This window comes from Actinocorallia longicatena (assembly GCF_039534125.1).
Taxonomy (GTDB): Bacteria; Actinomycetota; Actinomycetes; order Streptosporangiales; family Streptosporangiaceae; genus Actinocorallia; species Actinocorallia longicatena.
Map to the genome: position 1 here is coordinate 253,504 of NZ_BAAAUV010000001.1, position 56,484 is coordinate 309,987.

The following is a 56,484-nucleotide window of genomic DNA, read 5'->3' on the forward strand; positions in this document are numbered from 1 at the left end:
TCCGCGATCACAGCGATCAGCACAACCCCAGGAGGAACCAGCCTCTACCTCGTCGGATCAGACGAAGGACACGGCGGCGGACGCGTCTGGACGAACTTCTACCCCAGCCCGGAACATCCGGACCAATGGACCGGCTGGTTCCCCCTCGCCGACAATGTCTTCCCCGTGCCACAGGGATGACGTGGAGAGGCCGGGAGGTCAGCCGCCCGCGACGCTCGGAAGGATCATGATCTCGGCGCCGTCCGGGACCTTCGCCTCCTCGCGGCCGAGGGCCCTGCAGTCGTCGCCGTCGACATAGAGGTTGACGAAGCGCCGCAGCTCACCGCGTTCGGTGATGATCCTGCGGGCCAGGCGGGGCCATCTCTCGGCGATCTCGGCGAGCACGGCTCCGACCGTCCCGGCGGCCGCGACGGTGAGACGGCCCTCGTCGCCCGCCTCGGCCCGGAGCGCGCTCGGCAGGATCACCGTGACGCTCATATGACGGCCGCCCGCACGCACGTGACGTCCGGCAGGTGCGCGGCGACCCGGACCCAGCTGTCACCCTCGTCGGCGCTGGCGAACACCTCACCCGACCTGCTGCCGAAGTAGACCCCGGCCGGATCGGCGTCGTCCACGCACATCGCGTCGCGCAGGATCGTCGGGTAGAACGGCTCCTCCGGCAGGCCCTCGGTGAGCGCCTCCCAGGTCTCGCCCGCGTCCTGCGACCGGTAGACGCGGCAGCGGTGGCCGACGGGGTAGCGGCCGTTCTCGTCGCCGTTGATGGGGAAGCTGTAGATGACGCCGCCGCGGCGCGGATGGGCGACCATGACGAAACCGAAGTCACCGGGCAGACCGTCGGCGATGGAGTTCCAGGTGTCGCCGCCGTCGTCGCTGCGGTAGACGCCGCAGTGGTTCTGCAGGTAGAGGCACTCGGGGTTCTCCGGGTCCCTGGCGACCTTGTGGACGCACTGCCCGAACTCGGGGAACCGCTCCGGCTGGAACACCACCTCGATGCCGGTGTTGTGGGCCGTCCAGGACGCGCCGCCGTCCTCGGTCTTGTAGACGCCGCCGGTGGACATCGCGACCAGGACCTTCTCCGGGTCGGCGGGGTGCGGCAGGATCGTGTGGATGGCCTGGCCGCCGAAGCCCTCGCCCCACTCGGGGCGGTGCGGGTGGTCCCACAGGGCCCGGCCGAAGGTGAAGGTCGCGGCGTCGTCGTCGGAGGTGAACAGCGCCGAGGGCTGGGTGCCGGCGTAGATCCGGCCGTCCGGTCCCACGGTGATCTGCCAGACGCGCTCCAGCGAGGTGCCGGTGTCCTCGGGGAAGGCGATCGCGGTCTGCTCGCCCTCCTTCCAGGTGGCGCCCTGGTCCTCGCTGATCGCCAGGCCGGGGCCGAAGATCGGATTGCTGACGCCCGCGAGCAGCCGTCCTCGGCGGGAGTCGAAACAGAAGCTGTAGATCTCCGAGAACGGCAGATGGGGACCACTGACGTCCCAGGTGAGCCGGTCCTCGGAGCGGGCCAGGAACAGGCCTTTCACGGTACCGATGGCTAGCAGGACGGACATGTGACCTCCTCGGAAAGGGAGACCGGTCACCCGAACAACTCAGCGCGCAACCGGGCTGGAGCTTCCACCATGGACGGCCCGTACCAGGTGAGGTGACGGCCGCCGACCAGACACCAGCGTATGCCGGGAAATGCCTCGGGCCCGTCAAGTTCGGTGAAACGGTAGGGCTCGTCGGGGAGCACGACGAGGTCCGGTTCCGTCCGGTTCAGGGCCTCGATGCCTACTTTCGGATAGCGATCGGGGTGGTCCGCGTAAAGGTTCCGAACCCCCAGCCTGGCGAGCACGTCCCCGGTGAAGGTGCCGCTCCCGACCACCATCCACGGGCGCCGCCAGATCGGGACGACCGCCGTGAGCGTCCGATCGGGCGGCGGCAGATCCCAGGCCGCCTCGGCCTCGGCCAGCCAGCCGGGCGGCGCCAGGCCCAGGCCGTCACGGAAGAGCCGGCGCAGTTCCGCGAAGGCCTCGTCGACCGTCGTGATCTCGGTGACCAGGACCTCGACCCCCGCGCCCCGCAGCGCCTCGACGTCCTCCCGCCGGTTCTCCTCCTTGTTCGCCACGACCAGATCGGGCCGAAGCCCGATGATCCTCTCCAGATCGGGGTTCTTGGTCCCCCGCACCCGCGCGACCTCGAGCCCGGCCGGATGCGAGCACCAGTCCGTCGCCCCGACCAGCCACCCGCTCCCCGCCAGGCTCTCGGTCAGCGACGGCACGAGCGAGACGACCCGCATCAGATGTTGCGGCGGTACTGGCCGCCGACCTCGAAGAAGGCCTCGGTGATCTGCTGGAGGGAGCAGACGCGGGCGGCGTCCATGAGGGAGGCGAAGGCGTTGCCGTCGTTCTGGACGACCTCCTTCAGGCGGCGCAGGGCGTCCTGGGACTCGGCGCGGTGGCGCTCCTGGAAGCCGCGCACGCGGTCGAGCTGGGAGCGCTTCTCGGCCTCGGTCGCGCGGGCGAGCTCGACCGGGCCGTGGCCGGTCTCCCCGGCCGGGTTGCGGAAGGTGTTGACGCCGATGATGGGCAGGCTGCCGTCGTGCTTGCGCTGCTCGTACAGCATCGACTCGTCCTGGATCCGGCCGCGCTGGTAGCCGGTCTCCATCGCGCCGAGCACGCCGCCGCGCTCGCTGATGCGCTCGAACTCCGCCAGCACGGCCTCTTCGACGAGGTCGGTGAGCTCGTCGACGACGAACGCGCCCTGGAGCGGGTTCTCGTTCATCGACAGCCCCCACTCCCTGTTGATGATCATCTGGATGGCGAGGGCGCGGCGGACCGATTCCTCCGTCGGGGTCGTGACGGCCTCGTCGTAGGCGTTGGTGTGCAGGCTGTTGCAGTTGTCGTAGAGCGCGGTCAGCGCCTGGAGGGTGGTGCGGATGTCGTTGAAGTCCATCTCCTGGGCGTGCAGCGATCGTCCCGAGGTCTGGATGTGGTACTTCAGCTTCTGGGCCCGCTCGTTCGCGCCGTACTTGTCCCGCATCGTGACGGCCCAGATCCGGCGGGCGACCCGGCCGAGGACGGTGTACTCGGGATCCATCCCGTTGGAGAAGAAGAACGAGAGGTTGGGCGCGAAGTCGTCGACGGCCATCCCCCGCGCCAGGTAGGCCTCCACGTAGGTGAAGCCGTTGGCGAGGGTGAAGGCGAGCTGGCTGATGGGGTTCGCGCCCGCTTCGGCGATGTGGTAGCCGGAGATCGAGACCGAGTAGAAGTTGCGGACGCCCTGCTCGGTGAACCACTGCTGGATGTCGCCCATCATCCGCAGCGAGAACTCGGTGGAGAAGATGCAGGTGTTCTGGCCCTGGTCCTCCTTGAGGATGTCGGCCTGGACGGTGCCACGCACGGTCTGGAGGGCCCGGATGCGGATCTCCGCCGCCTCGCCTTCCGACGGCGCCCGTCCGTTCTCCTCCTGGAACCGGTCGAGGCCCTGGTCGACCGCGGTGTTGAGGAAGAAGGCGAGGATCGTCGGCGCGGGGCCGTTGATCGTCATCGAGACCGAGGTGGTGGGCGAGACCAGGTCGAAGCCGTCGTAGAGGGCCTTCATGTCCTCGAGTGTCGCCACCGAGACCCCCGAGGTGCCGACCTTGCCGTACACGTCGGGACGCTCGTCGGGGTCGCGTCCGTACAGGGTGACGGAGTCGAAGGCCGTGGACAGCCGGGTCGCCTCGGCGTCGGCGGACAGGAGCTTGAAGCGGCGGTTGGTGCGGAACGGGTCGCCCTCGCCGGCGAACATGCGGGCCGGGTCCTCCCCGTCGCGCTTGAAGGGGAAGACCCCGGCGGTGAAGGGGAAGCGTCCCGGCAGGTTCTCGGCGCGGAGGAAGCGCAGGAGCTCGCCGTGGTCGGTGAAGCGCGGCAGCGACACCCGCCGCACCCGGTTGCCCGAGAGCGTCTCGCGGGTCAGCGCCGTGCGGATCTCGCGGCCGCGCACGGTCACGACCTGCTCGTCCCCGGCGTAGGCCTCGACCGTCGCGGGCCAGTCCGCCAGGAGTTCGGCGTCCGGTGCGGGCACGTCCGCGCGGGCGGCCCGCAGGAGCGTCTCGACCCGCTCGGCCGCGGGGGCGGCGTCGCCGAGCGCGGCGAGCTCCCGGTGGGCGGTGTCCAGGTGCTGGGCGCGGCGGGCCGCGGCGGCCGACGTCTCGGTGGCCGCGTGGTAGGAGCGGACGGTGTCGGCGATCTCGGCGAGGTAGCGGACCCGCGCCGCCGGGACGGTCTGCGCCGTGCGGGTCGAGGCCTTGACGTCCACCTCCGGCAGGACCCCCGGCTCCAGCGGCAGCCCGTGCCCGCCGAGCAGCTCCTTGAGGTGCTGGTAGAGCGCGGTGACGCCGTCGTCGTTGAAGGTGGCGGCGCTGGTGCCGAAGACCGGCATGTCGGTGGGCCGGGCGGAGAAGGCCTCGCGGTTGCGGACGAGCTGGCGGGAGACGTCGCGCAGGGCGTCGGCGGCACCGCGGCGCTCGAACTTGTTGATGGCCACGGCGTCGGCGAAGTCGAGCATGTCGATCTTCTCGAGCTGGGAGGCCGCGCCGAACTCCGGGGTCATGACGTACAGCGAGACGTCGACCAGGGGGACGATCGCGGCGTCGCCCTGGCCGATGCCGGGCGTCTCCAGGACGACCAGGTCGGAGGTCGCCTTGGCGGCCTCGATGATCGCCTCGATGTTCTCGGGGAGCTCGCGCGCGCCCCTGGTGGCCAGGGAGCGGAAGAACACGCGGTCGCCGTCGAGGGAGTTCATCCGGATGCGGTCGCCGAGCAGGGCTCCGCCACCGCGCCGCCGGGTGGGATCGACGGCCAGCACGGTGACGCGCGGCTTGTCCTGCTGGTCGAGGCGGAGCCTGCGGATCAGCTCGTCGGTCAGGGAGGACTTGCCCGATCCGCCCGTGCCGGTGATCCCCAGCACGGGCACCCGCCGCTGTCCCGCCGTCAGGGCGGGGTCGAGGGGGCGGCCCGCCTGGAGGCAGGTGAGGGTGCGGGCGAGGGCGTGGCGGTCCCCGGACAGGACGGCGTCCGCGGCCGCCGGTTCGGCGCTCAGGTCGACGTCGCAGGAGGCGATCAGCTCGTTGATCATTCCGGGCAGGCCGAGCCGCTGGCCGTCCTCGGGAGAGAAGATCCGCACTCCGGCGGCCGACAGCCGGGCGATCTCGTCCGGGACGATCACTCCCCCGCCGCCGCCGAAGATCTTGACCTGGCCGGCGCCCGCCTCGGCGAGGGCCTGCGCGAGGTACTCGAAGTACTCGACATGGCCGCCCTGGTAGGAGCTGACCGCGACGCCCTGGGCATCTTCCTCGATCACCGCGGCGACGACCTCGCGGACCGATCGGTCGTGGCCCAGATGGACGACCTCCGCCCCCTGGGACTGCAGGATCCTGCGCATGATGTTGATCGCCGCGTCGTGGCCGTCGAACAGCGAGGCCGCGGTCACGAACCGCACCGGGTGCACGGGCTTGTGCAGTCCCATCGAGATCTCCAGGTCCGGTAGAGAGATACTTTGAAGTCCAATAGTTAGGCATTAAAGTATTTCCCATGACGCGCCCCGTCAAGGACTACGGTGATCACGTGACGTTCGATCCGCTCGCCGAGGCCTACCGCCAGTGGCAGGACCGCTGGCCCGACCACGCCGACCACATGGCGGCCGTGACCTCGGTGATGCGCGTCCAGCAGCTGCTCCTGAGCCGGATCGAGGCCATCCTCAGGCCGCACGGCCTGACCTTCGCCGCGTTCGAGGCGATGCGCCTGCTCGCCTTCAGCCGGACCGGCTCCCTGCCGATGGGCAAGATGGGGCAGCGCCTCATGGTCCACCCGGCCTCGGTCACCAACGTCATCTCGCGGCTGGAGAAGCGCGGCCTCGTCACCCGCACCCCCTCCCCCGCCGACCGTCGCGTGGTCCTCGCCCAGATCACCGATGACGGCCGCCGCGTCATCGAGGAGGCGACCGCGGCCCTGCACGAGGCCGACTTCGCCCTTCCCGACCTCACTCCCGACCAGGCCGCGGCCCTCACCCGGGCCCTGCACACCCTCCGCATCTCGGTCGGCGACCTCGGCTGAGCCGTCACTGGGGGCGGGCGGTGAGCCGGGCCAGGTCGGTGAGGACCTCCGAGGCCGCCGTGGGGTCCAGCGTGCCGAACGCCGGGGCGGGCCCGTCCTGCGGGGACGGACGATCGGTGATCCGGATACGGGTGAGGTGCTGGGGCGGGCGGTGTCCCGCGTGGGGGATGCCGGGGGCGAACTCGACGACCAGGTGGGCGCCGCCGGGCAGGGGCCGGGAGATCCATTGTTCGAGGCCGTCGCGGCGTTCGCCGCTGCGCCAGCCGCGGTTCTTGAGGGACAGCAGCCGGCCGGCGGGGACCCGGTGGCCTTCGAAGCGGTGCAGATGGGAGGCGTCGCGCTCGGCGTCGGACAGCCGGGCGACGGGCCGTTCGAGCTGGGCGAAGGGCTGCGGCACGCCCGCAAGCGCCGTGCACCACTCGCGGGCGAAGACGGCGAGGCCGAGGGGATGCGGCAGGTCGACCGGCCCGGACAGAACGACCGCCGCTCCCCGGAGGTCCTCGTAGGCGCCGTTCCCGGTGACGCGGAACTCTCCGGCGGGGCAGCTCCACACCAGACGGCGGACGAGAGGCCCGGTCAGCGGGTGCGCGGCCAGGGCGCGGAACTCCTCGGGCGTCCAGAGCCGGTGCTCGATCATGGCCCGTTCGAGCCTGCGCGCCTCGGCGGCTGCCACGAGCCGGACGTCGGCCTCCAGCCGTCGCTCCCCCGCAGGCCCGCCGGACGCCGGACCCGGCAGCGGCCGGGTGCCCGGGACGAAGGTGCGGAGGAACGGCCCGAAGTCCAGGACGGCGCCGTCGAGCCGGACCGTCCCGTCCGCGGCCAGGCCCAGCTCCGGGACGAGCCGGTCGAGCAACTGGTCGGCGGTCAGGCCGAGGCCCTGCGCCGCCCGCGCGAGCCGCTCCCTCGCCCGTCTCCTCAGGACCTTGAACCGGGCGAGCACCGCGATCTCGGCGAGCAGCCGCAGGGACGTCCCGGTGCCGATGGCTTCCAGCACGCCGAGCCCCTCGACGGCCTGGGGATGGCAGCGCCGCCCCGGCCAGTCGCGGATGATCGGGGCCAGCCGCAGGGCGGTCGTGTCGTCCCCGATCCGGCCCAGGCAGGTGAGCGCCCACGTGCCGCTGAACGGCATGCCCACCGCCCGCCACGCCTCGAACTGCGCCCAGCCGAATCCGGCGAGCGAGGCACGGTCGACGGCCTCCCGCACCGCGTCGCCCCGCCCGCTCGCCAGCAGGGCCTGGACCTCGCGGACCGCGTCCTGCGGGAGCACCGCGCCTCTCCCCCGGACGCGGATCCGCGGCAGGACTCCGGGGTCGGCCCACTCCTCCATCCGGACCGGCCCCCCGGACGCCCTGAGCAGGCCGGGCAGATCCCGGGGCCGGGCCACGGGAAGCCGCCCGTGCATTCCCGCCCGCGCCCTGAGCCGGTCGTCCTGCAGTTCCGGGAAGGCCATGAGGTGGAAGTGCAGGAGATGGCGAGCCGCCTCCGACGGATCGTCCCCGAGCAGCCGCGCCGCCCGGACCGGGAACCTGCGGGTCGCCTCCCGCAGCTCCGCCGACCCCTCCCGGTCGCCGTGGTAGCGCAGCAGCAGCCGGTAGGCCCGGTCGCCGGGCAGATGGCTCAGCGCTCGGAACAGCAGCGCGCGATGGCGGACCCGGGTGAGACCGGGAAGCCGTTCCTCCAGCAGGACGGCCAGATGCTCACCGAGGCCCTCGGCGAGGGTGGCGAGCTTGGCGGGGTCGATCAGATCCCCCGGCCACGTGACCTCGAAGCCGGGCGCCCTGGTCTGCTCCGGCGTGTGCACCATCAGATGGATCAGTGACCTGAGGTGGGCGTTCACCGGCGGCCCCGCGCAGACCTCGTCGACCCACGCCGTCTCGTTCGGGGCCAGGTAGGCGATCAGGGTGTCCTCGGCCCTGCTCCGGTGCCGGAGCCCGGCCAGCGTCTCGAGCACCTCGCGATGGACGTCCTCGTCTGCCGCGGCGATCCGGGCCCGCACCGCGAGCGCGAACCGGGGATGCCGGAACCCTCCCCCTCCGGCCCCTTCGAGCGCGACCACCATGCGGGCCGCATCCACGCATCCGAGCCCGCTCTCCTCACGGCCCGGCACCACCGGCGGAACGGCCCCGCCCCTCCGCGGATGCAGCACCGGCAGCCACTCGGGCGGAAACGGGGCGCTCACGCCTTCACTCTAGGACGGGCTTCGGCACGGGCGTGGTCGCTCAGGCCGCCCGGTAACCGGGATCTCCTCCACCCGGTCCTGCACGTTCCGTGAAACGGCCGGTTCGCCTCCGCCATCCCCGAGCGGAAATCGAGTAGGGGCGTACTCACGCCGGGCGAGGCCCGCACGGGCGATGATCTGGGCATGAGAGTGCTGCTCGCCTGGATGTCGCTGCTCGTGCTGCTCGTGCCGGGGCCCGCGGTGGGGGCGGAGGGTCCGCTGACGCGGCACCGGTCCGCGGGCGGGATGGAGTATCTGCTGGCGGTGCCGGAGGGGCGGGGGGACGTTCCGCTGATGGTGTTCCTGCACGGGTGCGGTGCGGACCCGGCGGCCTACGGGCTGCAGGAGTTCGGGGAGCGGGCGGGGTTCGCCGTGCTGCTTCCGCTTCAGGGCGGTCCGGAGGGCTGCTGGGACTGGGTGGGCGACCGGCGCCGGGGGGCGGGGCAGCTCGCGGAGATCGCCGCGGTGACCGCCGAGGTCGAGGACGGCCATCCGATCGACGCCGCGCGTGTGTTCGCGGCCGGGCACTCGGCGGGGTCGGGGATGACGGCCAACCTCGTCTCCGCCTATCCGGAGGTGTACGCGGCCGCCGGGTTCGTCGCGGGCTGCGGGCGGTGGGTCTGCTCGGACGTCACGGGGGCGCTCGCCCACGCCGAGATGGGGGCGCGGGCCCGGCCGGTCCCCGCCTACATCGTCTGGGGCACCGCCGACCAGACCAATCCCTACGCGTCGGGGCGTCTCCAGCTCCTGCGGTGGCTCGGCATGAACGACCGGGCCGACGACGGCCGGCTCGACCTGTCGGTCCCCCGGCTTCCCACGGGCCTGGCCTGGCACGGCCCGGACGGCTCCCGTCCGGCGTTCACCGTCGAGACCTACCGTTCGGCGTGTGCCCCGGTCGTCTTCGCCTCCGGCCACGGGATGGGCCACATCCCCGACTTCACCTGGCCCGACGTCCTTCCCGCCATGACCGCCTTCCTGCTCGCCCATCCGCGCACCCCGGCCTGCTGAGACCGTCAGGGGCAGCGGCCCTCGCGGACGAAGAGGGCGACCTCCCCGCCGGGGGTCCACGTGCGGCCCGCCTGGGGCTGCTGGCTGCGGACCGCGTCGCGGACGGCGCCGTTCTCACAGACCACGGCGTGGCCGTAGCCCGCGGCGCGCAGCAGGGTCGCGGCGCGGGCCACGGGCAGGCCGACGACGTCGGGGACGACCCCTGGAGTGATCTTCGCACCGGGAACGGTCCTGGCCGGGGCGGACCTGGGCCTGAGGGCGGGTGACTTCGAGCCGGCCGGTGGCATCGCGCGCGGGGCGGGCGGCGGGGTGGTCTCGGGTTCCGGCACCGGATCCGGGACGACCGCCGCGGGGCTCTGCGCCGTCTGCGGGATCCGGTCACGTGCCTCCGGGTCGTCCGCGAGCAGCAGGTACAGTCCCGCCGCGAGGGAGACGATGGTTCCGGCCACGACCACGGGCCGGGGCCCGCGCCGCTTCGGTCCCGGCCTGCGGTGCCGGGGGCCCTCGATCACTTGCATCTCAGCAGGATTCCGGGCGAAGCGGCCTGTGCGCATGGTTATGCCGAATCACGCATCGTCCCCGGCGGAGCGGGTCTCCGCCACGTGGCGCCGGCGGAAGGCGCGCGCCTTCTCCCTGTTGCCGCACTCCGCCATCTGGCACCAGACGCCGGAGCGGTTGCGCGAGTGATCGTAGAACGCCCAGCGGCAGTCCGCCGCCGGGCAGACCCGCAGGCGTGCCCAGGTCCCCTCCAGCACGGAGACCCCGACGGCCGCCAGGAGCCCGCCGAGCACGGCGATCAACCCGGTGCCCGGGCGGGGCGCCGGGAGCCCGCCGGGGAAGCGGATCCTGACGTCGGCGTCGGCGGCGAGCGCGTCCAGGACGGCGGCGTGCGCGGGATCGGCCTCCTGGCCGGTGTTGAGGCCCGCCAGGGTGCGCAGCGCCTCCCTGACCTCGACCGCCCGCAGCCGGTCCGGCTCTCCCAGCCCGGTCAGCCCCGACCATGCGGCCAGGCCGGGAAGGTCGGCGAGCACGTCCGTGCCGCGCTCCAGGTCCCAGGTGTTGACGAAGGCGCGGACCTCCTCCAGGCCGCCCGGAGCGTCCTGGCGCTTCCCCGCATGACTAACCATCTATCCAGTTTATCGGTTACGCTCGCGAAATGGACACGAAACGGGCCGGACTGGGCGCGGTACTCCTCGCGGTGGCGCTGTGGGGCGTCGGCGGAACCGTGGCGGGCGACCTGTTCGAGCACGGGGTCGCCCCCCTGGAGCTGGTCTCGGTGCGCATGTGGACGGCCGCGGCCGGTCTCCTCCTGATCGTGCTGCTGCGCCGCGAACGGCTCAGGGTGGGCTCGGAGTGGCCGGCCGTCGTCGGGTTCGGGCTCGGCGTCGCGGTCGCCAGCGCGGCCCTGTTCCTGTCGATCTCCCGGCTGCCGGTGGCCGTGGCGCTCGTACTCCAGAACCTCGCACCCGCCTTCATCCTCGGCTGGACCGCGATCGTCACCCGCCGGCGGCCGTCCCGGCGGGTCGTCCTGGGGATCGCGCTGGCCCTGGGGGGCGTGGCCTTCGTGGTGGAGCTCCCCACCGCACCGCTCGACCGGATCGACCTGCTCGGCGTCGTGTACGGCCTGCTGACGGCCGTCGCGGTCGGCGTCTACTCGCTGCTGGGCGAGCGGGCGGTGAAGGCCTGCGGGGCGATGACGGCCAACACCTGGGCGTTCGGCGTCTCGGCGGTGCTGTGGATCGTCTACCAGGTGCCGCACGGCGTTCCCGCGATCGCCGTGGACCGTTCCCATCTGACGACCGCCGTCCTGATCGGCCTCTTCGGCACGCTGATCCCCTTCCTGCTCTACTCCTGGGGCATCAGGAGCGTCGGCGCGACCCTGGGCGCGGTCAACATGTCGCTGGAACCGCTGTTCGGGGCCGCGCTCGCCTGGGCGTGGCTGGGGCAGGCGCTGACCCCGGCGCAGATCGCCGGGGCCGCGGTCGTCCTCATCGCGCTGGTCGACGTGCAGGTTCAGGCGGGACGCACCTGGAAGTCGTCGGCCTCGAAGGTCGTGTTGTCCGAGCGGAGCCCGACCGCGCCCGGTTCGAGGATCGGCGGGCCGCCCTCGCCCTTGTCGGAGACGGTCAACAGCACCTTGCCTCCCTGAGTGACACTGATCTGCACCGCCCCGCCGACCGTCTTGCTGGTGGCGGTGAAGCTCTGCCACTGGTTCGCCGGGACCTGGTAGCCGACGCTGCCCAGCTCGTAGTACGTTCCGCCGTTGGCCGGGTCGGGACCACCGGGCAGCTTCTTCTTGATCACGATGCGGTTGTCGCGCCGGTTCACCGACACCACGTACAGCTTGAACTGGTCGACGTGGCGCAGCCAGATGTGGATGCCGTCGGTCGCGGCGCCGCCCCCGGTGTTGCCGAGGTGGCGCAGCCGGACCGAGACGGACACGTCGGTGAAGTCGTGCCGGACGGTGTTGGCGCGGAAGATCGGGCTGTTGGTCCAGCCGACGCCGCCGCGGCGGACGAACTGGCCGCTGGTGACCTGCCAGCCGGAGCCGTCGCCGTCGCCGAAGCCGTCGGTGAACACGGTCTGGCCCTGGGGCTGCTGGCCGGGTGCGGGCTTGTCCTGGTCCTGCGGGGTCGTGGGCGTCGCTCCGGGCTCCGGCGCCTCCTGGGCCTGGGCGGCGTAGGCGCGGACGTAGTCGACGAGCATCGTCTGCGGGAACTTCGTGGTCGGCAGCGGATCCCTGGCCGCGGGACCGCCGACGAGCATCGACAGCAGCGGGTACATCGGCTTGTCGAACACCCAGCTCTTCGCCGGAACCTGGTCCTTCCTGACCGTCAGGGTCGGCCGGCCGTCGATGCTGAACTGCACCTGCTCGGGCGAGCGTTCGACCCCGTAGACGTGGAAGTCCTCCGAGACCTGGTCGTTGGTGAGGCCGGAGGAGACCTTGCCGGCGCTGGCGTAGTCGCCGGGCCCGTGCAGGGTGCTGCAGAGCAGGCAGCCCGCGTCGCCGAGGCTCTGGACCACGTCGATCTCGCCGTCGTCGGGCCAGCGGCCGCCCGTGCCGAGGAGGTAGAAGGCGGGAAGGACGCCCGTACCGCCGGGCAGCTTGATCCTCGCCTCGATCCGGCCGTAGGTGACGGCCCTGTCCTTGGTCATCGAGAGCTGGGCGGAGGTGTAGGCGCAGGTCCCCGCGCCGAGCCCGCCGGGACGGTGGGCGCACTCGTAGGCGGCGTCGGTGTTCTTGCGGGCCGTGAGCGCGAGGTAGCCGCCGGTCCCCCGCTTGACGATCTCGGCGTTGCCCGCGGTGAAGTACTGCAGGGTGCCGTGGTCGCCGGTGCCCGCCGTCCAGAGCTTCTTGTCGGGCGCGGAGCCGTCCGCGCCGTCGAACTCCTCCGACCAGCTCGGCTCGGCCAGCTTCGGCAGCAGCGACGGGGTGGTCGTGCCCTTCGGGTCGAAGGAGAAGGCGGTCGTCGCCAGGCCCTCGGGGGCGTTCTCGTGGATCTCGAAGCCCGCCTGCACCCGGCAGAGGACGCCGGTGGTGTCGAGCGGGCTGCGCTCGGCGGCGTCCACGGCGATCGGGGCGAGCTTCAGGTCGGTCACCGAGGAGGCGGGCGTGCTCAGGTGGTAGATGAGGGCGAACTGGCCGGTCGGCCCGGTGAAGTGGTAGACGTCGTAGAGGTTGCCGCCGATCGTGACGTCGTCGCCGGACTTCCACTCCGCGGGCAGGTCGAGGCCGGGGCTCTTCAGCCAGACCATCACCTCGAGCGACCGGTTGTCGGTGATCACCCCGCCGCAGGCGTTCTTGTCGGGGTGGAACCACAGGTCGTAGGAGGCGTTGTACATGCCCGTGTCCGGCGAGTTCGTCGACCACGAGGTCGAGGCCTCGCCGAGGTCGGCGATCCGGAGGGGCAGCCGCGGGTCGTCCGGCCGGGTACCGATGTTGGGGTAGCCGCCGGGACCGCGCGCGGCGTCGGCCTTGTTCCCGTTCGTCAGGGTGCTCTTGGAGACCGTGAACGCGGGGCCGCCCGGCGTCGTGACACAGAGCTCGCCGGTGGAGTTCCAGCGGTTCGCCTGGACGACGTAACCGTTCTCGACGTCGCGGGTGTCGTACTGTCCGCACAGTTCGCCGGGGGCCGCTCCCGCTCTGACGGGTGCCAGCATCGTGGCGATCACCACGCAGCTCACCAGCCCCGAGCGCACCAGGCGAAGCCCCTTCAACAGTCCTGTCACGGACACAGTTGCCATGCCATGACATGTACCGAAAATGATCTCGCCGCGCAACGCAACGGGCACGAACGGTCTGGCATGTGGCCGAACCGTGAGCTAATATCCATCTAAGTCAGTAGGAAATACATGAAATAACGGAGGCCCCCTTGTCGACGATCCTTGTTCTCTCGGGCAGTCCGTCCGCCACTTCCAAGACCGCCGCCCTCGCCGGGCACCTCGCCGGGCGGCTGCGCGCGGACGGTCACACCGTCGAGGAGGTCCGCGTCCGCGAGCTGCCGCCCGCCGAGCTCCTCGCCGCCGACACCTCGGACCCGAGGATCGCCGAGGTCATCGCCGCCCTCGCCGACGCGGACGGCGTGGTCGTCGCCTCGCCGGTCTACAAGGCCGCCTACAGCGGGCTGCTGAAGGCGCTGCTCGACCTGCTCCCCCAGTTCGCGCTGGCGGGCAAGGTCGTCCTGCCGGTCCTCACCGGCGGCACTCCCGCGCACGTCCTGGCCCTGGACTACGCGCTTCGCCCCGTGCTGTCCTCGCTCGGCGCCGACCATGTCGTCCCCGGCTGGTTCGTGCTCGACAAGCACATCGCGCTCGGCCCCGAGGTGACCGTGGAGGAGGCCTCGGCCACCCAGCTCCACCAGGTGACCGACGTGTTCTCCAGCGCCGTCACCGCGCGGCTGTCCCTGGTGGCGACCTGACTCAGCCGGTGATCCGCCCCGCGACCTCGCCGAGGTGGGCTCCGCCGGGCGTCGCGAGGCTGATGACGACCTCGTCGCCGTCCTCGAGGAACGCCCGGGTGGTGCCGTCCGGCAGCGTCAGCTTCTCCGCTCCGGCCCTGGTCAGCTCGATGAGCGAGCCGGCCTGGCCGGGCTCGGGGCCGCTGATGGTTCCGGAGGCGAACAGGTCGCCGGTGCGCAGGGTCGCCCCGTTGACGGTCATGTGCGCGAGCATCTGAGCCGGGCTCCAGTGGGTGCTCGCGTAGGGCGGCCGGGACACGACATGGCCGTTGAGACGGACCTCGAGGCGCAGGTCGAGGCCGCGGTCCGCGGTCTCCCTCAAGTAGGGCAGGAGGTCGGTCTCCCGCGACGGCACGGGCACGCGCAGGCCGTCCAGGGCCTCGAGCGGGACGATCCAGGGCGACACCGACGTGGCGAACGACTTGCCGAGGAACGGGCCGAGCGGCACGTACTCCCAGGCCTGGATGTCGCGGGCGGACCAGTCGTTGAGCAGGCAGACGCCGAAGACGTGCCGGTCGAAGTCGTCCACGGACACCGGTCCCGCGCTGGGCACCCCGACGACGAAGCCGAGCTCGGCCTCGATGTCGAGCCGGGCCGACGGGCCGAAGACCGGGGACTCCCCCGTCTTCGTCTGGCCCGAGGGGCGCCTGACCTCGGTGCCGGAGACCACGACGGTCCCCGCGCGGCCGTGGTAGCCGATCGGCAGGTGCTTCCAGTTGGGCGTCAGCGGCGGCTGGCCCGGCCGGAACAGCCGTCCCAGGTTCGAGGCGTGGTGCTCCGAGGCGTAGAAGTCCACGTAGTCGGCGACCGTGAACGGCAGGTGCGGGACGGCACCTGCCAAGGGGACGCACGGTCCCTCCACCCCGGCCAGCAGGGCGGCCCTGACCTCCGACCACACATCGGGGCCCGCCGCCAGGAACGGGTCGAGCGAACCGTCGGCGAACAGGCCCGCGTGCGGCACCCGGGCGGCGGACAGATCGATGATCTCCGCCCCGGTGGCGACGCCGACGCGCCTGACGCCGGGCTGGTCGGCGGCGGTGAAAACGCCGTAGGGCAGGGTCTCAGCGTCGAACATTCCACGTCCAGGCGTAGGCGGGGTCCTCACAGCCGGCGGCGGCCGCGCCGAGCCGGAGGGGGGCGAAGGTGTCGACCATGACGGCCAGCTCGTCGAAGAACTCGGCGCCGAGGCTGCGCTCGACGGCTCCGGGCTGCGGGCCGTGCGTGTGGCCGCCGGGCTGCAGGGAGACCGAGCCCTGGCCGATCCCGGAGCCCTTGCGGGCCTCGTAGTTCCCGCCGCAGTAGAACATGACCTCGTCGCTGTCGACGTTCGAGTGGTAGTAGGGCACGGGCACCGACAGCGGGTGGTAGTCCACCTTGCGCGGCACGAAGTTGCAGATCACGAAGTTGCGGCCCGCGAACACCTGGTGGGCGGGCGGCGGCTGGTGGATCCGGCCGGTGATCGGCTCGAAGTCCCGGACGTTGAAGGCGTAGGGATAGAGGCAGCCGTCCCAGCCGACCACGTCGAAGGGGTGGGTGGCGTGGACGTGGACCGTCCCGCCGCCGCGGTGCCGAACGTAGACCTCGACGTGCTCGCCCTCGCGGACGAGCGGCTCGGACGGCGCCCGCAGGTCCCGTTCGCAGTAGGGGGCGTGCTCCAGGAACTGCCCGTACTTCGACAGGTACCGGCCCGGCGGGGTGATGTGGCTCGCGGCCTCGATGCAGTACAGCCGCAGTTCCGACGTCGGCACCCACTGGTGGACCGTGCCGCGCGGAATGATCACGTAGTCGCCGTCCGCGACGTGCAGCGCGCCGAAGACGGTCTCGACGACGCCCGTGCCGGACTCGACGTAGACGCACTCGTCCCCGACGGCGTTGCGGTACAGCGGTGAGGACTCCCCAGCGACGACGTAGGCGATGCGCACGTCGGCGTTGCCGAGGACGGCGCGGCGCCCGGTGACGGCGTCGACGTCCGCGGAGTCCTTGAACAGCTCGTGCAGCCTCAGGTGCCGCGGGATCAGCGGGCTGTTGAGGACGAGACCGTCGTCGGGCAGGTCCCAGACCCGGGCGTCCGACAGCGCCGAGGGCACCCCACGGTGGTAGAGCAGGGAGGAGTCGCTGGAGAACCCCTCCTCGCCGACCAGTTCCTCGTAGTAGAGGCCGCCGTCGGGACGGCGGTGCTGGGTGTGACGCTTGGCCGGGATGTCCCCGACGTGCCGGTAATGCGACATCTACAGGTTCCCCCGCCGCGCCTGCTCCCGCTCGATCGCCTCGAACAGCGCCTTGAAGTTGCCCTTCCCGAAGCCCAGCGAACCATGCCGCTCGATGAGCTCGAAGAACACCGTCGGACGGTCCTGGACGGGCTTGGTGAAGATCTGCAGCAGGTAGCCGTCCTCGTCGCGGTCGGCCAGGATGCGCAGCTCGCGCAGGGTGTCGACCGGGACCCGCGTGTCGCCGACCCACTCACCGAGCGTGTCGTAGTAGCTGTCGGGCGTCTCGAGGAACTCCACGCCCATCTCGCGCATGGCCCGGACGGAGGCGACGATGTCCCCGGTGGCGAGCGCGATGTGCTGGACGCCGGGACCGCCGTAGAACTCCAGGTACTCGTCGATCTGGGACTTGCGCTTGGAGACGGCGGGCTCGTTGAGCGGGAACTTCACCCGATGGTCTCCGGAGGCGACGACCTTGGACATCAGCGCCGAGTACTCGGTGGCGATGTCGTCGCCGACGAACTCCTTCAGGTTGGTGAAGCCCATGACGCGGTTGTAGAAGCCGACCCACTCGTCCATCCGGCCGAGTTCCACGTTGCCGACGCAGTGGTCGATGGCCTGGAAGTAGCGCTTGGGGTGGTGGGCGGGCTTCGCCGCGAACAGCGGGGCCGCGACGGAGAAACCGGGCAGGAACGGGCCGGTGTACTTCGACCGGTCGACCAGCGTGTGCCGGGTCTCCCCGTAGGTGGCGATCGCCGCCATCCGGACGGTGCCGTGCTCGTCGGCGACGTCGTGGGCCTCCTCGAGGACGGTCGCGCCGGTGCGCCGGGCGTGCTCGACGGCGGCGTCGACGTCCGGGACCGACAGCGCGAGGTCGCAGACTCCGTCGCCGTGCGCCAGGACCGAGGCCCCGACGGCCGATCCGGCGCGGACCTCGCCGGTGATGACGAACCGGGCCTTGCCCGAGGTCAGCACGTACTCGGCGGCCTCCCGGCTGCCGGTCTCCGGTCCCCGGTAGGCCACGCAGGTCATGCCGAACGCGGTCGAGTAGTAGTGGGCGGCCTGCTTGGCGTTGCCCACGAGGAAACGCACATGGTCGAGCCCCCGCACGGGGAAGGCGTCTGCCGAGAAGTCGTGGGCCACGGCCCCGACGAGCTGATCCTCATTGATCATGGAAGTCATGATGTGCCTCTCCTCGCTGAACAGCCCCACCTTGACCCTGATCTGCCCTCGATGACAAGCTGGGTGTGTTCAGCTAGACATTTTGCTAAGCAAAGCTCGATTCAGGTGGTCTGAAGTGACCGATCAGCCAACCAGCCTCGACCGGCTCGACATCCTGCTCATGCGGGCCGTCGCCGACAGCCCTCGCGCGGGATACCTGGAGCTCGCCCGGCTCACCGGCACCTCCCGGGTGACGGTCCAGGCCAGGCTCGAACGGCTGGAGGCCGCCGGAGTGATCCGCGGCTACGGGCCGGAAGTAGACCTTCAACAGGCGGGATACCCCGTTCTGGCCTTCGTGACGCTCCAGATCTCCCAGGGCGCGCTCGACGACGTGACCGAGCATCTGGCCGCGCTGCCCGCCGTGCTCGAGGCGCACGCCACCACCGGCCAGGAGGACCTGCACTGCCGGGTCGCCGCCCCCTCCCACCAGGGGCTCCAAGAGGCACTGCTGGCCCTCAACCGGATTCCCGCGGTGGTCCGCACGACCAGCGTGATCGCGCTCGCCGAGCTGGTGAAGGCCCGGGTGCTACCGCTTCTCGAGGCCGCCGACCGCCCTCAGCCGTCCCGGGTGCCCTCCTTCCGTGTTACAGAACCACCGGCCACACAGGTATAACCGAATTGGTCTATTAACCACCGATTCACAACGTGCGGGTAGGTTTGTGGTGTGAACGCTCCTACGGCGTGGCAACTCGAGCCGCTACAGCGCGCCGAGATCTATATGTCACTGGAGGAGACGGCGACCCGGATTCGCGCCTTCGAGGTGCAGTTCGTCCCGTCTCTGCTCCAGACCGCGGACTACGCGCGGGCCCATGTCCGCCTCGGCGACCCCGACATCTCCGATGCCGACCTCGACCGCAAGGTCCACGAGAGGATGCTGCGCCAGCAGCGCCTGCACTCCGGCGACCTCAAGGTGTGGGCCGTCGTGGACGAGAACGCCCTGCGCCGCCCGATCGGCGGGCGGTCGGTGATGCGCGCCCAGGTCGAGCATCTGCTCCTGCTCACCGAGCGGTCGAACCTCACCCTCCAGATCATCCCGTTCAACGCCGGCGGGCACGGCGGGATCTCCGGAGCGTTCAGCATCCTGCGCTTCCCCGAGGCGACCCTGCCCGACATCGTCTACCTCGAGCAGCTCACCAGCGCCCTCTATCTGCACGAGGTGCGGGAGCTCGATCGCTACACCCAGCTCATGGACAGGCTCTGCCTCGAGGCCGCCCAGCCGAAGGAGTCCGTGAAGATGCTCGCGGGAATCCTCCGCTAGGCGGCGTGCCGGTCAGACGCCGACGACCATCACCGGGCAGTCCGCCCGGTGGATCACCGACCGGGTGACCGAGCCGAGGGCGCGCAGGTGGCGTCCCGGCTTCTCGTGGCGTCCGAGGACCAGCAGGCCGGTCTCGCCGGACAGCTCGATCAGCATGTCGCGCGGATGGCCCTGGACGACCGTCAGCGTGGTGCCGGGGCGCTTGCCCAGCCACGGTTCGAGCTCGGCCTCCAGCCGCTCGCGCAGGGCGTCGATGATGGGGGCCGGATCGAGCGGCATGATCGGCGCCGGGGCTCCGAAGCCCTCGACCGGCGGCTCCCACCAGGTGTGGACGATCCGCAGCGGCAGATCGCGCAGGTCGGCCTCGTGCGCGGCGGCGTCCAGGACCTCGGCCACCGGGTTCTCCGGGACGGCCACCACCACCGGCCCCTCGGCCCGCAGTGAGGCGTCGTCCTTGAGCAGCACCACCGGGACGGGCGCGGATCCGGCGAGACCGGCGGCCACCGAGCCCACGATCAGGCTGGCGACCGAGCCGTGCCCGTGCGTGCCGACCACGACCAGCTCGGCGGAGCCGGCCCGTTCCATCAGGGCCTCCTGGGGACCGTCGGTGACCTGCTCGGTGACGATCTCGATTCCCGGCGCCGCCCGCCGGGCCCGCTCCTCGGCGGCCGGCAGCTCGTTCTCCTCGCTCAACGGCGGCAGCGCGTGGACGATCCTCAGCCGCGACCCGCGCCGCTGAGCCTCGTGCGCCGCCCAGTCCAGGGCGGCGCCGCTCGGCTCGGATCCGTCGACACCAACAACGATCTCGTTCACGTCAGCCTCCGCAGCGTCTCTTCAGGTCCCCCTACCCGCGCCACGAAGATCATGCCGAGGTGCGGGCCGGATCTCGCCCGGCCGATGGCCCACTTTTTACCGCGAGGGCGTCCTTCCGATGCCGGCTGCTGCTGAGCAGGGACACCACGACGCTCAGCGCGGACACGGCGAACAGCGCGAGGAAGGCCCGGTGGTAGCCCTCGAACAGGGAGCCGAGCAGCGGCCCGGTGACGCCGCTCGCGTACAGGGCGCCGCGGTCCGCCGCGGGCAGCGCCGACGTGACCAGGGTCAGCGACAGGGCCGTGCTGAGCGAGATCCCGATGAAGTGCAGGGTCAGGCGGAGCCCGTTGACGACGCCGAGCCGGTCGGCCGGGACGGTGCTGAGCACGCTGGTGGTGTTGGCCGCGTAGAAGACAGCGCTGCCGATCGAGCTCAGGACCAGGCCGGCGACCGTCCAGGAGTAGGGGGCGTCGGGGGTGAGGGCGAACACGAGGACCAGCAGGCCCGCCGAGGCCAGGACCGCGCCGCCAACGGCGATCCGGCGCGGCTCGAAGCGCGCCCCGAGCCAGCCGCCGGCCGGCGAGGCGACCAGGCTCGCGACCGGGCCCGGCAGCACGGCGATCCCGGCCTGCGCGGGCGTCATCCCCTTGACCGACTGGAGGTAGAGGGCGACCAGGAACACGCTGCCCATCCGGCCGAGCACGTTGGTGAGCGCCGCGAGGTTGGCCAGCGTGAACGAGCGGTCGGCGAACAGCCTCAGGTCGACCAGCGGGACCCGCGCCCGCAGCTGACGCGCGGCGAACGCCGGGAGCAGCACCACGAAACCGAGCGAGCCCCACAGCGCGGTCGGGGTCGTCCAGCCGCCCGCCCCGCCCTCCGACAGCAGCAGCATCAGCCCGACGAGCCAGCCCGCCAGGAGCACCGCCCCGGCGATGTCGATCGGCTCGCGCTCCCCCGGCGGGACCTTCGGCAGCGCCACGACGCCCCAGACGATCGCGACGACCCCGAGGGGAACATTGAACCAGAACAGCCACGCCCAGCCGTGCTTCGAGGCAAGGTACCCGCCGACCGAGGGGCCGAGCAGCGGCGCCGCCGTCATCACTCCGAGGTAGACGCCGAGCCCGTGGCTGAGGCGCTCGGCCGGGAAGGCGTGCGCGACGATCGCCGTGCCGTTGGCCAGGATCATCGCCCCCGCCACGCCCTGCACGATCCGGATCGCGAGCAGCACCGGAACGTCCGGGGCGAACCCGGCGGCCAGGCTCGCGGCCGTGAAGACCACGAACCCGGCCAGGTAGGTCCCGCGCCGGCCGAACACGTCGGCCAGCCGCCCGAACACGACCATCAGCGCCGTCTGGGTGAGCATGAACGACAGCACGATCCAGCCCGCCCCCAGCGCGCCGACGTCGAAATGCCGGACGACCACGGGCAGGCCGACCGTCATGGCCGTCTGGTTGAGCACGACCAGGACGGTCCCGAGACTGACGACCGAGAGGGTCCTCCAGGGGCGCACCTAGAGCGCTGCGTCGGCGATCACCGACGCGACCTCCTCGCGGCGCTCGGTCTCCTCGGCCGCGAAGCGCTCGCGATCGAGCTTGTCGGCGAGGTCCTCGTCGTTGGCCATGAGGGCCTCGAGGTCCTGCTTGGAGAAGTCGAGGACGCCCATGTCGTCGTAGGCCGACTGGATCCGCTCGCTCCACAGCCCGATGTCCTTCACGCACGGGACGATCCGGCTGAACAGCAGGCTGCGGAACATGTTCATGTACTCCGACTCCTGGACGAGCCGTTCGGCGTCGTCGGCGGGGATGCCGAAGTTGGCCCACACCTCCTTCGCCTGGAACCGGTCGCGCATGAGGTAGCAGCCCTCGATGACGAAGTCCTCGCGCTCCTTGCGCTCGGCGGCCGTCAGGTCCTTGTAGGCGTCGCGGAGGGCGAGCCGGCCGAACGCCACATGCCGGGCCTCGTCCTGCATCACGTAGGTGAGGAGCTGGCGGGGCAGTTCCTTGGTCGTCATGTCGCGGACGAGCCCGAACGCGGCGAGCGCGAGGCCCTCGATCAGGACCTGCATGCCGAGGTAGGGCATGTCCCAGCGGCCGTCGCCGAGGGTGTCCTTGAGCAGCGCCTGGAGGTTGTCGTTGATCGGGTAGACGAGCTGGAGCTTGTCCTGGAGAAAGCGGCCGAACAGCTCGACGTGACGGGCCTCGTCCATGGTCTGGGTAGCGGAGTAGAACTTGGCGTCCATGTCGGGAACGGTCTCGACGATCCGCGCGCCGGTGATCATCGCCCCCTGCTCACCGTGCAGGAACTGGGAGAACTGCCACGACGTCAGGTGCAGGCGCATCTCGCCGCGCTCCTTGTCGTTCATCCGCTCCCAGTACTTGGTGCCGTAGATGGCGTTGGCCTGGTCGGGAAGGCCGAGCGGGTCGGCGGGATCGACCTCGAGCGACCAGTCGATGCGCTTGGCCGCGTCCCACTGCTTGTCCTTGCCCTTCTGGTACAGCCCGAGCAGCTTCTCGCGTCCGTCGTCGTACTCCCACGTGAACCGGGCGTCCCCGGCCAGCGGCACGTTCCACGTCTCCCGCGGCACAGGTCCGGTGTAGAGCTCATGAGTCGACACTGACTTCTCCCACAATTCAGACGTACGGTGTACGACGAACGTAACAGATACCCCCCGGACGCGACCATCCATGATTTCGGGCGGGCTTCGCGCCGGGCATCGAACGCGGCGTCGGCGTTACCGGCTCCGAATGTCCTCATCGGCTCTCATTCCGCGATGCCGGCCAGGAGAACGGGGAGGTCGTCGAGGGTCCGGATGACCGGCGGCCCTGCGGGCGCGGAGTCGTCGTCGCGGTTCAGCCAGATGCCTCGCAGCCCGGCATCGGTGGCCGCGATGGCGTCGGTGTGGAGCCGGTCCCCGACGTAGGCGACCTCTTGGGGGGCGAGGCGGAGCCGGGCGCAGCCTGTGTGGAAGATCTCCGCATCGGGTTTGGCGACTCCGACTTCGCTGGAAGCGATGACCTCCGGCAGTTCGGCGGCGAGTCCGACGTGGAGGAGCTTCTTGCGCTGCTGGTCGGCGTCGCCGTTGGTGAGCACTCCGAGCCGCAGGTGGCGATGCTGTTCGGTGAGTGCGTCGAGCGCCGTCCGGACGTCGGGATAGATGCGCCAGGCGGATTCGTAGTGGTGCAGATAGTCGGCGAACCAGACGTCCGCTCGTGGGGCGGCCCAGGTGCCGAGGCCGAGTTCGGCGGCGAAAGAGGTGACACGCAGGCGGCGTTGTCCGGTGAAGGTGATCTCTCCGGCCAGGTAGCGGTCCATCGCCAGTTCCGCAAGCTGCTTCCAGCGGCGTCGCGCGAGCGCGTGGTCGACGTGGTGCAGGCCGGGAGTCGCCTGGAGAGCCTGGATGAGTGCGACCTCGGCGGCCGCGTCATGGTCGACCAACGTGCCGTCCAGGTCGAACAGGAGTGCTTTGATCGTCGAAGCCGTCATTGCTTCTCACTCGGTGGCGGAGTTATCGGCCGGTGAAGATCTGGCCGTAGAGGCGGGTGACGGTCAGGTGGACGGCCATGCGGCCGTGTCTGATCATCTTCTGGTCGAAGGCGGGGCGGTCGCCTGCGGCGTCGAGGAGGGTGTGGAGGTCGTGGAGGTCGTCGGTCGCGGCGTCGCCGGGGGTCTTCGCGACGGACGTCGTCACGTGGCCCTCGGCTACAGAGAAGGTGAAGAAGTCCGCGCCGGGGACGTGCAGGACGGCACGGGGGTCGCGGAGCAGGTTGCGACCCTTGATCCGGCGGATCGTCGTGGAGATGCGGAGGAGGCTCCGTGCCGGGTCGGCGGCGTAGTAGACGTTCGACAGGTGGGGCAGGCCGTTCTCGCCGATGGTCGCCAGGACGCCTTCGCGGCGCGCGGCCAGAACCTCCCACAGGTCAGCCTGTGTGGGCGCCTTCACGAGGCCGGACCCGAAATATCGATCACTCGCGCTAGAACAGCGCATTCACTCGGCGGAAGTCAAGTTCTCACCCCTCCGTCCGATGGGTAGGGGGTTACTCATGCCGTCGGTGCCGGGCCGGTCCCACGATGGAGGCCGGAACGAGGGCAGGGGGACGGGATGAGTGCGGTTCAGGCGGGATGGTGCTGGTGCAGTCGGTGCCAGTCCCTGGTCTTCAGCGGGTTCGGCAGCGGCGTCTGCCACGACGGGAATCCGCACTACCTGAGCGACAGCGGGCCCTACAGCGTCCCCTTTGGTGCGACCGCGTTCGGGGCGCAGGAGGGGTGGCGGTGGTGCAGCCGCTGCCAGGTGCTGGTGTACGGCGGGTTCGGCAGCGGCATCTGTCATGACGGGAAGCCGCACCACCTCAACGACAGCGGGCCCTATAGCGTCCCGTTCGGCGACGCCCCCTACGGCGCGCAGGACGGGTGGCGGTGGTGCAGCCGCTGCCAGGTCCTCGTGTACGGCGGGTTCGGCAGTGGCGTCTGCCACGATGGGAATCCGCACTATCTGAGCGACAGCGGGCCCTACAGCCTGCCCTTCTCCACGGGGGGTGCGGACCGTGTCTCCCACCGGTTCGCGATCGCGACGTTCCTGTTCCGCTCCGTGCTTCCCGACGCCACGGGCAACCTGCCCTGGAGCCGCGATCTGATGAGGCAGGTGTTCGTCGACCACGAGTACAGCGTCCGCAACTACTGGCACCGCGCGACCTGTGGCCTGGTCGACCTTCAGTTCGACATCGTGACGCCGCTGTTCTACCCCTTCGAGGAGTACTCCCAGGCCGAGGCGCAGGGTCGCGGCGGCCGGAACAGGACCCTGGACGCCGCCCGCGGCTACCTCGCCGACAACGGAATCTCCCTGGACGGTTACGACCACCTCATCGTCGCCGTGCCGACGGGTCCGACCGACGCGGGCGCGACCGGCGGCGACATCGCCTTCGACCTGGCCGGTGCCTCGCTGGCCTTCCTCCAGCACGAGGTCGGCCACACCCTGGGCTTCCAGCACGCGTTCGGCCCGCTGATCCCGCCGCCGGACCCGTTCGGCAGCCTCTACAACGACGCCTACTGCGTCATGGGTTACACGGGTCCGCAGTCGCACGCGGTGCAGGTCCCCCCGATCTCCGCCGGGATGATCCGCGACCCTGCGGGGTTCTGGCGGAGCGAGCGCCGGGTCTCCGCCGCCTCCCTCCTCCGCCACAGCGTGCCCTTCCGCGTCTCCGGGCGGGTCACCCAGATCAGGGGCCTCCTGGGTGGCGGCGCCCGCGTCTTCGCCCTCGCGGGAACCTCCTCCCCGCCGGACGCCCAGCTCGCGGTCATCCGCCGGCCACGCCACCCGAACCAGTACCTGACGGTCGAGTACCGCACCGCCACCGCCGACGACGCCGGCGTGAACCCGGCGGTCGTCATCCACTCCATCGGCGCCCACGACGTCGGCCCCGGACGAGGCGAGGTCGACCCGTCCTGGCTGGAGACCGCGATCCCCGCCACCCCGGGCTCGACCGCGACCGTCCTCGGCATCCGCTTCGTCGTCCGAGGCTCCTCCCCCACCTCCGTCGACATCGACGCGACCCCCGTCCCCACCCCCTGACCGGAGGCACCCCCGCCCCGGAAGTGTTCGAGCGCTTCGCCGAGGACCGCCACGAGATGCCCGCGAAGACGGGGTGGCATACATTCGGAACGTCGATCGGTGAAGAACGAGGTCAGGGCGCGTGCGTCCGGGAGGTCAGCGGGTGCTCAGCAGGGAGCGGATCGTGCTGGCGGCGGTGACGCTGGTCGAGCGCGAGGGGGAGGCGGCGTTGTCGATGCGGGCCGTCGCGGGTGAGCTGGGTGTGGCGGTGATGTCGCTGTACAACCATGTGCCCAACAAGGGGGCCCTGCTCAGCGGGATCGCGCAGTACGTCATGGCGGGGCTCGACCTTCCCGATGACGAGAACCTCGACTGGAAGGACCGGGGGCGCAGCCTCGTGCACGCCTTCCGCGGGATCGCCCACGAGTACCCCGCCTGCATGACGATCGTCACAACGCACAGCGTCGAGTTCCCCGTCGGGATGAAGGCCGTGGAGCGGGCCCTGGCCGTCGCGGACGCCGCCGGGTTCGACGGTGCCACGTCGGTGCGCATCATGCGGGCGCTCATCGCCTACGCGCTCGGGGCTCAGCTGCGCGAGCTCGACATGGTCAAGATGCTCGACTACCTGCCCGACGCCGCCTCCTCGTTCGCCGAACTCGATCCCGTGCTCTACCCGCACGTGACGGCCTACGCCAAGGAGCTGACGGCGCACGACCCCGACAGCGACTTCGAATTCGGCCTCGACCTCCTCATCTCGGCGATCGACGGTCTGCCACGCCGCTGACCGGGAAGGATGCTCCTGTGATCCTGTTCCCGCGCCCGCGTGAGCTGTCCCTTGCCGAAGGCCTCGGCCCGGCGCTCGACCGCGTTCCGGAACCGCGCCGCACGCCGGGGATGGCGCCGGAGTCCTTCGCGGTCGACGGTCTCGTCCTGCGCCACGGCGACGACGCCGGGCTCCGGTACGGGCTGGCGCTGCTGGAGCAGATCCGCGCGCAGTGCACCGGCCGCTGGCCGCGGCTGCGGGTGCGCGACAGCCCCGACTTCCCCGTCCGCGGCTACCTGCTCGACGTCAGCAGGGGCCGGGTGCCGACCCGGACGACCCTCGGCCGGCTGGTCGAGCTGCTGGCCCTGGCCAGGTACAACCATCTGCAGCTCTACACCGAGCACACCTTCGCCTATCGCGACCACGAGCGGGTCTGGCGCGCCGCCTCCCCGATCACCCCCGCTGATCTTCGCTGGCTGGACGAGCGCTGTGCCGACGCGGGGGTCACTCTGGTCGCCAACCAGAACTGTTTCGGCCACATGGAACGCTGGCTATCGCACGAGCCGTATAGGGGGATGGCCGAGTCACCGGAGGGGACGGAATTCGGGGGTCTGCGGCTGCCCCCGTCGACGCTCCGGCCCGGTCCGGAGAGCGCCGGATTCGTCCTGGGGCTCCTCGCCGAGCTCCTGCCGAACTTCTCCGCCAGGACCGTCAACATCAACTGTGACGAGCCCGTCGACCTGGGGCTGGGTGCCAGCGCCGGGGACGCGGCCGCCAGGGGACGGTCCGCGCTCTACCTCGAACAGCTGCACCGGATCGCCGGCCCCCTGGTGGAGCAGGGGCGCGAGGTCCTGTTCTGGGGCGACATGCTGCGGTCCGACCCCGCCGCCGTGGAGGCCCTGCCGGCCGGGACGATCGCCCTGCCCTGGACCTACACCGCGCCGAGGACCGAGGCCCCTCCCCCGTTGCCCGAGCGCTACCGTCCCGTGCTCGAGGCGCTGACCGGCGGCGATCCGCTGGCGGTGCACGGCGCGGGCTTCGAACCGGCCGTCGCGCCGTTCGCCGCGGCGGGCCATCCGTTCTGGGTCACGCCGGGGACCTCGACCTGGAACTCCCTGGTCGGCCGGGTCGACAACGCCTACGGCAACATGGCCGACGCGTCGGTGGCCGGGCTGGCGCGCGGAGCGTCGGGGTACCTGGTCGCGGACTGGGGTGACAACGGCCATCTCCAGCCGCCGTCCGTCTCCTACCCGCCGCTGGTCTACGGCGGCGCGACGGCCTGGTGCGGTGCGGCCAACCGCGACCTCGACGTGCCCGCGGTCCTCGACCGCCACGTCTTCGAGGACTCCTCCGGCACTCTCGGGACGCTCCTCGACAGCGTCGGACGCCTCTGGACGGGCACCGGCCGATGGGGCTTCACCAGCAGCCCGCTCCAGGCGTCGCTGCTGCCCTCCCAGCCCCACATCGTCGCCGGCGAGACCGACCAGGACCTCGTCCGCCAGACGATCGCGACCCTCGACGGAGCCGCCGGCACCCTGCGCCGGGCCACCCCCCTGTGCTCCGACGCCATCGCGGTCCTCCACGAGCTCGAGGCCGCGATCCGCCTCGCCAGGCACGGCGCCCTCCGGCTCCGCGGAACCGTCCACGATCCCGCGGAGCTGCGCGCCGACCTGGCCGAGGCGATCGATCTGCACACCACCGCCTGGCACGGCAGGAGCCGGCCCGGCGGCCTCGACCTCGGCACCCGCGCTCTTCACCACACCCTGCGCGAGTACCGGGTCAGGCGTCTGTGATCACGCCGCGTGCTTCGCGCTGGCCTTGCCGTGCAGCGCGACCGTGCCCGAACGATGGATGACGATCTTCTTCATGGTGTCCCCTCCCAGCGGTTGAAACTTTCAACAGGGAGCACTATGACCAGCGGTCAAGGACCGTGACAACATCACCCGACGCGGCTGGCCTGTACCGGTCAGCGATGCGGGATTCGTGTCCGAAATATGGCACAAGATCTAAAAATCCCACCCGAATCTGCCCTAAAGTCGCAGCGGACGAACTCCCAGGGAGCCGACTTCGAAGGAGACAACCGTGGCGGTGGACAGCCGGGCCGAGACGTCCGAGCGGGCGGTGCCGGGCGCGGCGTTCGCCTGGGGGACGGTCCTGTTCGCGTCCTGGGTCGCCGTCGGCGCCCACATCGACGCCTGGGCGCACAACCACGGCAAGGTCGACACGAGCTTCTTCACCCCGTGGCACGCCCTCCTCTACACCGGCGTGCTCTGCACGATGGCCTACCTGGGCCTCGCCTCCCTGCGGGGGGTGCGCGCGGGACGGCCGCCGCTGAAGTCGCTGCCGGTGGGCTACCTCCAGTCGTTCGCCGGTGCCCTGCTGTTCGGCGGCTTCGGCGGCTTCGACCTCGTGTGGCACGAGCTCTTCGGGATCGAGAACGACGCGGTCGCCCTCTTCAGCCCGTCCCACCTGGGGCTGATGGTCTCCGGCTTCCTCATCGCCTCGGGGCCGTGGGTGCACGCCCGTGCGACCGGCGAGCGGACCGCGTCGTGGCTGGTCGTCATCTCGGCCGCGCTGTCGCTCAGCATGATCTGGTTCTGGGCGCAGTTCGCGCTGCCCTACGGCAATCCGTGGGCGGCCTACCAGGAGAACGACGCGGCCTTCACCCAGGGCATCCTCGGCATCCTGCTCGCCACCGCGACGCTCGTCGGCACCCTGCTCATGCTGCTGCGCCACTTCGAGCTCAAGCCCGGCTCGGTGACCGTGATCGTCGCGCTGCCCGCGATGCTCGACATCGCGGTCATCGGCCCCGAGCACCCGTTCGCGCTGCACATGTCGGTGCTGGCCGCCGGGCTGCTCGGCGACCTCGTCCTGTTCTTCGTCGGCACCGAGGGCCTCCGCGTGCGGATCACCGCGACGGCCATCCCGCTGGTCACCTGGTCGGTCTACTTCGCGACGATCGAGGCGGCCTTCGACGGCGGCATCGTGTGGGTCGTCCACGCCTGGACCGGCGCGATCACGGTCGCCGCGATCGCGGGGTACCTGCTCAGCATGCTCGCCTTCCCGCCGGAGCGCGTCACGCGCTGAGCGGAATCCGCTCACAGCGGGGACCGGCGCCTCCCGTCCCGGTGGTGAGCCAGGCTGGACTCCATGAGACTTCTGGTTCTGGGCGGTTCGGAGTTCGTGGGACGGGCGGTCGTCGAGGAGGGGTCGCGCACCGGCTGGAAGGTCACGACCTTCAACCGGGGCACGCATCCGGCCCCCGAGGGCGTGACGGCCCTGCGCGGCGACCGGCTGGCGGATCTGTCGGCGCTGGAGCGCGGCGAGTGGGATCTGGTGGTCGACACCTGGTCGCACGCGCCCTCGGCCGTCCGCGCGTCGGCCCGCCTGCTCGCCGGGCGGGCCGGGCACTACAGCTACGTGTCGACCCGGTCGGTGTACGCCTTCCCCACCCCGGCGGACGCCGCGGAGGACGCACCCCTCGTCGAGGGCGATCCCGGCGGCGGCGAGTCCGGCTACGACGTGATGAAACGCGGTTCCGAGCTGGCCGTCGAGGAGTCGTTCGGCGACCGGGCGGCCTTCGTGCGGGCCGGGCTGATCCTCGGCCCGCACGAGAACATCGGGCGGCTGCCGTGGTGGCTGACCCGCATCGCGCGGGGCGGCCCCGTCCTGGCACCCGGCCCCGCCGACGGCGGGATCCAGTTCGTCGACGCCCGCGACCTCGCCGCATGGACGCTCGCCAACCCCTCCTTCTCCGGCCCCTGCGACCTGGTCAGCCCGGTCGGCCACGCCTCGATGCGCGATCTCCTGGAGGCCTGCGTGGCCGCGACCGGCTCGGACGCCGACCTGCGCTGGACCGACCCGGAGACGATCCTCGCCGCCGGTGTCGAACCGTGGACGGAGCTGCCCTGCTGGATCCCGCCGGGTCCCGGCCACGACGGCATGCACGGAAGCGACGTCTCCCTCGCCCTGTCCACCGGCCTGCGCTGCCGCCCGGTCACCGAGACCGTCGCCGACACCTGGACCTGGCTCCGCTCGATCGGCGGCCGGGCCCCCCAGCGCCCCGACCGCCCGCCCGTGGGCCTCACCGCTGAGACCGAACGCCGGGTGCTGGCCCTCTAGACCAGCAGGTCGCCGAGGGAGGTGCGGCGGTAGAGGACCTGGCGGCGGTCGCGGCGGGGGGCGAGAAGGCCGGCGTCCTTCAGGACGGTCAGGTGGGCCGAGACCGTGGACGGGCTGAGCCCGTGGCGGCGGGCCAGGGCCGTGGTGGACGCGGGCTCGGCGAGGTCGAGCAGGAGCGCGGCCCTGGCCCTGCCCAGGAGGCGTTCGAGCGCCTCCGGGGGGTGGGCGGGGCGCGACCACAGTTCCGCGATGCCGCGGGCGGCGTACATGACCGCGGGCAGGCCGGGGCCGCCGGTGCCGATCGCCCGGTTGGGCCAGATGAAGGCGCTCGGCATGAGGACGAGCCCGGTGCCCTCCAGCTCGTAGGAGTCCTCGGTGAAGTGCTCGATCATGAGGGTGCCGTCGCGCCAGGAGAAGGCGTTGTCGAGGGCCGAGGCGAGGCTCTCCAGGCCCCCCTGGGCCAGGAGGCGGGCGTGGTAGGCGATGTCGCGGTCGAGCAGGTCCGAGAGCTGCGGCCAGTACGGTTCGACGATCAGCTCCCAGGCCAGCCCCAGCTCGTCGGCGAGCAGCCGGCGGGCCTCCTGCGGGTCCTCGGCCAGGTCGAGGGCGATCCGGCGCAGCGCGGGTTCGCGCTGGTCGGCGGCCGAACGCAGCAGCTCTTCCCGGACGAAGCCCGGATCGGCGCTCCGGATCCCGGCCAGCTCCTCGTCCATCGAGGTGATCGGCCCGCCGGGGGCCGGGGCGAGGAACTCCGGGGTCCAGCCGCGCAGCGGCTGGAGGGCGATCAGGCGGGTGAACTTCGGCCGGTGCGGCAGCGCCCGGCGCAGCCAGGGCAGGTGCATGGGCTGGGTCCGGGGATCGTGCAGCACCCGCACCGCGTGCAGGGTCTCCAGGGCGGTGGAGACCGCGAACCGGCAGCGGAGCAGGTCGGCCGGGGTGAATCTGAGGGCGTACATCGCATCCGATTCGTTCCGAAGCGAATCATTACCGTGAATCAGAGTATCCGGCCACAGTTCGCCTCATGACCGCCGTTCCCGAGCAGGCCCGCCTGCGCTACCGCGACGCCTTCGCCGTCCGCGAGTTCCGGGCGATCTTCGCCGCCCATGTGATCTCCTTCGTGGGAATGATCATGGCCGAGTTCGCGACGACCGTGCTCGTGTACCGCAAGACCGGCTCGCCGCTGCTCACCTCGCTGGTCTTCGCCCTCGCCTTCCTCCCCCACCTGTTCGCCGGGACGTTCCTGTCCTCCCTGGTCGACCGGATCCCGCTGCGGCGCCTCATGACCGGCTGCACGCTGGCCACGGCCGCGCTGGCGGGGATCATGGCCGTCCCGGGGATGCCGGTGCCCGCGCTCCTCCTCCTGGTCTTCATGATCGGCATGGTGAGCCCGATCCTCGGCGGGGCCAGGGCCGCGACCCTGCCCCAGGTCATGCCGGGGCCCGCCTACGTTCCCGCGCGGAGCATGCTGCGGGTGGTCACCCAGTCGGCCCAGGTCTTCGGGCTCGGGGCGGGCGGGCTCCTGCTCACCGTGATCGAGCCGCACACGGCCCTGCTGCTGGAGGCGTGCGCGTTCGTGGTGGCCGCGATGCTGCTGCGGTTCGGCACGTCCGAGCGGCCGCCCGCCCCCTCCGACGGGACCTCGATGGTGAAGGACTCCCTGTCCGGCATCCGCGACGTCCTGAGCCTGCGGCCGCTGCGCCGCAACCTCCTGCTCGGCTGGACGGTCTCGATGCTGTCGGTCGCTCCGGAGGCCCTGGCGAACCCCTACGCCGCCGAGGCCGGGTTCGACACCGCCAGGCTCGGCCTGATGATGGCCGCCCTGCCTCTCGGCTGCACCGTCGGGGAGTTCGCCGGCATGTGGCTGATGTCACCGTCCCGGCAGGTCAGGCTGATCGCCCCGCTGGCCGCGGTCGTCCTGGTGCCGTTGCTCGGCTACGCCCTGACCCCCGGTATCGCGGGCGTCATGCTGATCCTCTTCGTCTCCGGGGCGGGAATCGCCTACCACCTCGGCCAGGACCACCACCTGCTGGAGAGCACTCCCGAGGCGCTGCGGTCCCGGGCGCTGGCCCTCCAGACGACCGGGCTGATGTTCTTCCAGGGCGTCGGGTTCGCGGGGGCGGGAGCCGCGGGGCAGTTCGCGTCGGTGTCGGTGATCGTCCCGGTGTGCGCGGTGCTGGGCCTGCTCGCCCTCGCCGCGCTGCGGCCCTCCCCGCCTCTGAAAGCCTGAAGCTCCGGACGTTTAGGCCTCCTCCGCCGGGCACGGCTCGAAGAACACACCCGACGAAGGAGGCGAAGAGATGACCACCATCGAGCACACCGTCGACGTTGCCGTTCCGGTGCGCACCGCCTACAACCAGTGGACCCAGTTCACCGAGTTCCCGGAGTTCATGGAGGGCGTCGACCAGGTCGATCAGCTCTCCGACACCAGGACGCACTGGAAGACCAGCATCGCCGGGATCAAGCGCGAGTTCGACGCCGAGATCACCGACCAGCGTCCGGACGAGCGGATCGCCTGGCAGTCCGTCGGCGAACCGCACCAGGCGGGCGTCGTGGCCTTCCGCTTCCTCGACCCGACGCACACCCGGGTGGCGCTGAGGATGATCTTCGCGCCGGAGGGCATCGTCGAGAAGGCCGGGGACAAGACGAACCTCATCGAGCACCGGGTCAAGGGCGACCTCGACCGCTTCAAGAAGTTCATCGAGCAGCGGGGCACCGAGTCCGGCGGCTGGCGCGGAACCGTCTAGGACTCGCTCCTGACCGCGTAGCCCGGCACTGACGGCCAGCGGACCGTCAGGACCACGGATTCCTCCTCGGCCTTCCAGGAGTGATCGACGCCGTGTCCCCACACCACGTAGTCACCCTGGCGGTCGAGGAGGACGCTCCGCCCGGGCACCTCGACCCGGAACCTTCCGCTGATCAGCACCAGCAGCGCGGTACGGTGCTCGCCCCTGACCCATTCGGCGCGTTCGTCGCCCGCCGGGTGCACTCCCCACTTGATCTCGACGTCCTCGCTGTGCCGGGCGTCGCCCTCGGGCTTGAAATGCCCGAGCAGCCACCCCCGGTCGGAGAGCGCGTCGACGCTGGCGTTTCCGGTGTAGATGTCGTCGGCCACGGGATGCGACGCTAGCGCATCAGGGCGTGGTTCTCGGCGTCGGCGCGGTGGAGACGGGCCGCGAGGGCGCGAGCGATGGACCAGCGTAGGGCGTCGACGAGGCGGGCGTTCTCGCGTTCCAGGCGGGTGAGGTTCGCGGTGGTGAGGACCTCGCAGCGGGTGGGGCCCTCGGCGACGATGCGGTGGGCGTGCCCGGTGTCGTCCAGCAGGGCGAGGCGGCCGACGGCCGTGCCGGGGCCCATCGAGGTCTCCCGGACGGCCCTGCCGCCGACCACGACCTCGCGGGCCAGGCCGCCGGACAGGATGAAGGCCAGCGCGGCGACGTCCTCGACCAGGCGTTCGCCCGGCTGGTAGTCACGGGTCTCCAGGTAGTCGCGCAACGCGTAGACCAGGTCGTCGTCCAGGGCCCGCAGAAGGTCCTGCTCGTGCAGGGAGACGCTGTGGCGGGCGGCGTCCTCGGCGGCGAGGAGGGCGTCCTCGCAGAGTTCGAGCGCGGCGTCGCGGGTGGCCGCGACGATCGCCGACGGCAGCGGGACGCCCTGCTCGGAGTCGACGACGACCATGGTGATGCCGCGTTCGCCGAGCTTGGCGGCCATCGCCTCGAGAAGGGTCGCGGCGACGGTCTGGACGCGCCCGGCGCGGAGCAGGTCGAGGATCACCCAGCGGACCGACTCGGTGTCGGCGGTGATGGTGCGCACGACCTCCTCGGCGGCGTTGAAGGCCAGGTCCCCGCGGACCTCGTAGACCGCGATGGCCCGGCCGGCCCGGGTGAGGGCCGCGCGTTCGTCGTGGCAGCGGACCCGGGAGGAGTGGGCGGTGTCGCCGCGCAGGGTCCGGTGGAAGACCGGGCCCGGACGCTCGGTGGGCCGCATCAGGTGCAGGCCGAACCGTCCCGACAGCTCCTGGCAGGCGGCGACGCCGCGGACGCTGTTGCCGCGCGGGTCCAGCGGCGGGGAGAAGACGCCGAGCCCGAGCTGGGAGGGCAGGGCGGCGATGAGGCCGCCCGAGACCCCGCTCTTGGCGGGCAGCCCGGCCCGCATCAGCCACTCCCCCGCGTAGTCGTAGGTGCCGCAGGTCGCCATCACGGTCAGCGCCCCCGCCGCGGCCTCGACGCTGACGACCTGCTGCCCGGTGATCGGGTTCACGCCGCCGCCGGCGAGGGTGGCGGTCATGACGGCCAGGTCGCGGGTGGTGACCAGGGTCGAGCACTGGGCGAAGTAGACCGTCAGGGAGTCGTCGACGTCGCAGCGGAGCGAGCCCGCCCCGTGCATGAGGTAGGCGAGAGCCCGGTTGCGGTCGCCGGTCGCGGCCTCCGAGACCAGGACCTTGTGGTCGACGGCCAGCGGACGCCCCGCGAAGGCCGACAGCCCGGCGAGGATCCGGTCCAGCCGGGCCTCGGCGTCGGCGCCGTCGACCAGCGAAGAGGTGACGATCGCCCCCGCGTTGACCATCGGGTTGTAGGGGCGGCCGGTCTCCGGCTCGAGCCGGACGGCGTTGAAGGCGTCGCCCGTCGGCTCCACGCCCACCTGCTGGAGGACCCGTTCCATTCCCCGGTCCTGGAGCGCGAGGGCGTAGACGAACGGCTTGGACACCGACTGGATCGTGAACGGCACCTCGGTGTCACCGGCCTCGTACAGGACGCCGTCCAGGGTCGCGACCGCCACTCCGAACCACTCCGGGTCGGCCTTCCCGAGTTCCGGGATGTAGGTCGCGACCTCCCCGCCCCGTTCCTCCTGGAGGCGTCCGTGCAGGTCGTTCAGGAGGTCATGGATCGGGCTGATGATCGTTCCGCTCACGGCCCAACTCTAGACGAACCGATTCAGCCTGATTTCGTGAGGTTCGCGGTACCGACGATGTCGCCGCCGTCGTAGCGGTAGCGGAGGGTCTGGCCGTCGAGGGTGAGCAGGATCAGGCCGCCGCTGCAGCCGTCGGCGGGCTCCAGGTTCATGCGGACGGCGGCGGCGCCCTGGGCCTGGTTGAAGGAGATCGGCTGGTCGCAGGTGCTTCCGCCGGTGGCGGCGAACGTGCCCTTGGTCAGGCCCGCGTTGACGGTGAGCGTCAGGCCGAAGGAGCCGTTGTTGTTGTCGGTGACGGTGCCCGTCCAGGTTCCGGCGAGCGCCGCGGGCACCCCGGGCGGGGCGGACGTGGAGACCGAGGCCGTGGGCGTGGTGGGAGCGGGCTTCGCGCCCTTGTCCCGCTCGCCCTCCGGCCACAGCAGGACGGCCGCGACGAGGACGGCCGCCAGCGCGGCCGCGCCGAGGACGATCGGGCCCCTCCGGCGGCGCCGCACCCGGAGGTTGCGCGGCAGCGGGATCGGCGTGGACTGCACACCGGGCTCGGTCCGCTGGGGGTGGCCCTGCTCGTAGGGCTGGACGAACGGCTGCGGCTGCGGGAGGGGCAGCGGCTGCTGCGGCGTCGGCGCGGGGGTCGTCAGGTGGGCGTTGCGCGACGGCGAGATCAGCGAGGTGACCAGGACGTGCGCGTCGGGGCGGCGGCCGGGGTCCTTGTCCAGGCAGGAGCGCAGGACCTGCTGGAGTTCGGGCGGAAGCGCCGACAGGTCCGGTTCGAAGGTGAGGATGCGCTGGTAGATGAGGGCGACGGTGTCCGCGCTGAACGGGTGCCTGCCGGTCGCGGCGAAGGCGATGGTCGCGGCCCAGCCGAACAGGTCGGAGCGGGCCGAGATGGCCTCGCCGCGCAGCAGTTCGGGCGGCACGTAGCCGGGAGTGCCGAACGTGACGGTCGAGGTGCCCGCGTCGACGGGCCTGGCGATGCCGAAGTCGACGACGCGCGGCCCGTCGGGGCCCAGCAGCACGTTGGCGGGCTTGAAGTCCCGGTGGATGACCCCCGCGTCATGGATGGCCGCCAGCGCCGAGGCCGTCCCGACCGCGAGCCTGACCAGGTCACCGCCCTGCAGCGGCCCGCTCTGCTGGATCCGCTCCTGGAGGGAGGGCCCGTCGACGAACTCGCTGACGATGTAGGACTCGTGGAAGGCGATCACCTGGGCGGTGCAGAAGGGGTTGACCCTCTTCACGGCCTCGAACTCGCGCTCGAGCCGGCGCTTGGTCGCCGGGTCGGTGTAACCCTTCAGCACCTTGACGGCGACCTTCAGGCCACCGGGACCGATGCCGAGGTAAACAGTGCCTTGTCCGCCCTCACCGAGGCGTCGGACCAGGTCGTACTCTCCGAGCCTGCGGGGGTCGCCGGGCTCCAGGGGGGCGGCCATGCGCCCAACGATAACCCGGCGCGTCCCGAAGTCACCCGGTGACGATCATTTTGAAATCCTTACGTCCTTCCCGGCCGTGCGTCCTCCTCGCCGATCTCCCGCAGGACCGGGTCGGGCTCCTCCTCGTGGAGGAGCTGGTCGAAGGACTCCCCCTCGCGCTGCTCGTCGGCCGTGTCGCCGAACCCCTGCCCGGCCGACCAGCGGTCGGGCGGGGAGATGCCCTCGTCCAGCTCGTCGGCCGACAGGTCGTCGGTGGACAGGGAGTCGGCGGGGTCGAGGCCGCCGTCGTAGTAGTCGCCGTTCTTCTCGCTCATACGACCCCCCTTCCCTGCTTCAGCGCACCTTCACCCCGGCGCCGATGAAGAAGATCCCCGGATATCCCCTCGTCTCGAACCCCTTGCTGGGGTTGGCGCTGAGTTTCGCGTGGTCGAGGACCAGGGTGCCGGTGCGGTCGTTGGACACGAAGAAGATGGCCCCGCCGCCCTCGCGGGCGCTGTTCCCGGTGATCCGGCTGCGCAGGACGGTGATCGTGAACAGGTTCCCGTCGGCGTAGATCGCGCCGCCGCTGCCGCCGCCCTGGGTGCCGGGGCGGGAGGGGTTGGCGCCGGATCCGATCGCCCGGTTGCCGGTGAAGGTGCTGTCCTCGATCCGCCAGGACGTCCCGATGCCGCTGATCGCCCCGCCGTTGGAGCAGACGCCGTCCTTGAAGGTGCTTCCGGAGACCCCGACCGCGCGGCCCTGATACTGGGAGAGCACACGCAGTGCGGCCCCGCCCAGGTCGGGCCCGCTGGGGTCGCAGCGGTTGCCGGTGAAGCGGACTCCGGCGACCTTCAGCCGGCCGCCCCTGACGAACACGGCGCCTCCGCCGCCGCCCTCGGCGGTCTCGCCGGTGGAGTTCCCGTCGGCGAAGCCGATGTTCTGGAGGGTCAGCCGGGGAGTGGCCTGGTCCTGGCAGTGGCTGGTGGTCCAGCCGAGTTCCTGGTCGCAGGTGTTCTGGTAGAGGATGCGGCGGCTGCCGCCGCCGCTCAGGGTGACGAGCCCGCCGCCGTCCAGGACGACCTGGGAGGAGGAGTTCCTGACCTTGGCGGTGGCCGTCATGGTGATCGTCATCGGGTCGGGGCCGCAGGAGAAGACGATCACTCCCCCGGCGGCGACGGCCTTGACGACGGCCTCCGAGGTGCAGCTTCCGGGAGTCCCGTCGCCGACCGTCCGGTCCGGGCGGGCGACGTCCGCCGAGCGCGGGTCCCGTCCCGGCACCGCCGCGGCGGGAGCGTGCTTGGGCTGGACGGCGGGCTCGGGCGGCTCCGGCGGCGTGGTGGCCCGCGCGGCCAGCGGGGTCGCCGGCGCGGTTCCGGTGGCCTCGGGCGGGTCCTCGCCGGAACCGCAGGCCGCGGCCGTGAGGGTGACGGCGAGCAGGACCGGGACGGCCCATCGGGTCAGCACGGCCGACAGCCTAGGCCAGCAGGGCGGCCCTGGCCATGGTGCGCAGGAGCGGGGACATGGCGGCAGGGTCCAGAGTGACGGCGCTGTAGGGGGTGGAGTTGAGGAGACCGAAGACGGCGTGGACGGCCGCTCGGGTCTGATCCTCGGGCCTGGGGTTGAGCGCGCCGACGACGCGGACCCATTCCTCCAGGTAGGCGCGCTGGAGGCGGCGGACCTCGCGGCGCTGCGGGGCGGGCACGTTGTCGAGTTCCCGTTCGTGCACGGTGATGAGCGACGGGTTGCCGAGGGCGAAGGCGATGTGCCAGTCGAGCAGGGCCCCGAGGGGGTCGGGAGATTCGGCGGCGCGGCGGACGCCCTCGTCGTGCAGGCGGACGGAGATGTCCAGCAGGACCTCGGCCAGCAGGTCCTCCTTGCCCCTGAAGTGCCGGTAGAGGGCGGGGCCGGTCAGCCCGACGGCGGCGCCGAGCTCGCCGATGGACACGCCGTGGTATCCGCGGCGGGCGAAGAGGTCCGCGGCCGCGATCAAGATCTGCGCGCGCCGGTCCTGGGTAGGTGTCCCCATGGACCGAGTGTAGACGAACTCGGTTAATGGTGATTAACATCTGTTTTGTTAGTGGTCATTAACTTCTGAGGAGTGCCGGTGGGAGTGCTGCCGGCCCGCGCGGATGTCGCGGGCGAGCCCTACAAGCGGAACGCCGAGCTCAACCGCGCGCTGGTCGGCGAGCTGCGCGACCGGCTGGCCGCGGCCGCGCTCGGCGGGCCGGAGAAGTCCCGGGCCCGGCACGTGGGGCGCGGCAAGCTCCTGCCGCGCGAGCGGGTCGACCGGCTGCTCGACCCCGGCTCCCCCTTCCTCGAGCTGTCGCCGCTGGCCGCGAACGGGCTGTACGGCGACGCCGCACCGGGCGCGGGCATGATCACCGGCATCGGGCGGGTCTCGGGCCGCGAGGTCGTGGTGATCGCCAACGACGCGACCGTCAAGGGCGGCACCTACTTCCCGATGACGGTCAAGAAGCACCTGAGGGCGCAGGAGGTGGCGCTCTGCAACCGGCTGCCGACGATCATGCTGGTCGACTCCGGCGGCGCGTTCCTGCCGATGCAGGACGAGGTGTTCCCCGACCGCGAGCACTTCGGGCGGATCTTCTACAACCAGGCGAACCTGTCGGCCCTGGGCGTCGCGCAGATCGCGGCCGTCCTCGGGTCGTGCACCGCAGGCGGGGCCTACGTGCCCGCGATGAGCGACGAGAACGTGATCGTCCGGGAGCAGGGAACGATCTTCCTGGGCGGGCCGCCGCTGGTGAAGGCCGCCACCGGCGAGGTCGTGACGGCCGAGGAGCTGGGCGGCGGGGATCTGCACTCACGGGTCTCCGGCGTGACCGATCATCTGGCCGACGACGACCCCGACGCCCTGCGGATCGTCCGGGAGATCGTCGCCACCCTGGGCCCGAGGCACGGACGGCCGTGGGAGACCGTCCCGGCCGAGGCTCCGCTGTACGACGCCGAGGAGCTGTACGGGATCGTCCCGCCGGACACGCGCACCCCCTACGACGTCCGCGAGGTGATCGCCCGGCTGGTCGACGGGAGCCGCTTCACCGAGTTCAAGAAGGAGTACGGCACGACCCTGGTGACCGGGTTCGCCCACCTGGAGGGGCATCCGGTCGGGATCATCGCCAACAACGGCATCCTGTTCGCCGAGTCCGCGCTCAAGGGCGCGCACTTCATCGAGCTGTGCGACCGGCGCTCGATCCCCCTGGTCTTCCTGCAGAACATCTCCGGGTTCATGGTCGGCCGCGACTACGAGGCCGGGGGCATCGCCAAGCACGGCGCGAAGATGGTCACGGCCGTCTCCTGCGCGCGGGTGCCGAAGTTCACCGTCGTGATCGGCGGCTCCTACGGCGCGGGCAACTACGCGATGTGCGGACGCGCCTATTCGCCCCGGTTCCTGTGGATGTGGCCGAACGCGCGGATCTCGGTGATGGGCGGTGAGCAGGCCGCGTCGGTGCTGACGACCGTCGGGGACACCGACGCCGACGCCATCCGCGAGCAGTACGAGCAGCAGGGCAACCCCTACTACTCGACGGCCCGCATCTGGGACGACGGAGTGATCGATCCCGCCGACACCCGCCGGGTCCTCGGCCTTGCCCTGTCCGCCGCGGCCAACGCGCCGCTCGACGACGTCGGCTACGGCGTCTTCCGGATGTGACTGAGATGTTCTCTACCGTACTGATCGCCAACCGGGGCGAGATCGCCGTCCGGATCCAGCGGACCCTGCGCGAGCTCGGCGTCCGGGCGGTGGCCGTCTACACCGCCGACGACGCCGCCGCGCCCTTCGTCAGGAACGCCGACGACGCCGTGGAGATCCCCTCCTACCTGGACGCCGCCGCGATCATCGCCGCGGCCGTCGTGTCCGGGGCGGAGGCCGTCCATCCGGGTTACGGCTTCCTGTCGGAGAACGCCGGGTTCGCCCGTGCCTGCGCCGAGGGCGGTTTGGTGTTCATCGGGCCTCCGGCCTCGGCGATCGAGGCCATGGGCGACAAGATCCGGGCCAAGCAGATCGTCGCCGCGGCCGGGGTGCCCGTGGTGCCCGGCCGCGACGAGGCCGGTCTCGACGACGATCAGCTCGCGGCGGCGGCGCTCGAGGTCGGGCTGCCCGTCCTGCTGAAGCCGTCCGCGGGCGGCGGCGGCAAGGGCATGCGGCTGGTGCGCGATCCCGCCGAGCTCCCCGAGGCGATCGCCTCGGCCCGCCGCGAGGCCGCGACGGCCTTCGGCGACGACACGATCCTGGTCGAGCGGTTCGTGGAGAACCCCCGGCACATCGAGATCCAGATCTTCGCCGACGCCCAGGGCAAGACCATCCACATGGGCGAGCGCGAGTGCAGCCTCCAGCGCCGCCACCAGAAGATCATCGAAGAGGCGCCGTCGCCGCTCCTGACGGCAGAGCAGCGCGAGCGGATGGGCGCCAGCGCGGTGGCCGCCGCCCAGGCCGTCGGCTACGTGGGCGCCGGGACCATCGAGTACATCGTCTCGGCCGACCGGCCCGACGAGTACTTCTTCATGGAGATGAACACCCGGCTCCAGGTCGAGCACCCGGTCACCGAGGAGGTCACCCACCACGACCTCGTGGAGCTGCAGATCAGGGTCGCCGCGGGCGAGCGGCCGAAGCTCTCCCAGGGGCGGACCGTGCTCCATGGGCACGCGATCGAGGCCCGGGTCTACGCCGAGGACCCCTCGCGCGGCTTCCTGCCGACCGGGGGGCGCGTCCTGTCCCTCAGCGAACCGCCGGGCGACCACGTCCGGATCGACACCGGGATCGGCGAGGGCGACGCGATCAGCAGCCGCTACGACCCGATGATCGCCAAGGTGATCGTCTGGGGGGAGACGCGCGCGGAGGCCGTCCGCGATCTCGACCGGGCGCTCGCCGGCTACTCCCTGCTCGGGGTGCAGACCAACATCGGCTTCCTGCGCAAGCTGCTCGCCCGGCCCGAGGTCGTCGCGGGCGAGCTCGACACCGGGCTCGTCGAGCGGGTCCTGCCGGAGCTGACCGCCGAGGAGCCGGTGCCCGGCTGGGTCCTGGCGGCGGCGGCGCTGGAGCGGACGGCCTCGCTCACCGGAGACGATCCCTGGGACCGCGCCGACGGCTGGCGGCTGGGCGCACCGGCGTTCACCCCGCACCAGCTCGTGGTCAACGGTGCGACCTTCCTGGTGCGGACCACGGGGCTGCCGTCCTCGGCCGAGCTCGCGATCGGCGACGCCGCGCCCGTCCCCGCCGCGCTGGCCGGCCCCGGACGGCTGACGTTCGCCGGACGCCAGTACCGCTACAGCTCCACGGTCGCGCCGGACGGCACGGTCTGGATCGGCCGCGACGGCCTGACCTGGGCCGTCCGCGAGGAGGAAAGGACGCTGCGCGGCGGCGGAGCGGCCTCGGGCGGAGGCGTCCTGCGCAGCCCGATGCCGGGAACCGTCCTGGCGGTGAAGGTCGCCGAGGGCGACGTCGTCACCGAGGGCCAGCCGATCGTGATCGTCGAGGCGATGAAGATGGAGCACACCGTGACCGCGAGCGTCGCGGGGACCGTGGCGCGGCTCGCGGCACGGACAGGAGCACAGGTGGCGCTCGACGCCGTGCTCGCCGAGATCACCCCCGAGGGAGGTGCCTGATGGAACTGCCGCAGCGGGTCACGATCTACGAGGTCGGCGCGCGGGACGGCCTGCAGAACGAGGAGGCGATCGTTCCCGTCGAGGTCAAGGCCGAGTTCCTGGGCCGGCTCGCCGACGCGGGCCTGACCACGATCGAGGCGACGAGCTTCGTGCACCCCAAGTGGGTGCCGCAGCTCGCCGACGCCGCCCGGCTGCTGGAGATCACCGAGCGCCGGCCGGGGGTGAACTACCCGGTGCTGGTCCCGAACGAGCGCGGCCTCGACCGGGCACTGGAGTCCGGGGTCGAGGAGATCGCGATCTTCGGCAGCGCGACCGAGACCTTCGCCCGCAAGAACCTGAACCGGTCGATGGACGAGCAGTACGCGATGTTCGCGCCGACCGTCGAGCGGGCCCTCGCCGCGGGCCTGCGGGTGCGGGCCTACCTCTCCATGTGCTTCGGCGACCCGTGGGAGGGCGCCGTCCCGGTCGGCCAGGTCGTGGCGGCCGGGAGGAGGCTGCTGGAGATGGGCTGTTACCAGCTCAGCCTCGGCGACACCATCGGGGTCGGCACGGCGGGGCACGTCCAGGAGCTGATCGCGGCGTTCGGCGGGCCGTCGCGGCTCGCCGTCCACTTCCACGACACCTACGGGCAGGCCCTGGCGAACACGCTGGCCGCCCTGCAGTCCGGCGTGACCACGGTCGACGCCTCGGCCGGCGGCCTCGGCGGCTGCCCCTACGCCGAGAGCGCCACCGGCAACCTCGCCACCGAAGACCTCGTCTGGATGCTCGACGGGCTCGGCATCGAGCACGGAGTGGATCTCGACGCCCTCGTCACCACCAGCGTCTGGATGGCGGAGCGGCTCGGCCGCCCCTCCCCCTCCCGCGTCGTCACCGCAAGGAGCCCCAAATGATCGACTTCTCGCTCGACGAGGAGCAGACCGCGCTCAAGGAGAGCGTGGCGGAGTTCGCCCAGAAGATCGTCGCACCCGTGATCGGGGACCTGTACGAGAAGCAGGAGTTCCCCTACGAGATCGTCGCCGGGATGGGGAAGATGGGCCTGTTCGGCCTGCCGTTCCCCGAGGAGCACGGCGGCATGGGCGGCGACTACTTCACCCTCTGCCTGGCCCTGGAGGAGCTCGCCAGGGTCGACTCCTCGGTCGCGATCACCCTCGAGGCCGGGGTCTCGCTCGGTGCGATGCCGATCTACAAGTACGGCACCGACGAGCAGCGCAGGACCCTGCTGCCGCAGCTCGTCACGGGCGAGAGGCTGGCGGCCTTCGGGCTGACCGAGCCCGGCGGCGGCTCCGACGTCCCCGGCGGGATGCGCACCACCGCCAGGCTCGACGGCGACAGCTGGGTGATCAACGGCTCGAAGGCGTTCATCACCAACTCCGGCACCGACATCACGGCCTTCGTCACCGTCACCGCGCTGACCGGTGAGAACGAGATCTCCACGATCGTGGTCCCGAACGGCACCCCGGGCTTCTCGGTCGCGCCGAAGTACTCCAAGGTCGGCTGGAACTGCTCCGACACCCACGAGCTGTCCTTCTCCGACGTGCGGGTCCCGGCCGCCAACCTGGTCGGCGAGCGGGGCCGGGGCTACGCCCAGTTCCTGCGGACCCTGGACGAGGGCCGGATCGCGATCGCGGCCCTGTCGGTCGGGCTCGCCCAGGGCTGCGTCGACGAGTGCCTGCGCTACGTGCAGGAGCGGCAGGCGTTCGGGCAGGCCATCGGGAAGTACCAGGCCATCCAGTTCAAGATCGCCGACATGGAGGTGCGGGCCTGGACGGCGCGTGCCGCCTACTACGCCGCGGCGGCCAAGATGCTGGCGGGCGAACCGTTCAAGAAGGAGGCCGCGATCGCCAAGCTGGTGGCCTCGGAGGCGGCGATGGACAACGCCCGCGACGCCACGCAGGTCTTCGGCGGCTACGGGTTCATGAACGAGTTCCCCGTCGCCCGGTTCTACCGCGACGCGAAGATCCTGGAGATCGGCGAGGGCACCACCGAGGTCCAGAAGATGATCATCTCTCGTCAGCTGGGGGTCGGCGCGTGATCGGGCTGATTCGGCACGGGAACGTCGCCGAGATCCGGCTGGACCGGCCCGAGGCGCACAACGCGCTGTCGACGGCGATGGCCGTGCGGCTGGCGGAGGCCTGCCGCGAGGTGGCGGCCGACACCGGGGTGCGGGCGGTCGTGCTGGCGGCGTCCGGGGAGAAGGCGTTCTGCGTCGGCGCGGATCTCAAGGAGCGCGCCGGGATGTCCGACGAGGAGCTGATGCGGCAGCGGCCGCTGTTCCGGGCGGCGTTCGGGGCGGTCCTCGATCTTCCGCAGCCGGTCGTCGCGGCCGTCCACGGGTTCGCGCTGGGCGGCGGCATGGAGTTCGCACTGTCGTGCGATCTCATCGTGGCCGATCCGTCGGCGGTCTTCGGGCTGCCGGAGGTGTCGGTCGGGCTGGTCCCCGGCGGCGGCGGCACCCAGCTCGCCCTGCGCAGGATCGGCCCGGCGAAGGCCGCCGACCTGGTCCTGACGGGCCGGCGGGTGCCCTTCGAGGAGGCCGTGGCACTCGGCATCGTCGACCGGAGCGCGGAGCCGGGCAAGGTCCTCGAGACCGCGCTGGACCTCGCCGCGACGATCGCGGCCAACTCCCCCGTCGCGACCCGCGCCGCCAAGCGGGCGCTGCGCGCCGGGGCCTCCCTCGACCTGGGCGCGGCCCTCGACGTGGAGGAGAACGCCTGGCGCACCGCAGCCCTGTCACCCGATCGGCGCGAAGGCATCGCCGCCTTCAACGAGAAGCGCCGCCCGAACTGGCCCGGAGTCTGACTGATGAACGAAGGCGCGCTGCTGTGGGAGCCGTCGAACCCCGATGCGACGCGGGTCGGCGCGTTCATGCGCGGGCTGCCGTCGCAGCCGCGGACCTATGACGAGCTGTGGCGCTGGTCGGTCGGCGACCTCGACGGGTTCTGGGAGGCGGTCTGGCGCCACTTCGACGTCGCCGGCGACCGGGGCGACGGCCCGGTCCGCTCCGGCGGCGCGATGCCCGTCGACGGCCTGCGCTGGTTCCCCGGCGCGCGCCTGAACTACGCCGAGAACATGCTCCGGCCCGCCTCCGAGCGCCCGGACGCCGTGGCGGTGGTCTACCGGACCGAGGGCGGCCCCGACGAGACCCTCACCTGGCGGGCCCTGGAGGACCAGGTCGCCAGGGCCAGGGCCGGGCTGCTGGCCCTGGGCGTGGGGGCGGGCGACCGGGTGGTCGGCTATGTGCCCAACCGGCCCGAGGCGCTGGTCGTCATGCTGGCGGCCGCCTCCCTCGGCGCCGCCTGGTCGTCGTGCTCGCCGGACTTCGGCGCGCCGAGCGTGATCGACCGGTTCCAGCAGATCGAGCCCAAGGTCCTGCTCGCCGTGGACGGCTACGCCTACAACGGGAGGCGGTTCGACCGGTCGGATGTCGTCGCGGAGATCCGGGCGGCGCTGCCCACCCTGACGGCGACCGTCACGCTCGGCGCCGCGGGAGAGGGCCTCCTGTCCTACGACGGGTTCCTGCGGCCGGGCGCTCCCGCCTATGACCGGGTGCCGTTCGATCAGCCGCTGTGGGTCCTGTACTCCTCCGGCACGACCGGGCTGCCCAAGCCGATCGTCCACGGGCACGGCGGGATCGTCCTGGAGCACCTGAAGTCGCTGAGCCTGCACCAGGACCTCGGCGAGGGCGACGTCTTCCTCTGGTACACCACGACCGGCTGGATGATGTGGAACTACCTGGTCAGCGGGCTGATGCTCGGCGCGACGATCGTCTTGTTCGACGGGGCGCCCACCGGTGACGCCCTGTGGCGGCTGGCCGCTGAGACCCGGACGACCCATCTCGGGCTGGGCGCGCCCTACATCATGGCCTCGCGCAAGGCCGGGATCGAGCCGTCCGGGCTGGAGGCGCTGCGGGTGATCGGCTCGACCGGTTCCCCGCTGCCGCCCGAGGGGTTCGACTGGGTGTACGAGCACGTCAAGCGGGACGTCCTGCTGGGCTCGCTGTCCGGCGGCACCGATGTCTGCACGGGCTTCGTCGGGCCCTCGCCGCTGCTGCCCGTCCGGGCGGGGGTGATCCAGTGCCGCGCCCTCGGCGCCAAGGTCGAGGCCTTCAACCCCGACGGCAACGCGGTGCTCGACGAGGTCGGCGAGCTCGTCCTCACCGAGCCGATGCCGTGCATGCCGGTGGCCTTCTGGAACGACCCCGGCCGGGAGCGCTACCGGGAGGCCTACTTCGCCGACTTCCCCGGCGTCTGGCGGCACGGCGACTGGATCAAGATCCTTCCCGACGGCGGCTGCGTGATCTACGGCCGGTCCGACTCGACCCTCAACCGGGGCGGCATCCGGATGGGGACCAGCGACTTCTACCGGGTCGTCGAGGCCTTCCCCGAGATCGCCGACAGTCTCGTCATCGACACCGGGCGGCTCGGCGCGGAGGGCACCCTGCTGCTCTACGTGCAGCTCGCCAAGGGCGAGGAGCTCACGGATGATCTCCTCGCCCGGCTGAAGACGGCCCTGCGCTCCGACCTGTCGCCCCGGCACGTCCCGGACCGGATCGTCACGGTGCCGGGGATCCCGCGGACCCTGTCGGGCAAGAAGCTGGAGGTGCCCGTCAGGAAGATCCTTCAGGGCGCCGACCCGGCCGAGGCCGCCAACCGCGACTCACTGGCCAACCCCGAGGTCCTGGACCATTTCCGGCCCTGACGGGCGGATGCCGCGCAGCCGCCGGACCGAGGGCGTCAGCAGCAGGGCCGCGCAGACCGCGAAGCTGACTCCGGCCGAGACGAACAGCAGGTCGCGGGCGTTCACCACGTCCGCGACCGGCCCCACCAGGGCCTGGCCCACCGCGACGCCCGACACCGATCCGGCCATCTCATAGGCGGTGACCCGGTTGATGACGTCCGGGGCCACCTGGGTCTGCACGCTCGTCGACCACATCACCGCCCAGAACGCCCAGGCGGCGCCGCCGACGAGGTGTCCCGCCATCAGCAGGGGCAGCGGCAGTTCCAGCGCCGCCGACAACGGGATGAACCCGAACCCGATCATCGCGACGGCCCCGGCGGCCAGCGGCCTGGACGGCCGGAAACGGATTGCGACCAGCCCGCCGAGGACCGTTCCGGTGCCGAGCCCGGCCATCGCCCAGCCGTAGGCCGCGTCCCCGAGGCGCTCGCCGATCAGCCGGGAGCCGAGCGGGATGTAGGGGCCGAAGACCAGCAGGCCGAAGAACATCCAGATGACGATCACCGCGCACATCCAGGTGCGGGACCGGAACTCCGACCAGCCGCGGCGCAGGTCGAGCAGGACGCTCGACCGCTCCGTCCGCGCGCCCGCGGAGACCGGCCGCAGCAGCGCCAGGCACAGGGCGCTGAAGGCGTAGGTCCCGGCGTTCAGGGAGTACACCACCCCGGCGCTGGACATCGTCATCACCACACCGGCGATCACCGGCCCGGCGAGCTGGGCCGCCGCATCGGCGATCTTGAGGGTGGCGTTGGCGCGCTGCGGGTCCCGCGCGACCAGCGGCACCATCCCGTTGACGCCCGGCTGGAACATCGCGGCGGCGGTTCCGGCGAGGAAGGAGCAGGTGAGCAGGAGCCAGAGCGAGGGCGTCCCGGTGAAGAAGGCCACCGCCACGACGCCCTGGGTGACGATCCGGACGACGTCGGCGCCGACCATCATCGCCCGGGCGCCGATCCGGTCGGCGAAGACCCCGCCGAACAGGATGAACAGGACGAACGGGGTGGTGAAGCTGGCCAGAACGTACCCCACGCCCGAGACGCCGTAGATGGCTCCGACGGCGAGGGCGGCGGCGACCTGCATCATCGCGTCACCCAGCAGGGAGACGGATCTGGCGCCGAAGTAGAGCGAGAAATCCCTGGTCCAGAGCGTGGGAGGGGTGGCGAGCGGCTTGGCGCAGTCGATGACGGCGGTCATGTCGGGGACTCCATGACACCTTATTCTGGACATCCGGCACGACGATCACAGGCGCCCGCAACGCCATCATTGGGTACATTCGTGCCATGAAGCATCGCGTGGTGACCTTCGTCAGCCCGCTCCAGGAGCTCTACACCGTGACCTGCGCCTCAGCGGTCTTCGGGTACCACGGTCCGGACATCCCCCAGCACTACGACTTCCAGGTCTGCGCCGAGCGTCCGGGGCCGGTGGCGACGACCGTCGGCGCCGACCTGCTCGTCGAGCGGGGGCTGGAGGCGATGGAGGAGGCCGACACCCTGCTGATCGCGGGCTGGTGCGGCGGCCCCGACGTCTCCGTCGAGGTCGTCGAGGCCGTCCGGGCGGCGCACGGGCGCGGCACGCGGATCGTCGCGATCTGCTCGGGCGTCTACCTGCCGGCCGCCGCGGGCCTGCTGGACGGCCGGACCGCCGCGATCCACTGGGACCTGACCGCCGACTTCGCCCGGCGCTTCCCCCGGATCCGCGCCGACAAGAGCGTCCTGTACGTCGACCACCGCGACGTGGCGACGGCGGGCGCCTCGGGCACCACGATCGACCTGTGCCTCGGCCAGGTCCGCCGCGAGCACGGCGCGGCGCTGGCCATGCGCATCGGCCGCCAGTTCTCCGCTCCCCCGCACCGCGAGGGCTGCCAGCGCCAGTACCCCGAGCTCCCGACCGCGGGTCCCGTCCCCGACTCCCTCGCCCCTCTGCTCGACTGGATCACCGCCAACCTCGATCGGCCGCTGACGATCGAGGACATGGCCGCCCGCACGGGCATGTCGCCCCGCACCCTCAGCCGCCACTTCGTCGACCAGCTCGGCATCTCCCCCGGCCGCTGGCTCCTCGACCGCCGCATCGCCAGCACCCGGGCCCTGCTCGAGGAGACCGACCTGCCGATCGAGACGATCGCCAAGCGCGTGGGCCTCTCCTCGGCCGTCAACCTCCGCCGCCGCTTCCACAACGCCCTCGACACCACCCCGGCGAGCTACCGCAGCTCCTTCCGCCCCACCTCCTGAGGGCGTCAGAGGGCGGAGCGGATGATCCTGCCCTCGGGGTCCTTGGGGAGGGCGGGGACGAGGCGGACGGTGCGCGGGTACTTGTAGGGGGCGACCTGGGAGCGGACGAAGGTGCGCAGCTCGTCGGGGGTGGCGGTCATGCCGTCGCGCAGGACGACCGCGGCCGCGACCTCCTCGCCGAGCGCCTCGTCGGGGACCGGGTGGACGGCCGCCTCGGCCACGGCGGGGTGCTCGAGCAGGACGGTCTCGATCTCGCCGGGGTAGACGTTGAGGCCGCCCCGGATGACGAGGTCCTTGCTGCGCCCGGTGATGAAGTAGTAGCCGTCCTCGTCGCGCTCGGCGAGGTCGCCGGTGAACAGCCAGCCGTCCCTGACCACGCGCGCGGTCGCGTCGTCGGCCTTCCAGTAGCCCTTCATCAGGTTCTCGCCCCTGATGACGATCTCCCCGTCGACGAGGTCCATCTCGACGCCGGTCATCGGGGTGCCGATCGACCCGGCCTTCCGGCCGAGCTTCGGATGGTTGAACGAGGCGACGGGCGAGGTCTCCGACAGCCCGTACCCCTCGTACACCGGCGTCCCGAACTCCGCCTCGAACCGCTCCAGCAGGGCGACGGGCAGCGAGGAGCCGCCGGACACGCAGGTGCGCAGCGCGGGGAGGCCCTCGTGCCCGGACGCGAGGAGACCGGCGAGCATCGTCGGCACCGCGAGGAGCACCGAGACCCCGTGGCGCCGCATGAGCTCCAGGGCCTTGCCCGGGGTGAACCGCGGTACCAGGACGAGCGTCGCGCCCCGGGAGACGGCCGATCCGAGCGTGCAGGTCAGCCCGAAGGCGTGGAAGAACGGCAGGCAGCCGAGGATCACGTCGTCCGGGCCGAGGTCCAGCAGCTCGTCGGCGACGACCCGGGCGTTCGACCCGACGTTGGCGTTGCTGAGCTGGGCCCCCCTGGACACACCCGTCATCCCGGCCGTGTAGATGATCACGGCGATGTCGTCGGCGGCGCGTTCGGCGGGCTCCGCCGGTTGCCCGCCGGTGAGCTGGGTGGCGTAGGCGTCGACGCCCAGCACCACGGCGCCGAACCGGGTCTCCGCACCGGCCTGGTGCTCGCCGACGACGAGGAACCGGGCCCCGGAGTCGCCCACGTAGTGGGCCACCTCACGCTCCTTGCAGAGCGGGTTGACCGGCACCGCGATGCCCCCGGCGAGCTGCACCCCGTAGAAGACGATCGCGAAGGCCGGCACGTTCGGCAGCATGACCGCGACCCGGTCACCGGCCTCGAGGCCGCGTTCCCTCAGGTCTCCGGCCACCCGCAGGGCGAGGTCCAGGAACTCCCGGTAGCCGATGGTCCGGTCCTCGAAGACCAGTGCCGCCCTGTCGCCGTGTTCCTCTGCGCTGACGACGAGTTCCCGCCCCAAAGTGCTCACTTCCCGAGCATAAGGGGAGGCGAATATGAATTTGATTCAGGATTCGGCGATCAGTGCCGTGCCGATCGTCCGGAACCCGAGCCGTCCGTACATCCGGGCGACGTCCGCGTCCCCGGCCGACAGGAAGATCGTCTCCACCCCGCGCGCTCTGGCGTCGGCGACGAGCACCGCGGTGACGGCGTAGGCCATGCCCTCGCGCCGCCGGGACGGCAGCGTGCCCACCCCGACGATCTCGCTGACCGTCCCGACCGGCTGGTGCTGGCCCGAGCAGAGGGCGACACCGTTCTCCGTCGCGGCGGCGAGGACCGTCACCCCGGCCCGCATCCGGCGCCCGGTCTCCTCGGCGGGGCCGTCCCCGAGCTCAGCGATCTTCGCGGCCAGTTCCCCGGCCCCCGCCGCCCCGATCGCCGTCCCCGGATCGCCGAAGGCGAGATGGAGCAGGGCCGTCGCCGACGGCAGCACCGGGTCATCCGGGTCGACGATCCGCACCCGCGGATCGTCGGCGGCCGGTCCGGCGCCGTCGAGGACCATCAGGGGATGCTCGTGGACCTCCAGGCCCGCCGCCTCGACGGCCGCCCGCAGCCACGGCGTGGTCTCCGCGATCCACTCGAAGGCCTCCGGCACCCCGAGCTCCCGCTGGCGTTCCCGCACCCGCAGCACATCGGCGGCGCCCGCCTCGCCCTCGCCCTTCCTGGCCGGACGCGCGTAGTACGGCATCCCCGCCCGCTCGCGGACGAAGAGCGTCAGCGCCCCGAAGTCCTCGGCCCGCGCGGCGGAGCGGGGCACCGCGTCGTAGTAGTCCTCGAGCCGCTCCAGCAGCTCCGCACGATCGGAATTTTTCACGCCGACACCCAACCAGACGGCGCGCGGCGGAGGCCACCGATTTTGAGCGGGCTCGGTATTGAGCGGGCTCGGTATTGCGCGGGCCTCACTCGAACGGCGCGGGGTCTCCGGCTCCGACGCGGAGGATCTCGGGCTCGCCCTGGGACAGGTCGACGACCGTGGTGGGGACGTCGCCGCACTCCCCGGAGTCGATGACCGCGTCGATCACATGATCGAGCCGGTCCTTGATCTCCCAGCCCTGGGTCATGGGGTCGGAGTCGCCGGGCAGGATCAGGGTGCTCGACAGCAGCGGCTCCCCCAGCTCGGCGAGCAGGGCGTGGGCGACCACGTGGTCGGGGATGCGGACGCCGACCGTCTTCTTCTTGGGGTGCATCAGCCGGCGCGGCACCTCCTTGGTCGCGGGGAGGATGAAGGTGTAGCTGCCCGGCGTCGCGGCCTTGATCGCGCGGAAAACCGAGTTGCTGATCTGGACGAACTGGCCGAGCTGGGCGAAATCCTTGCAGACCAGGGTGAAGTGATGGCCGTCGTCGAGCCGGCGGATCTCCCTGATCCGCTCGATCCCCTGCACGTTGTCCAGCCGCGAGCCCAGCGCGTAGCAGGAGTCCGTGGGATAGGCGATCAGCCCGCCGGACCGCAGCAGCTCGACCACCTGGCCCACGATCCGCGGCTGGGGGTTCTCGGGATGCACGTCGTAGTACTTGGCCATGAACGCAGCTTAGGCCCGCGCTCAGATCCAGGAGCGCATCCACATGCGGGCGTGCCAGGAGTCGTAGGGCAGGGTTCCGCCGGTCAGGATCGGGTGGAGGTACCAGAAGTCGAGCAGGACCAGCAGGACGAAGGCGCCCGCGACGGCGGCCCCGATGGCCCTGGGACGGGGCGCACCGCGGGCCGGGCCGATGATCGTGCCGAGGGTCATGACGAGGGCGAGGCACATGAAGGGCACCAGGGGCAGCGCGTAGAACAGGAACATGGTGCGGTCGGCGAACGCCGGGGGGAACCACGGCAGCCAGCCCGCCGCGTAGGCGCAGAGGATCGCCCCGGCCCGCCAGTCGCGCGTGGTGAGGTAGAGGAACACCATGACCAGCAGCGCGGCCATGGACGCCCACCAGATCGCCGGGGTGCCGATGCCCAGGATCTCGCGGGAGCACCGGGCCGCGCCGCAGCCGGTCGCGTCCCTGGTGTAGAAGAAGGCGACGGGACGCCGCAGGACCGGCCAGTCCCACGGCCACGACTGGTAGTCGTGGCCGACGGTCAGCCGGTTGTGGAACCGCCAGATCTGCACATGGTGCTCCCACAGCCCGGGCAGCCCCTCGAACGGCCTGAGCAGCGGGTTCGCCGCCGGCTCGCGCCTCCCCCAGCCTCCGCCGGTGAACAGCCACCCCGACCAGGTCGCCGTGTAGACGGCCACCGGCAGCGCGCCCAAGCTCAGGAAGCTCACCGTGCCGTCCCTGAGCGCCGCCCCCACCAGGGGCGACCGGAACCCCAGGGCACGGCGGGCGCCCAGGTCCCACGCGAACACCATGACGACGAAGGCCGCGAGGTAGGGCACGGCCGACCATTTGACGCCCGCCGCGAGCCCGAGGCAGGCCCCGGCCGCGATCCGCCAAGGATGGAACAGCCATGGCCCGGGACCGGACGCCTCAGTGGTCCCCGCGAGCGCCGCCCGGCCCTGGTCGCGATCTGCTACCAGGCACGCGAATCCGGCCAGGACCCAGAACATGAGGAAGATGTCGAGCAGGGCGGTGCGGCTGAGCACCAGATGCAGGCCGTCGAGGGCCATCAGGAACCCTGCGGCGCAGCCCAGCAGGGTGCTGCCGGTCATCCGGCGGGCCAGCCGGCACAGGATCAGCACCGACAGGGTGCCGCACAGGGCCGCCGTGCACCGCCAGCCGAACGGGGTCACCCCGAAGACGGCCTCGCCCAGCGCGATCATCCATTTGCCGAAGGGCGGGTGGGCGACGAACGAGCCTCCGTCGGCCCACATGCCGCCGGGACGCCCGGCGAGGAAGAGCCTGTCGGCGATCCCCTTCGGGTAGTTGCGGGTGGCGTGCTCGAACCCGAAGCGCAGGAGCCCGTAGGCGTCCTTGGCGTAGTAGGTCTCGTCGAAGACGATCGCGTGCGGGCTTCCCAGCCGGTCGAACCGCAGGAAGCCCGCGAAGACCGTCACCAGGACCGGGCCGAGCCAGCCCCAGGGGATCCGCGCGGCCGCGCGTGGAGGCCCCTGTGAACGCCCGGCCTCCTGGCCGGAACCGATCATCACCACGCGCGACATCGTACGGATCGGACCGGGACTTCTCGCCCGTTCCGGTCACCGGTGGAACACGGTTCACGCCGCGCAGTGCAGGTACTCCGAGCGGCGCAGCAGCATCGCGCCGAGCATCAGGGGGAACATCGCGACGTGCGCGAGCACCATCAGCGTCATGCCGCCGATCGCGCCCAGCCACAGCAGCGGGAACAGCGGCACGGCCGGGACGTACATCGCGACGCACATCTCCAGCGTCGAGCGCCGGCCGTGCCCGCGGAAGAGCATCCAGGCGGCCATGCCCGCGGACATGTTCGTCGCCATGATCAGGTAGCCGAGGTCGGGATGCTCGGCGTGGGAGATCCCGAGCCCGGCGGCGGACTCCAGGAAGCCCAGCACGACCATGCCGGCGAACATCGCGACGACCATCTCGAGGTAGTGGAGGGCGAAGCGGGGCCATCCGCCCCTGGTCTCCTGCGCTGTGTGGGTCATGCTCCGACTATCGGAGCCGCCGCGGGCGCCCTCAAGGAAGACGTCCGGGTCTGTCCGGAATCCTGGGACACCGGTCGTTCCTGCCTAGAGTGAGGGCATGAGCGAACGGCATTTCGTCGTCGTCGGGTACGCCGCCGCGGAGCTGCTCGACATCGCCTGCGTGGTCTCGACCCTCGAGCAGGCGAACCTGCACGGCCCCGAGTCCTACTACCGCGTCCGGCTGGTGACGCCCGGCGGGCGTCCCATCGACTGCGGTCCCACCGTGTCCCTCCACCCCGGCGAGAGCCTCGAACGGGTCACAGGACCGATCGACACCCTCCTGGTCTCGGGCGGCATCGGCAGCTGGGACGCCGCGGCCGACCCGCTGGTCGTCGCGCACGTCCGGCGGCTGGCCAGGGTGAGCAGGCGGGTGGCGTCGGTGTGCACGGGGGCGGGGATCCTGGCCGCGGCGGGCCTCCTGGACGGCCGCCGGGCCACCACCCACTGGCAGTGGGCCGGGCATCTCGCCGCCCTGTATCCGGGCGTCCGGGTCGACCCGAAGCCGATCCACATCAACGACGGGAACGTCTACACCTCGGCCGGGGTCACCAGCGCCCTCGACCTGACCCTCGCCCTCATCGAGGAGGACAACGGCCCCGACCTGGCCAGGACCGTCGCCAGAGCACAGGTGACCTATCTCCAGCGGCCGGGCGACCAGGCGCAGATGAGCATGTTCACCGCCCCACCGCCGCCCTCGGACGGCCTGGTCAGAAGGGTGGTCGACCACATCACCGCCCATCCGGACGGCGACCTTGCGACCGCCGCGCTCGCCGAGCTCGCGGGAGTGAGCGAACGGCATCTGACCCGCCTGTTCCTCAGGGAACTCGGCCATCCTCCGGGCCGGTACGTCCGGCTCGCGCGCACCGAGGCCGCCGCCCATCTGCTCGTCTCGACCTCGCTGCCCATGGCGGCCGTCGCGGCCCGCTGCGGGCTCGGCACCGCGGAGACCCTCCGGGTGGCCTTCACCGGCCGCTACGGCATCACGCCGTCGCGGTACCGGCTCACCCAGTCCCGGTCGTAGTCGCGGGAAACATGCCGCAAACGCCTACCTCGCGTCCCTGGGGCGCGGCGGTCAGTAGCGTCGGGGCATGCGCGAGCTACCCGTCGTCGCCAGGGCCTACGTCGTCGCCGTCATCGCGGCGGCCGCCGTGGTGCTGGCCGGGATCGTCCGGGGGCCGCTGCCCGGATCGTCCACCGTGCTGATCCTCGCCGCGCTGTTCCTCATCTGCGACGGCATCCCCGCACAGCTGGCCGTCACCGGGGCGCGGGTGACGATGTCGTACGCGGCGATCCTGGCGACGATCGTCCTGCTCGGGCCGACCGGAGCCGCCGTGGTCGGGGCCTGCGCGGTCGCCACGCCGCAGGACATCAACCCGATCGTCAAACGGCTGTTCAACGGGGCGCAGTTCTCGCTGTGCGGGTTCACGGCCGGGCACGTCTTCACCAGGATCGCCCCGGCGGGGAAGCCTCCGCTGGAGGAGATCCTCCTCCCCTTCGCGGTGACCCTCGTGGTGTACGTGGTCATGAACATCGGCCTCACCTGCGGGATCCTGCTGCTGGCCCGGAAGTCCACGCCCCGGCAGATGATCCGTGACTATGTGCCGCTGGCCGTCGGCTGCCTGGGCTTCGGCTCGTTCGGGCTGCTGATCGCCGGGAGCTGGCCGGCGATCGGGCCCGCCGCGGCGGTGCTCGTGCTCGCGCCGCTGGCCGCCGCGTCCTGGGCGTTCAGCCAGGTCGCCGCGCAGAAGGCCGCCCACGAGGCGGTCCTGGCGACCATGTGCCAGGCCGTCGAGACCAAGGACTTCTACACGCGCGGCCACAGTGAGCGCGTCTCCCGCGGCTCGGTGATGATCGCCGAGGAGCTGAAGTTCAGCGCCGCGCGGCTCGAGGCGATCCGTTTCGCCGGGATGCTCCACGACGTCGGCAAGCTGGGCGTCCCGACCAAGGTCCTGCAGAAGGACGGCGGTCTCACCGACGAGGAGTTCGCCGCCATCCAGCTGCATCCGCGGCACGGGCTCGCGATCGTCCAGGACATCGAGTTCCTCGACGAGGCGCTCGGCGGGATCATGCACCACCACGAGAAGCTCAACGGCCGGGGATATCCGCTGGGCCTGGCCGGCGACGAGATCCCGGAGTTCGCCCGGATCATCGGGGTCGCCGACACCTTCGACGCCATGACCTCCACCCGCTCCTACCGCAAGGCACGGCCCGTCGAGGTGGCGGTGGCCGAGCTCAGGCGCTGCTCGGGCACCGAGTTCGACCCGGCCATGGTCGAGGCCTTCCTGCGCGCCCTCGATCGCAGGGGCTGGGAGATCCCGCCCGAGCCCGGCGAGCCGCCCGCGGGCGCCGAGACCGCCAAGCACGACCACGACGA

At 71.6% G+C, this 56,484-nt stretch carries 51 protein-coding genes and 1 pseudogene (1 of these 52 only partly in view); 23 read left to right on the forward strand and 29 right to left on the reverse strand.

Annotation, left to right across the window (positions count from 1 at the left end; translation table 11 throughout):
* Positions 1–180, forward strand: a 180-nt coding sequence (locus ABD785_RS01120; protein ID WP_344821216.1) for a hypothetical protein, incomplete at its 5' end; no start/stop codon positions are given.
* 18 nt (positions 181–198) lie between these two features.
* Here the strand turns inward: ABD785_RS01120 and ABD785_RS01125 are convergent.
* Genes ABD785_RS01125 through icmF form a run of 4 tightly spaced genes read right to left on the reverse strand, consistent with a single transcriptional unit; the run spans position 199 to position 5,484 of the window.
* Positions 199–477 (reverse strand): MoaD/ThiS family protein, encoded by a 279-nt coding sequence (locus tag ABD785_RS01125; RefSeq protein ID WP_344821217.1) that lies wholly within the window; start codon positions 475–477, stop codon positions 199–201.
* Positions 474–1,544, reverse strand: a complete 1,071-nt coding sequence (locus ABD785_RS01130) for a WD40/YVTN/BNR-like repeat-containing protein (protein ID WP_344821218.1) — start codon at positions 1,542–1,544, stop codon at positions 474–476. The genes ABD785_RS01125 and ABD785_RS01130 overlap by 4 nt, the downstream gene beginning before the upstream one ends.
* Before the next feature lie 26 nt (positions 1,545–1,570).
* Complete coding sequence (locus ABD785_RS01135; protein WP_344821219.1) at positions 1,571–2,272, reverse strand: helical backbone metal receptor; 702 nt, start codon at positions 2,270–2,272, stop codon at positions 1,571–1,573.
* The gene (icmF, locus tag ABD785_RS01140) at positions 2,272–5,484 is read right to left on the reverse strand and encodes a fused isobutyryl-CoA mutase/GTPase IcmF (protein ID WP_344821220.1); all 3,213 of its coding nucleotides are present in this window, start codon (positions 5,482–5,484) and stop codon (positions 2,272–2,274) included. Before icmF ends, ABD785_RS01135 begins: the two co-directional genes overlap by 1 nt.
* Positions 5,485–5,549: 65 nt before the next feature.
* On the opposite strand from icmF, the gene ABD785_RS01145 reads away from it, so the two are divergent.
* Entirely contained in the window at positions 5,550–6,071 is a 522-nt protein-coding gene (locus tag ABD785_RS01145) for a MarR family winged helix-turn-helix transcriptional regulator (RefSeq protein WP_344821221.1), read from the forward strand.
* A gap of 4 nt (positions 6,072–6,075) precedes the next feature.
* Here ABD785_RS01145 and ABD785_RS01150 read toward each other — a convergent pair whose 3' ends face one another.
* Positions 6,076–8,250 carry a DUF4132 domain-containing protein gene (locus ABD785_RS01150; protein WP_344821222.1) on the reverse strand — a complete coding sequence of 725 codons (2,175 nt, stop codon included), beginning with the start codon at positions 8,248–8,250 and terminating at the stop codon, positions 6,076–6,078.
* Positions 8,251–8,433: 183 nt separating this feature from the next.
* On the opposite strand from ABD785_RS01150, the gene ABD785_RS01155 reads away from it, so the two are divergent.
* Entirely contained in the window at positions 8,434–9,297 is an 864-nt protein-coding gene (locus ABD785_RS01155) for a CE1 family esterase (protein WP_344821223.1), read from the forward strand.
* A 5-nt stretch (positions 9,298–9,302) separates the two neighbouring features.
* On the opposite strand, the gene ABD785_RS01160 is transcribed toward ABD785_RS01155, so the two are convergent.
* Both ABD785_RS01160 and ABD785_RS01165 read right to left on the reverse strand, forming a co-directional pair.
* The gene (locus ABD785_RS01160) at positions 9,303–9,815 is read right to left on the reverse strand and encodes a PASTA domain-containing protein (RefSeq protein ID WP_344821224.1); all 513 of its coding nucleotides are present in this window, start codon (positions 9,813–9,815) and stop codon (positions 9,303–9,305) included.
* A 48-nt stretch (positions 9,816–9,863) separates the two neighbouring features.
* Positions 9,864–10,424 (reverse strand): CGNR zinc finger domain-containing protein, encoded by a 561-nt coding sequence (locus ABD785_RS01165; protein WP_344821225.1) that lies wholly within the window; start codon positions 10,422–10,424, stop codon positions 9,864–9,866.
* Positions 10,425–10,453: 29 nt separating this feature from the next.
* Between ABD785_RS01165 and ABD785_RS01170 the strand changes: the two genes are divergently transcribed.
* Positions 10,454–11,446 (forward strand): EamA family transporter, encoded by a 993-nt coding sequence (locus ABD785_RS01170; RefSeq protein ID WP_344821226.1) that lies wholly within the window; start codon positions 10,454–10,456, stop codon positions 11,444–11,446.
* 602 nt (positions 11,447–12,048) lie between these two features.
* Here the strand turns inward: ABD785_RS01170 and ABD785_RS01175 are convergent.
* Positions 12,049–13,542: pseudogene (locus tag ABD785_RS01175) on the reverse strand (family 16 glycosylhydrolase); the annotation flags it as partial.
* 128 nt (positions 13,543–13,670) lie between these two features.
* Here ABD785_RS01175 and ssuE point away from each other — a divergent pair.
* The gene (gene ssuE, locus ABD785_RS01180) at positions 13,671–14,216 is read left to right on the forward strand and encodes an NADPH-dependent FMN reductase (RefSeq protein ID WP_344821227.1); all 546 of its coding nucleotides are present in this window, start codon (positions 13,671–13,673) and stop codon (positions 14,214–14,216) included.
* Position 14,217: 1 nt separating this feature from the next.
* On the opposite strand, the gene fahA is transcribed toward ssuE, so the two are convergent.
* The 3 genes from fahA to hppD are packed head-to-tail and all read right to left on the reverse strand — an operon-like array spanning position 14,218 to position 17,635.
* Positions 14,218–15,330 (reverse strand): fumarylacetoacetase, encoded by a 1,113-nt coding sequence (gene fahA / locus ABD785_RS01185; protein ID WP_344821228.1) that lies wholly within the window; start codon positions 15,328–15,330, stop codon positions 14,218–14,220.
* Positions 15,317–16,483, reverse strand: a complete 1,167-nt coding sequence (locus ABD785_RS01190; protein WP_344821229.1) for a homogentisate 1,2-dioxygenase — start codon at positions 16,481–16,483, stop codon at positions 15,317–15,319. The genes fahA and ABD785_RS01190 overlap by 14 nt, the downstream gene beginning before the upstream one ends.
* Positions 16,484–17,635 carry a 4-hydroxyphenylpyruvate dioxygenase gene (gene hppD, locus ABD785_RS01195; RefSeq protein WP_344821230.1) on the reverse strand — a complete coding sequence of 384 codons (1,152 nt, stop codon included), beginning with the start codon at positions 17,633–17,635 and terminating at the stop codon, positions 16,484–16,486.
* 124 nt (positions 17,636–17,759) lie between these two features.
* On the opposite strand from hppD, the gene ABD785_RS01200 reads away from it, so the two are divergent.
* Entirely contained in the window at positions 17,760–18,296 is a 537-nt protein-coding gene (locus ABD785_RS01200; RefSeq protein WP_344821231.1) for an Lrp/AsnC family transcriptional regulator, read from the forward strand.
* Between the two features lie 105 nt (positions 18,297–18,401).
* Complete coding sequence (locus ABD785_RS01205; RefSeq protein ID WP_344821232.1) at positions 18,402–18,941, forward strand: DUF5753 domain-containing protein; 540 nt, start codon at positions 18,402–18,404, stop codon at positions 18,939–18,941.
* Positions 18,942–18,953: 12 nt separating this feature from the next.
* On the opposite strand, the gene ABD785_RS01210 is transcribed toward ABD785_RS01205, so the two are convergent.
* The 5 genes from ABD785_RS01210 to ABD785_RS01230 form a co-directional block, all read right to left on the reverse strand.
* Complete coding sequence (locus ABD785_RS01210; protein ID WP_344821233.1) at positions 18,954–19,754, reverse strand: universal stress protein; 801 nt, start codon at positions 19,752–19,754, stop codon at positions 18,954–18,956.
* A 49-nt stretch (positions 19,755–19,803) separates the two neighbouring features.
* Positions 19,804–21,264 carry a DHA2 family efflux MFS transporter permease subunit gene (locus ABD785_RS01215; protein ID WP_344821234.1) on the reverse strand — a complete coding sequence of 487 codons (1,461 nt, stop codon included), beginning with the start codon at positions 21,262–21,264 and terminating at the stop codon, positions 19,804–19,806.
* Positions 21,265–22,368 carry a ferritin-like domain-containing protein gene (locus ABD785_RS01220; protein ID WP_344821235.1) on the reverse strand — a complete coding sequence of 368 codons (1,104 nt, stop codon included), beginning with the start codon at positions 22,366–22,368 and terminating at the stop codon, positions 21,265–21,267. It abuts the gene before it with no gap.
* A gap of 146 nt (positions 22,369–22,514) precedes the next feature.
* Complete coding sequence (locus ABD785_RS01225; protein WP_344821236.1) at positions 22,515–23,237, reverse strand: HAD family hydrolase; 723 nt, start codon at positions 23,235–23,237, stop codon at positions 22,515–22,517.
* A gap of 22 nt (positions 23,238–23,259) precedes the next feature.
* A complete protein-coding gene (locus ABD785_RS01230) occupies positions 23,260–23,694 on the reverse strand; it encodes a pyridoxamine 5'-phosphate oxidase family protein (protein WP_344821237.1) in 435 nt (144 codons plus the stop codon).
* Between the two features lie 159 nt (positions 23,695–23,853).
* Here ABD785_RS01230 and ABD785_RS01235 point away from each other — a divergent pair, with 159 nt between their 5' ends.
* The 5 genes from ABD785_RS01235 to ABD785_RS01255 all read left to right on the forward strand — a co-directional run bounded on the left by ABD785_RS01235 (position 23,854) and on the right by ABD785_RS01255 (position 30,184).
* Entirely contained in the window at positions 23,854–25,320 is a 1,467-nt protein-coding gene (locus ABD785_RS01235; RefSeq protein ID WP_344821238.1) for a zinc metalloprotease, read from the forward strand.
* A 121-nt stretch (positions 25,321–25,441) separates the two neighbouring features.
* Positions 25,442–26,083, forward strand: coding sequence for a TetR/AcrR family transcriptional regulator (locus tag ABD785_RS01240; protein ID WP_344821239.1), 642 nt, complete (start codon positions 25,442–25,444; stop codon positions 26,081–26,083).
* Between the two features lie 17 nt (positions 26,084–26,100).
* Positions 26,101–27,855 carry a hypothetical protein gene (locus ABD785_RS01245; protein WP_344821240.1) on the forward strand — a complete coding sequence of 585 codons (1,755 nt, stop codon included), beginning with the start codon at positions 26,101–26,103 and terminating at the stop codon, positions 27,853–27,855.
* Between the two features lie 289 nt (positions 27,856–28,144).
* Complete coding sequence (locus ABD785_RS01250; RefSeq protein ID WP_344821242.1) at positions 28,145–29,149, forward strand: hypothetical protein; 1,005 nt, start codon at positions 28,145–28,147, stop codon at positions 29,147–29,149.
* 63 nt (positions 29,150–29,212) lie between these two features.
* A complete protein-coding gene (locus tag ABD785_RS01255; RefSeq protein ID WP_344821243.1) occupies positions 29,213–30,184 on the forward strand; it encodes an NAD-dependent epimerase/dehydratase family protein in 972 nt (323 codons plus the stop codon).
* Here the strand turns inward: ABD785_RS01255 and ABD785_RS01260 are convergent.
* Positions 30,181–31,140 carry a winged helix-turn-helix domain-containing protein gene (locus ABD785_RS01260; RefSeq protein ID WP_344821245.1) on the reverse strand — a complete coding sequence of 320 codons (960 nt, stop codon included), beginning with the start codon at positions 31,138–31,140 and terminating at the stop codon, positions 30,181–30,183. The genes ABD785_RS01255 and ABD785_RS01260 overlap by 4 nt on opposite strands.
* 65 nt (positions 31,141–31,205) lie before the next feature.
* Here ABD785_RS01260 and ABD785_RS01265 point away from each other — a divergent pair, with 65 nt between their 5' ends.
* Both ABD785_RS01265 and ABD785_RS01270 read left to right on the forward strand, forming a co-directional pair.
* Positions 31,206–32,411: an MFS transporter gene (locus ABD785_RS01265; RefSeq protein WP_344821246.1), complete on the forward strand. Its 1,206-nt coding sequence runs from the start codon at positions 31,206–31,208 to the stop codon at positions 32,409–32,411.
* Positions 32,412–32,481: 70 nt separating this feature from the next.
* Positions 32,482–32,928, forward strand: coding sequence for an SRPBCC family protein (locus tag ABD785_RS01270; RefSeq protein ID WP_344821247.1), 447 nt, complete (start codon positions 32,482–32,484; stop codon positions 32,926–32,928).
* On the opposite strand, the gene ABD785_RS01275 is transcribed toward ABD785_RS01270, so the two are convergent.
* From ABD785_RS01275 to ABD785_RS01300, 6 genes are read right to left on the reverse strand one after another with little or no spacing between them, the layout of a single operon-like run.
* On the reverse strand, positions 32,925–33,296 hold the full coding sequence (locus tag ABD785_RS01275) for a cupin domain-containing protein (RefSeq protein WP_344821248.1): 372 nt from the start codon (positions 33,294–33,296) through the stop codon (positions 32,925–32,927). The two genes, ABD785_RS01270 and ABD785_RS01275, sit on opposite strands and share 4 nt — an antisense overlap.
* Before the next feature lie 11 nt (positions 33,297–33,307).
* On the reverse strand, positions 33,308–35,092 hold the full coding sequence (gene glsA, locus ABD785_RS01280) for a glutaminase A (protein ID WP_344821250.1): 1,785 nt from the start codon (positions 35,090–35,092) through the stop codon (positions 33,308–33,310).
* A 23-nt stretch (positions 35,093–35,115) separates the two neighbouring features.
* A complete protein-coding gene (locus ABD785_RS01285; RefSeq protein ID WP_344821252.1) occupies positions 35,116–36,519 on the reverse strand; it encodes a serine/threonine-protein kinase in 1,404 nt (467 codons plus the stop codon).
* Positions 36,520–36,578: 59 nt separating this feature from the next.
* The gene (locus ABD785_RS01290) at positions 36,579–36,833 is read right to left on the reverse strand and encodes a hypothetical protein (protein ID WP_344821253.1); all 255 of its coding nucleotides are present in this window, start codon (positions 36,831–36,833) and stop codon (positions 36,579–36,581) included.
* 19 nt (positions 36,834–36,852) lie between these two features.
* Positions 36,853–37,962 carry a hypothetical protein gene (locus tag ABD785_RS01295; RefSeq protein ID WP_344821254.1) on the reverse strand — a complete coding sequence of 370 codons (1,110 nt, stop codon included), beginning with the start codon at positions 37,960–37,962 and terminating at the stop codon, positions 36,853–36,855.
* 10 nt (positions 37,963–37,972) lie between these two features.
* Positions 37,973–38,524, reverse strand: coding sequence for a TetR/AcrR family transcriptional regulator (locus ABD785_RS01300; protein WP_344821255.1), 552 nt, complete (start codon positions 38,522–38,524; stop codon positions 37,973–37,975).
* 84 nt (positions 38,525–38,608) lie between these two features.
* Here ABD785_RS01300 and ABD785_RS01305 point away from each other — a divergent pair, with 84 nt between their 5' ends.
* Genes ABD785_RS01305 through ABD785_RS01330 form a run of 6 tightly spaced genes read left to right on the forward strand, consistent with a single transcriptional unit; the run spans position 38,609 to position 46,812 of the window.
* Complete coding sequence (locus tag ABD785_RS01305; RefSeq protein ID WP_344821776.1) at positions 38,609–40,162, forward strand: carboxyl transferase domain-containing protein; 1,554 nt, start codon at positions 38,609–38,611, stop codon at positions 40,160–40,162.
* A 5-nt stretch (positions 40,163–40,167) separates the two neighbouring features.
* On the forward strand, positions 40,168–42,114 hold the full coding sequence (locus ABD785_RS01310; RefSeq protein WP_344821256.1) for an acetyl/propionyl/methylcrotonyl-CoA carboxylase subunit alpha: 1,947 nt from the start codon (positions 40,168–40,170) through the stop codon (positions 42,112–42,114).
* Positions 42,114–43,004, forward strand: coding sequence for a hydroxymethylglutaryl-CoA lyase (locus ABD785_RS01315; protein WP_344821257.1), 891 nt, complete (start codon positions 42,114–42,116; stop codon positions 43,002–43,004). The genes ABD785_RS01310 and ABD785_RS01315 overlap by 1 nt, the downstream gene beginning before the upstream one ends.
* A complete protein-coding gene (locus tag ABD785_RS01320; protein ID WP_344821258.1) occupies positions 43,001–44,146 on the forward strand; it encodes an acyl-CoA dehydrogenase family protein in 1,146 nt (381 codons plus the stop codon). Before ABD785_RS01315 ends, ABD785_RS01320 begins: the two co-directional genes overlap by 4 nt.
* Positions 44,143–44,913: an enoyl-CoA hydratase/isomerase family protein gene (locus ABD785_RS01325; protein ID WP_344821260.1), complete on the forward strand. Its 771-nt coding sequence runs from the start codon at positions 44,143–44,145 to the stop codon at positions 44,911–44,913. Before ABD785_RS01320 ends, ABD785_RS01325 begins: the two co-directional genes overlap by 4 nt.
* A gap of 3 nt (positions 44,914–44,916) precedes the next feature.
* On the forward strand, positions 44,917–46,812 hold the full coding sequence (locus ABD785_RS01330; protein ID WP_344821261.1) for an acetoacetate--CoA ligase: 1,896 nt from the start codon (positions 44,917–44,919) through the stop codon (positions 46,810–46,812).
* Here the strand turns inward: ABD785_RS01330 and ABD785_RS01335 are convergent.
* Positions 46,771–48,039, reverse strand: a complete 1,269-nt coding sequence (locus ABD785_RS01335; protein WP_344821262.1) for an MFS transporter — start codon at positions 48,037–48,039, stop codon at positions 46,771–46,773. The two genes, ABD785_RS01330 and ABD785_RS01335, sit on opposite strands and share 42 nt — an antisense overlap.
* An 86-nt stretch (positions 48,040–48,125) precedes the next feature.
* Here ABD785_RS01335 and ABD785_RS01340 point away from each other — a divergent pair, with 86 nt between their 5' ends.
* Positions 48,126–49,073 carry a GlxA family transcriptional regulator gene (locus tag ABD785_RS01340; protein ID WP_344821263.1) on the forward strand — a complete coding sequence of 316 codons (948 nt, stop codon included), beginning with the start codon at positions 48,126–48,128 and terminating at the stop codon, positions 49,071–49,073.
* A 5-nt stretch (positions 49,074–49,078) separates the two neighbouring features.
* Here ABD785_RS01340 and ABD785_RS01345 read toward each other — a convergent pair whose 3' ends face one another.
* From ABD785_RS01345 to ABD785_RS01365, 5 genes are all read right to left on the reverse strand, one after another.
* Complete coding sequence (locus tag ABD785_RS01345) at positions 49,079–50,494, reverse strand: AMP-binding protein (protein WP_344821264.1); 1,416 nt, start codon at positions 50,492–50,494, stop codon at positions 49,079–49,081.
* A gap of 36 nt (positions 50,495–50,530) precedes the next feature.
* On the reverse strand, positions 50,531–51,337 hold the full coding sequence (locus tag ABD785_RS01350; protein ID WP_344821265.1) for a GNAT family N-acetyltransferase: 807 nt from the start codon (positions 51,335–51,337) through the stop codon (positions 50,531–50,533).
* A gap of 85 nt (positions 51,338–51,422) precedes the next feature.
* Positions 51,423–52,043: an L-threonylcarbamoyladenylate synthase gene (locus ABD785_RS01355; RefSeq protein ID WP_344821266.1), complete on the reverse strand. Its 621-nt coding sequence runs from the start codon at positions 52,041–52,043 to the stop codon at positions 51,423–51,425.
* 21 nt (positions 52,044–52,064) lie between these two features.
* Positions 52,065–53,594: a dolichyl-phosphate-mannose--protein mannosyltransferase gene (locus ABD785_RS01360; RefSeq protein ID WP_344821777.1), complete on the reverse strand. Its 1,530-nt coding sequence runs from the start codon at positions 53,592–53,594 to the stop codon at positions 52,065–52,067.
* 69 nt (positions 53,595–53,663) lie between these two features.
* Positions 53,664–54,071, reverse strand: a complete 408-nt coding sequence (locus ABD785_RS01365) for a hypothetical protein (protein ID WP_344821267.1) — start codon at positions 54,069–54,071, stop codon at positions 53,664–53,666.
* A gap of 97 nt (positions 54,072–54,168) precedes the next feature.
* Here ABD785_RS01365 and ABD785_RS01370 point away from each other — a divergent pair, with 97 nt between their 5' ends.
* Positions 54,169–55,131, forward strand: coding sequence for a GlxA family transcriptional regulator (locus ABD785_RS01370; RefSeq protein WP_344821268.1), 963 nt, complete (start codon positions 54,169–54,171; stop codon positions 55,129–55,131).
* Positions 55,132–55,198: 67 nt separating this feature from the next.
* Positions 55,199–56,484, forward strand: the 5' portion of a protein-coding gene (locus ABD785_RS01375) for an HD-GYP domain-containing protein (RefSeq protein WP_344821269.1). It continues 40 nt past the right edge of the window; 1,286 of the gene's 1,326 nt are visible here — the first part of the coding sequence; the start codon lies at positions 55,199–55,201; its stop codon lies beyond the right edge, outside the window.

Bases quoted from the DNA above. Each gene is read 5' to 3' on its own strand.
- ABD785_RS01125 (WP_344821217.1), bottom strand. From the start codon at position 477: ATGAGCGTCACGGTGATCCTGCCGAGCGCGCTCCGGGCCGAGGCGGGC.
- ABD785_RS01130 (WP_344821218.1), bottom strand. From the start codon at position 1,544: ATGTCCGTCCTGCTAGCCATCGGTACCGTGAAAGGCCTGTTCCTGGCC.
- ABD785_RS01135 (WP_344821219.1), bottom strand. From the start codon at position 2,272: ATGCGGGTCGTCTCGCTCGTGCCGTCGCTGACCGAGAGCCTGGCGGGG.
- icmF (WP_344821220.1), bottom strand. From the start codon at position 5,484: ATGGGACTGCACAAGCCCGTGCACCCGGTGCGGTTCGTGACCGCGGCC.
- ABD785_RS01145 (WP_344821221.1), top strand. From the start codon at position 5,550: ATGACGCGCCCCGTCAAGGACTACGGTGATCACGTGACGTTCGATCCG.
- ABD785_RS01155 (WP_344821223.1), top strand. From the start codon at position 8,434: ATGAGAGTGCTGCTCGCCTGGATGTCGCTGCTCGTGCTGCTCGTGCCG.
- ABD785_RS01160 (WP_344821224.1), bottom strand. From the start codon at position 9,815: ATGCAAGTGATCGAGGGCCCCCGGCACCGCAGGCCGGGACCGAAGCGG.
- ABD785_RS01165 (WP_344821225.1), bottom strand. From the start codon at position 10,424: ATGGTTAGTCATGCGGGGAAGCGCCAGGACGCTCCGGGCGGCCTGGAG.
- ABD785_RS01170 (WP_344821226.1), top strand. From the start codon at position 10,454: ATGGACACGAAACGGGCCGGACTGGGCGCGGTACTCCTCGCGGTGGCG.
- fahA (WP_344821228.1), bottom strand. From the start codon at position 15,330: ATGTTCGACGCTGAGACCCTGCCCTACGGCGTTTTCACCGCCGCCGAC.
- ABD785_RS01190 (WP_344821229.1), bottom strand. From the start codon at position 16,483: ATGTCGCATTACCGGCACGTCGGGGACATCCCGGCCAAGCGTCACACC.
- hppD (WP_344821230.1), bottom strand. From the start codon at position 17,635: ATGATCAATGAGGATCAGCTCGTCGGGGCCGTGGCCCACGACTTCTCG.
- ABD785_RS01205 (WP_344821232.1), top strand. From the start codon at position 18,402: ATGTCACTGGAGGAGACGGCGACCCGGATTCGCGCCTTCGAGGTGCAG.
- ABD785_RS01225 (WP_344821236.1), bottom strand. From the start codon at position 23,237: ATGACGGCTTCGACGATCAAAGCACTCCTGTTCGACCTGGACGGCACG.
- ABD785_RS01235 (WP_344821238.1), top strand. From the start codon at position 23,854: ATGAGTGCGGTTCAGGCGGGATGGTGCTGGTGCAGTCGGTGCCAGTCC.
- ABD785_RS01255 (WP_344821243.1), top strand. From the start codon at position 29,213: ATGAGACTTCTGGTTCTGGGCGGTTCGGAGTTCGTGGGACGGGCGGTC.
- ABD785_RS01260 (WP_344821245.1), bottom strand. From the start codon at position 31,140: ATGTACGCCCTCAGATTCACCCCGGCCGACCTGCTCCGCTGCCGGTTC.
- ABD785_RS01265 (WP_344821246.1), top strand. From the start codon at position 31,206: ATGACCGCCGTTCCCGAGCAGGCCCGCCTGCGCTACCGCGACGCCTTC.
- ABD785_RS01270 (WP_344821247.1), top strand. From the start codon at position 32,482: ATGACCACCATCGAGCACACCGTCGACGTTGCCGTTCCGGTGCGCACC.
- ABD785_RS01285 (WP_344821252.1), bottom strand. From the start codon at position 36,519: ATGGCCGCCCCCCTGGAGCCCGGCGACCCCCGCAGGCTCGGAGAGTAC.
- ABD785_RS01290 (WP_344821253.1), bottom strand. From the start codon at position 36,833: ATGAGCGAGAAGAACGGCGACTACTACGACGGCGGCCTCGACCCCGCC.
- ABD785_RS01300 (WP_344821255.1), bottom strand. From the start codon at position 38,524: ATGGGGACACCTACCCAGGACCGGCGCGCGCAGATCTTGATCGCGGCC.
- ABD785_RS01310 (WP_344821256.1), top strand. From the start codon at position 40,168: ATGTTCTCTACCGTACTGATCGCCAACCGGGGCGAGATCGCCGTCCGG.
- ABD785_RS01315 (WP_344821257.1), top strand. From the start codon at position 42,114: ATGGAACTGCCGCAGCGGGTCACGATCTACGAGGTCGGCGCGCGGGAC.
- ABD785_RS01320 (WP_344821258.1), top strand. From the start codon at position 43,001: ATGATCGACTTCTCGCTCGACGAGGAGCAGACCGCGCTCAAGGAGAGC.
- ABD785_RS01330 (WP_344821261.1), top strand. From the start codon at position 44,917: ATGAACGAAGGCGCGCTGCTGTGGGAGCCGTCGAACCCCGATGCGACG.
- ABD785_RS01335 (WP_344821262.1), bottom strand. From the start codon at position 48,039: ATGACCGCCGTCATCGACTGCGCCAAGCCGCTCGCCACCCCTCCCACG.
- ABD785_RS01340 (WP_344821263.1), top strand. From the start codon at position 48,126: ATGAAGCATCGCGTGGTGACCTTCGTCAGCCCGCTCCAGGAGCTCTAC.
- ABD785_RS01355 (WP_344821266.1), bottom strand. From the start codon at position 52,043: ATGGCCAAGTACTACGACGTGCATCCCGAGAACCCCCAGCCGCGGATC.
- ABD785_RS01360 (WP_344821777.1), bottom strand. From the start codon at position 53,594: ATGATCGGTTCCGGCCAGGAGGCCGGGCGTTCACAGGGGCCTCCACGC.
- ABD785_RS01365 (WP_344821267.1), bottom strand. From the start codon at position 54,071: ATGACCCACACAGCGCAGGAGACCAGGGGCGGATGGCCCCGCTTCGCC.
- ABD785_RS01370 (WP_344821268.1), top strand. From the start codon at position 54,169: ATGAGCGAACGGCATTTCGTCGTCGTCGGGTACGCCGCCGCGGAGCTG.